This is a genomic window from Luteibacter sp. UNCMF331Sha3.1, from assembly GCF_900109915.1.
GTDB lineage: Bacteria > Pseudomonadota > Gammaproteobacteria > Xanthomonadales > Rhodanobacteraceae > Luteibacter.
The window spans coordinates 1-57078 of sequence record NZ_FOBU01000004.1 but is presented as its reverse complement, the minus strand read 5'-3'; the positions used below and the strand labels follow the sequence as shown (position 1 = coordinate 57078).

Sequence of the window (57078 nt, the reverse complement as noted above, 5' to 3'; positions counted from 1 at the left end):
GACGCGGGCAACTTCCAGCGCTTCAGGTAAGCATCGACGTTGCGATCCAGATCGAGCGTGCCCTTCGCCACGAGCCGCAGCGTCGTGCCGGCGGTCACCACCTTGCTGATGGAACCGACGGAGAACAGCGTGTCCGCATCGACCCGTTCGGCGCCACCCGCGGCGCGAACGCCGAAACCCGCCGCCTGCACGACCTTCCCATCCCGGAGCACCGCCACCGCGACGCCTGGAATCTTGTGGAAACGCATGCGCTCTTCGAGCGACCAGCCCGGCGGCGCCTGACCCGGCGCCAGCACGGTCGGCCGTAGTCCATGATCGAGCACGGCAAGCGGCGGCGCGTCGACCGCATTGGCTGTGGCTACGAGGCACATCGACGCGACCAGCGCTCCGATGCACGCCATCCGCCGCGAACGCGACGCGAAGGAAACGGAACTGCCCAGGAATGCCTGCACGTCCATACCGAATTCTTCGCCGGTTCGAGGCGGCAGTATCGGTGGCGCCGTATGCCGTCCAATGTGCTGGAAGTCATAGCGGGCACCCGCCAGGAACACCTTTGCCGAAAACGCGGCTCTCACGCCACGGCTGGCGTAATCTCGACCGACATTCGCCATCCACCTCTCGGGCACGCTCCCGACGACAGGGAGGTCTCATGCGCAATCTCGACTTCAGTTCCTGGCAGGGCCTGCTCACCACGTTCATCGGACTGGCCGTGGTCACGCTCATCGGTGTCGGTATCCGGTTGCTCGCCATGCAGACGGTGCAGCAGCGGCGGGAGCGCGAAAACCGGCAGATCAACGAGCGCTTGCGCACGCTGATTGCCGCCTACAAGACGCTCGGCGGGTCGTTCACCGGCGACCTCACCGTGGATCCGACGCATCTGCGCGATCTGCTCCAGCGCGCCGCCGCCGACGAAGCCGCGGGATCGCCCGACGCGGGGAGCCGCGGCGAGCGCGCGCGGCGTGTGCGCGATGCCGTGGAGGCCGCGCTTTCGGACATCATCCTGCTCGGGACTGAAGAACAGGTGGAGCTTGCCGCGCGTGCCGCGACCGAACTGACCGAGGGGCGGCCGACACATACCGCCGAGCTCGTGATCTCGTTGCGCGATTTCATCCGCAAGGTGCTGGACCTCGAGCCCGTGCCGTCGCGCGTCGTCATTCCTGAGCAAGGTCCCGCGCGCGTCGTCACCGGTGGTGGCCGCGGCAAAGGCGATGGTGGCGGCAAGGGCGAAGGGGGCGGCGGTGGCAAGGGAGGCGGCGGTGGCGGTGGCATGGGCGGTATCGCCGGTGCGGGTATCGGCCTGGGCGGCGGCATGGCGCTCGACGACGAGCACCATCGTCCCTGATGCCGGCTTGCTAGCGCCCGGGTCAGGGGCGATGCTTGGGTTTCCCCCATCCCTTTCGAGATCGCCATGGCTTCGCTCGGTGCCGTCACCTTCCTCGTCCACGACTACGACGAGGCGATCCGCTTCTTCGTCGACGCGCTCGCGTTCGAGCTCTTCGAGGATTCGCCGCAGGGCGACGGCAAGCGCTGGGTGACGGTGGGGCCGCGGGGCACGTCGACACGCCTGCTGCTCGCCCGCGCCGTCGACGACGAACAGCGCGCACACGTCGGCAATCAAGGCGGCGGTCGCGTATTCCTTTTCCTGCAGACCGACGATTTCGCCAGCGACCACGCGCGCATGCTCGCGCACGGCGTGCGCTTCCGCGAGGCACCGCGTCACGAGCCCTACGGCACCGTGGCTGTCTTCGACGATCTCTACGGCAATGGCTGGGACCTGATCCAGCCCCTCTGACAGGCGACCGCCCGATGAACGATGCAGCGATTCGTATCGCCGTGCTCGACGATTACCAGCACGTCGCGCTGAACAGCGCCGACTGGACGCCCGTGCAACGGCGCGCCGATGTCACCGTGTTCCACGACCATCTCGACGATCACGACGCGCTGGTGCGGCGCCTCGCGCCCTTCGACGCGATCTGCGTCATGCGCGAGCGCACGCCGGTCACGGCGGCGCTGATCGCCGCGCTGCCCCGTCTTCGTCTCGTCGCCTCGACGGGACGCGGCAACGCGTCGATCGACCTCGACGCCGCAGCGGCACACGGCGTCGACGTGGTGCATACGGGTTATACGTCGACGCCCACGATCGAGTTCACCTGGGCCGCCATGCTCGGACTCGCGCGCGGCGTGGCCGCGGAAGTGGCCTCCGTGCGTGCCGGCGGGTGGCAGGTCGGCCTTGGCGTGGAGCTACGCGGCAAGACGCTCGGCATCCTCGGCCTCGGTGCGATCGGCTCGCGCGTGGCGCGGATCGCCCAGGCGTTCGGCATGCACGTGATCGCGTGGAGCCAGAACCTCACGGACGAGACCGCGAACGGGCTGGGCGTCAGGCGCGTCTCGAAGCGGGAACTGCTCGAAGGCTCGGACTTCCTCACGATCCACGTGCGGCTGAGCGAGCGTACGCGAGGTCTCATCGGCGCGGACGATCTCGCGGCGATGCGCCCCTCGGCGCGACTGATCAACTGCTCGCGCGGGCCGATCGTCGACGAGGCCGCGTTGATCGCGGCGCTGCGCGAAGGCCGTCTCGCGGGCGCGGCCATCGATGTGTTCGACGTCGAGCCGCTGCCGCCCGACCACCCTTTCCGCACGCTGCCGAACGTCCTCGTCACGCCGCACATCGGCTATGTGACGGAGGAAATGTACCGCACGTTCTACGGCGACACGGTCACGAACCTGATGGCATGGCTCGACCGGATCGCCGCATGACGCGACGGCTCAGAACGACGCCACGTCGTGACGATCGTCGCCCGGACTTCCCTTCGGCTTGATCGTCATGAGCTCGAGCGGCTTGCCGTCGGGCAGGCGCACGCTCCACCCACGCTGAAGGTCCGCCAGTTCGTTCAGCTGCGGGCAGATCGTCTCCGCGCGGGCTTCGAGCGCTTTCGAGCGCTTGTTCATCTCGCGGTCGATCGACTTGTCGAGCGACTCCGCACGCGCCTGTAGCGCCGCGACCTTCGACGAATCGCCCGACATCGCGGCCGTGACGGCGCTCGACGTCACCGAGCCCACGAGTTCACCGACACCGTCGGATACCGAGCCCGCGAACGTCTCGGTCATGCGGTCGCCGGACCAGTGGCCCGCGCCGACCCCCTCGTCGACGGCGCGCAGCGAATCGGCCTGCTTCTTCTTGAGGTTCTCCAGCATCGCCGCGCGCTGGCTGCCCTCGGCAAACGTCAGCGTGACGGTCGTCATCGCCGAATAACCCATGGACACGGCCTCCCGCGCGATCGACGCCACCTCGGGCATCAGCTTGCGGACACCGGCCTCGTAGCGCCGCAGCGCGTCGGCGTCCGCCTTCGACACCGTCACGTTTTTCCCGTCGATGCTGAGCGCTCCGTCCCTCAGAAACACGCCCTTCGGTGTGCCGGTGGTGCGATGGAAGGAGAGCCCCGCCGGGGTCACGTCCACGTCGAACGGCGTCGAGTAATCGTTCCGGCAGGTATCGGTCGTGAAGCCGACGGTGCCGGCATGGGTCGGCGGCGCGGCGGCGAGGCCGATGGCGACGGTGAACGCGAGCAACGGATAGCGCATGGTCCTTCTCTCCCCAGGGACGGTTGGCGCGGGATGGGATGCCCCGGACGTGGGTAAGGTTTAAACCGGTGGGGGGCCCGGTGCGCGGGTGATTCGTCACGCCCTGACTTCCGGCAGGGTCAGGAGGCGAGACCGCGCTCGCGGGCGTATTCGGAGAGGCGGCTGTCGTGATCGATGCCCAGCTTGCGCATCGCGTCGCGCTTCTGCCGGCTGACCGTCTTGACGCTGCGGCTGAGGCGCTCGGCGATCTGGCCGATGGACATGCCGCTGACGTACAGGCGCACCACCTCGATCTCGCGCGCCGAGAGGCGCGCGACCTCCGTCGTGTTCTGCACGCCCGCCACGTCGAACTGGCGACGGATGGTATCGCTGAGGAACATGCGCCCCGCGGCGGCAAGGCGTACGGCAATCGCCACCTCTTTCAGGGGCGCCCGCTTGTCGCAGAGCCCGAGTGCGCCCCGCGACCGCATGGTCTGCAGCACGGCCGCGTTGTTCACCATCGTCAGCACCACGATCGGAAGCCGCGGGTATCGGCGCCGCACGAGGTCGATGAGGGCGAGCCCGTCGCCGTGACGACCGCCGGGCATCGAGAAATCCGTCACTACCACGTCGCAGGGGAACGAGGCGAGCAGATCGACGAGCTGGTCGCCGTTGGCCGCCTCGCCGACGACATCGATGTCGCCCGCGGCCTCGAGGGCGGCGCGGGTACCCATCAGGACGACAGGGTGGTCGTCGGCAATGATCGTGCGCAGAACCATTCGTTTCCTCGCCGGCGGAATGGTGCACCCGCCCTCCGTGAGATGTGTTACTCGTCTTACCCTCGCGGAGATTACAGGAATCGCCCTCGCGTGGTCGAAGGAACGCCATGACGTCATTGAGAAAGTTGCTCATTTTTTTGCTCGTGCCTGCGGCCGTCGTCGGGAATCCCGACGCGTGTGCCGAACCCGTGGCACGTGGCGTCGCCGCACGCGACGCCACGTCGCCCGCCGACGACGCTCGTGCGGGAGTCGCCGACGCCGGACAGGCGGCCCGCATGTTGGCCGACGACGTCCGCCCGGCGCGATCCATCGCGGCACGCGAGAACGGCCCACGTCGCGACACGGGCGACGACCAGCAGGCAACGGCCCACGGGCGCAACCTGCATCTGGAGGACGACGAACGCGCCTGGCTCGCGACGCTGCCGCCGCTGCGTGTCGGCATCGACCCCACTGCGGCACCGATCACCATGACGGACCGCGACGGTGACGCGACGGGACTCGCGATCGACTGCCTGGACGATGCGCTGAACGCGCTCGGTCTCCGCCGCATCGACGTTCGCACGGCGGACTGGCCGGATGCCGTGGCGCGTGCGACGGCGGGCGAGATCGACCTGCTCGCGTCGGCCTCGCCGCACAACGACGCGCTGGGCGCGACGGGCGCCCGCTTCGGATTCACCGCGCCGTACGCCGAGTTTCCGATCATGATCGTCACCGGCGCGAACGCCGCGGCCATCGCCGGACCTGCCGATCTCGCCGGAAGACGGATCGCGGCGAACCTGTCCCTCGGCGCCGTCGCGCGCGCCGTGCAGAGCCTTCCTTCCGCCGTCGCCATCAACGTGCGTTCGGTCGCCGAAGGGCTCGCCGCGGTGGATCGTGGGTTGGCCGATGCGTACGTGGGCGACATCGCGACGGCGGAATACGCGATTCGTCGCGACTACCCCGCGCGACTGAAACTCGCCGCGGCGACCGACGAGCGCGCGGAGCTGACGATCGCCGTCGGACGTCATCTCGCGCCGCTGCTACCGCTGCTCGACCGCGCGCTGGCCACGGTGCCCGAGCGCCGCGCGCAACGCACGCGCAACACCTGGCTGCGGACCGAGTACGTCTGGGGCGGGTCGTGGCGCGAAGTGGCGCGAAAGGCCGGTCCTCCCGGACTGCTGATGGTCGGGATGCTCGCGTTTCTCGCCCATGCGCATGTGCGCCTGCGCCGCGAAACGCGACGCCGTCGGCGCGACGCGGATCGGCTCGCGGAAGCGAAGCGTGCGGCGGAGTCGGCGACGGAGGCGAAGAGCCAATTCCTCGCCACGATGAGCCATGAAATCCGCACACCCATGCACGGCATGATCGGGATGCTCGAACTACTGGGCGAGACCGCGCTCGACGAACGCCAGCGCCATCTCCTCGACACCGCCGGGACGTCGGCCGAAGGCCTGCTCCGCATCGTCGACGACGTGCTCGACCTCTCGCGCATCGAAGCGGGCAAGCTCGTCGTCGAGGTCGCGCCCTTCGATCTTCGCGACGTGGTGGACGGTGTCGCGGCACTCTTCGCGCAACGCGCGAGGGCGAAGGGCCTCACGCTGTCGGTGGAGATCGACACCGCGCTGGCGACACACTTCGATGGCGATGCGGCGCGTCTCCGGCAGGTGCTGTTGAATGTCGTCGGCAACGCGCTGAAATTCACCGCGGCGGGTCGCATCGACATCCGTGTCGACGTCGTCTCCACCGCGGGCACGGCGCAGCGCATTCGCATGTCCGTCGAGGACACCGGCATCGGCGTGGCGCCGGACGATATCTCGCGCCTGTTCGCGCCCTTCAGCCAGGCCGAAACGTCGACGACGCGCCGCTTCGGCGGCAGTGGCCTCGGGCTCGCCATCAGCCGGCGCCTGATGCACCTGATGGGTGGCGACATCGTCATGACGAGCGCGCCTGGCGTCGGAACGCACGTTCGCGTCGAGCTTGCGTTGCCGTATGCCATCGCCGTCGCGGATACCTGCGTCCCGCCTGCGCACGTCGTCGCCACAGCGCCGCGGACGCCTCTGACCGTCCTCGTCGCCGAGGACAACCCGGTGAACCGCGAGCTCGTCGCCGTGCAGCTCGACCGCCTGGGGCATCGATACCATCTCGCGAGCGACGGCGAGGAGGCACTTGCGCTCGCGATGTCGCTATCCATCGACGTCCTGCTCACCGACCTGCACATGCCGGCGATGGACGGCCATGCGCTGGCACGCGCCTTGCGCCAGCGCGACGTACCGCTGCGCATCGTCGCGATGTCGGCCAACGCGATGCCGGGCGAGCGGGAACGTTGCTTCGCCTCGGGCATCGACGATTTTCTGACCAAGCCGGTCCGGCTGGCGCGACTCGCCGACGTGCTCGAGGGCACCGCCGGCGGGACGCCGATGGCGGAACCGCCCTGGGACGAGACGACCTGGCTGGAGACGTACGGCGACCTGTCGTCGCTTCCTGCGATGGTGGCGCGTTTCGCGGAGGACACGAGGCGTGAACTCGCTGCCGTGGCGGCGATCACCTGCCCGGACGACGCCGCGGCGTGGGTACATCGCATTCTCGGCGGCATGCGGATGTTCGGCCCGTCGCCCGAAAGCGCCTGGGCGGAACAGCTGGAAGCGATGCTGCGTGGCAGTGGCGCGGCTCGCGCGCTGACCGATCTACCCCGCCTTGCGGCCGCGCTGACGGCATACACCGCGCGGCTAGAGCGTGCCGCTCACACAGTGCGCGATGACGGACCCGCTGCCGTTGAGAAAGATCGGAGCGCATTTTCAGAATAATCCGATATCGCGGCCCGCCTTTGCTCCGACATGCTGTCGTCCGAATCCCCATACGACAGGACGATTCTCTTGGAAAGCGACACGATCGAGTACTACATCGCCGATGTCGGCGGCGCGTGGGGAATATTCCGGGAAGGCATGCAGATCGCCACGCGACGCGACGCCGCCGAAGCGATCTCCTTCGCCAACTTCTTCGCGGATCGCGAGACGCTGATGACCCTGCAGGATGTTCGGGTGATCGCCGACGCCTGCCTGAAACGGACGCTGACCGCGATGCGCTACGCCGCGTAACCGCTCAGCGGCCGGCGGCGCCGCCGAGCTGGGTCATGTCCAGATGCAGGAGGCGCAAGCGCGCGATGTGCCGACCCACCAGCGCGCGATCGCCCGAGCTGGCTTCCAGCTTCAGGAAGGCGTCTAGCAGACGTCGCTCCATCTGCTCCAGCGTGCGGATGTAGGTGACATCGGGGTCGTGCGACAGCTTGACCGACGCCTCCATCATCGTGCGCCTGACGCCGCTCAGCGGGCCGCCAGCGGTCGCCGGCCGGGCACCGGTCGACGTCACCTGCAGCTGCAGGTCGCCGGCGATGGCGGTCAGGGCGTCTGCCGATTCTTCGAGGATGGCCTTGAGGCCGGGTTCACGGACACCGCGCGCGGCTTGCCGATAAAGGTCGCGGTCCGCAATCACTCGCCTGATCAGGCCATTTACGACTCGGGTCGATGTGCGTTCCATGGGACGGACCTTAGACCCGTGGCACTTAGCCGCCCCTAAACGTAGGGGATTCCGGTCAGCGCACGGTCATCCGCCTGCTTCGAAGAGCTGTAACGGCCGGCCGGCGCCATCCTTCAGCCCCGACTGCAGATCCACGAGCTCCCGAATCGACGGGCACAGGGCTTCGATACGCGGCTTGAGCGCGGCCTGAAGCTTGGCGATCACGCGGGCCTGGCCACCCGTCGACACCGACGCGACCCGGTCGCGCAACGCCGCGGCCCCCTGCAGGTCGCCGCTCATCGCCAGTTGCATCGCCTCGCTACCCACGTCCTGGGTCAGGAGCGGCCCGACGTCGGCGACGATTTCCTGCGCATAGGCGCGCATCGCGTCTTCCTGCCAGTCACGAGTGCTCTGGCTCGCGGCGATACGGCGCTTGATGTCCGCCACCCGGGCGTTGAGCGTGCGATCGAGTTCGCCGCTGGCGAGGGCGTTCGGCGCCGCCGTGGCCGCTTCGTCGCGCACGGCGCGCGCGGCGAGGTCCACGCCATCGTTGGCGACTGCCTTGACCCTCGGCACCAGCGCGCGGACACGGCTTTCGAACAGCGCCACGCGGTCCTGGTCGTCCGGTCGGAGGTTCACCGCGCTCCCGTCGGCACGCAACGCACCGTCGTGCATGGACACGTTGCGCGGCGCGCCTTCCGCCCGGTCGAACAGCAGCGCATCCGGTTTGACGGTCAGATCGTAAGTGCTCGCCACGCGGCACGTGGTGGAGAGGTCCTGGGCGGCAACGCGGCCGGTGGCGCCCAGGATGATAGCGAGGACGAGCAGGCGTGCGGTCATGGACGGTTCCCCGGGAAAGCCCTTCGATACCGGCCGACGGGCAAATGCCGGCTGAACGTTCACAGCGTGCGCGCGAATTGCTGGCGCACCCTCACGCTGCCCACCGCCCAGGCGAGCCAGCCCAGGATCGGGATCGACACGAGCTTGAGCAGCGCGCCCACGAGCAGGATGCTCCGGCGACGCGCCCATTCGGCGAGTTCGTCCGGCGGGAGGCCGGCCTGCCCGAGGACGACGCCGACCTGCTGCCACTGGCGGAATTCGACCCAGGCCGTCCAGGCGAACCAGACGATCAGGACCAGCGCCACGGCGCGGATGGCCCGGCGGCCCCATTCGCGCCAGCGCAGCGTGCCGAGGGCCACGGCCATGACGACGAAGGTCGCCGTCGCGTAGACGAGCGCCCAGGCCAGCTGCACGCGCGGATCTGGCCCGCCGGCGGCGATCGCCTCGGCGCTCATCGAGCCGATGGCGCCCGCGCTGACGACCGCGGCGAACGCGTGGATGACGAAGCCCACCGCCGCGAGCAGCATCATCAGCCACACGACGATGCGCCACGGCGCGAAGGGACGGGAGGGCTGAGCGCCCCGGAAGCCACGGGACACGATCAGGCGCCCGCCTTCTTGAGCGCCGCGATGTCGGCGAGCACCTGACCCGAGTTCTTCTCGGGATCGACATCCTTGTAGACCTTGACGATCTTGCCCTGCGGGTCGATCAGGAACGTCTCGCGACGGGCGTACTTGTGTCCGGCCATCGAGCTGAGCACGTCGTACTTCTGGGCCACCGCACTATCGGCGTCGGAAAGCAGCGGGAACGGCACGTGGTACTTCTCCGCGAACTCCGCGTGCGACTTGACGTCGTCGAGGCTGACGCCCAGCACGACGGCACCGGCCTTGTGCAGCTTCACCGTGTCGTCGCGGTAGGTGCAGACTTCGGTGGTGCAGCCGGCCGTGAAATCCTTCGGATAGAAGTAGAGCACCAGCCACTTGCCCTTGTGCGTCTCGAGGGTGTGCCAGTCGCCCTTCTGGTCCTGGAGGCGGAAATCGGGGGCCTTGTCGCCGACCGCGGGGCCGGCGGCCCAGGCGGAAACGGTGACGAGGGAAAGCGCGATGAGACTGAGCAGGCGACGCATGGGGAAACCTCGCGGGAGTGGATCGGACGAGTGTACAAAAAGAAAGGCGCCCGAACGGGCGCCTTTCGCTTCGCGGCCTGAAGGTCGCGATTACTTGCCGAGCCGCTCGATCTCGAACTTGCTGAGGTCGACGCCGAGGTTGAAACCGCGGCCCGTGCCCGTGACGGCGAGCGACACCTCGCCCTTGGTCATCGCGGCGCTCTCCGCGCTCTTGACCACACCGGCGTTCGCACCGCCGCTGGCGTACTCGCCGTAGATCTCCGAAATGCCCTTGACGTTGGTGAACTCGCCCTTGCCGCCCTCGATGCTGAACTTGCCAGCCGTCAGGCCACCGCCGCGCACGTGGATGATCACGTCGGCGCTCTGACCGTTATCGCAGCGCACGTGACCGCGACCGTCGGCCTTCTTGTAGATCGCCGCCCAGCCCGTCGTGCTGAAGGTCATGTGGCACTTGGTCGAGGCTTCCGCGGCGGCTGCCGGCTGGGCGGCGAAGGCGCCAGCCGAGGCCAGGACGAGGGCGGCGATACCGGTGATGCGCTTGATCATGTCTGTAATCTCCCTGCTTGTAGGTGGGCAACGGATTGCGAAGCGGATTCTCCACTCACGAATGTGAAGAAAGCCGGACGAGGGCTCCGCCCGTTCAGCCACGGGGCGGCTTGGTGGGAGGGTCGTGAGCGTCTCGCGCTCCAGGGGCGCCCGGGCCTAAGATCGGCCCATCCCCACTCCCCATCGAAGGACGCGCCATGCCCAAGAGCATCCTGGTTGGCTACGACGGCTCCGATACCGCCCGGCGCGCGTACCGCTTCGCCGTGGATCTGGCGGCCTGCTCCGGTGCCGGGGTGCACGTGCTCCGCGTAGAGCAGCTGGACAACGGTGCCGACGTGTCCGCCCTGCTGATGATGGACAACCTCGCCGAGCGGCGGGCGGGTCTCGAGCGGGAGGTCGAGGCGCTGGGGGCGCCTGCCGGCGTCGTCGTGGACGTCGACCTGGTCCAGGGCAGTCCCGGCGACGCGCTGCTCTCGTATGTCGCCCGGCATGGCGTCGATCACATCGTCATCGGCCACTCCGAGCGCGGGGCACTGGCCCGCTGGCTGGTGGGATCGACGTCCATCGATCTCCTCGCCAGGGCCCATGTGCCGGTGACCGTGGTGCGCTGACGCCCCGCCTTTGTCACAATCCGGTCATTGCCCCCGGGGGCGACACGACAAAGCGATCGAGGAACACCCGCAGTGAGCTATGCCGCCACCTTGCCATGGACGCTCGAAAAACTGGACCTCTCGCGGATCGACGTCGAGAAGGTCAGGACCAACGAAGACCTCTTCCTCCTTCTGTGCAGCTCGTCGTTCGTCGAAAGCGGCTCGGATCTGTACACCCATAATCTCGTCGACCATTTCGCGGGCGACGACGAGTTGCAGGGCTGGCTCCGCGATCACTGGGAGCACGAAGAAATGCAGCACGGCCGCGCGCTGGCCGCTTACGTGCGCCACGTGTGGCCGGATTTCGACTGGGATACGGGCTTCCGCAATTTCTTCGCGCACTACGGCTCGGTCTGCACGCCCGACGAGCTGGAGCCGAACCGCGGCCTCGAACTGGCGGCGCGTTGCGTGGTGGAGACCGGTACCGCGAGCCTGTATCGCGCACTGAACGAGGTGACGGACGAGCCCGTGCTGCGCGAGCTGACCAACCTCATCAAGGGCGACGAGGTGCGTCATTACAAGCACTTCTACCAGCACTTCCGCATCTATCGGCAGCGCGACGGCATCAGCCGGTTCAGCACGCTGCGCACGCTGATCAAGCGTCTCGGCGAGATCAAGAACGAAGACAGCGACATCGCGCTGCGCCACGTGTTCAACGTCCGCTATCCGGAAAAGGCCCACGACGACGCGGAGTTCCGCCGCGTCACGTCGCGCGCCGAAGGCCTGCTGAAGCGGCACATCCCCGCCGAGATGACGGTGAAGATGTTGCTGCGTCCGCTGGACCTTCCGCCGAAGATGAACGCGATGCTCGAATGGCCGCTGACGCGGATCACCGAGAAGTTGTTTCTCCACTGACCGCCGGGGCGGTCACTTCTTCTTCGGCAACGCCGTCCATTTGTCCGGAGCGAAGCCGCCCGTCTCGAACGTGAGCGTCGTTTCGCCGCGACTGATCGTCACCACGTCGATGGTCAGCCGCTTCGTTTTCGCCAGGTCCTTCAGGAACTGGGCATCGTTGCGGAACAGCAGCGCGGGCTCGCCGGTCGGCGGGCGGAAGGCCTTCAGCGTCTTCGGCTTGCCGTCGAACGTCGCCTTCAGCGAGCAGTCGCCCTTGCATACGAACCCCTTGCCCGTGGTGGCGTAGAGGAACACGCTCTGCCCCCAGTCGGTATGGCGGCGCAGGATCAGCCGAACCGTCTGCTCTCCCGTCGGGCGGCTCGACTGAATGGTGGCGGTGCTCTGCGTGCCGCCCTGCATGGGCGAGGTCTGGTAGAGCCACAAGGCCGCGAGCCGGTTCGTCTCGGTGGTCGCCTTGTAATTCGTTTCGAGGCCATCGAGGGTCTTCTTCACCTCCGCGGCCGCCGGCGTGTCCGGATAGCGATCGACGATCTCGTGCCCCAGCTGCACCGCGGGGCCGTCGTTGTGCAGCTTGATCAGCTGCTGATACGTCTCGAGCTTTTTCGCCGCCTCGTCGGCCTGGTTGTTCTCGGCGGGAGCCTGCGCGGCCTGCGGGTTCTGGGGCGACGAACAGGCGGCGGCAAGGCCGGCGGTGGCGATGAGAATGGCGATACGACGCATGATCTTGCGAGCCCCCGGCAGGAAAGTGCCTAGCTTCGCCGATAGGGCGATCGCGATCAATTTGGGGACCACGGCCACTTCGGGCGTAAAATTGAGAATCGCCTCAAGGACCGTCCATGCCGTCATCCTCGCCCGAAGCGGACTCGCTGCTTCGCTACCGCGCCTTCGTGCAGTTCTGGTTCGCCAAGAACGCGTCCAGCTTCGGATTCCAGATGATGTCGGTGGCCGTGGGCTGGCAGGTCTACGAGATCACGCACCGCGCGTTCGACCTCGGCCTCATCGGTCTCGTGCAGTTCGTGCCTTCGGTGCTGCTTGCGCTGCCCGCCGGTCACGTGGCGGACCAGTTCGACCGGCGCCGCATCGTCACCGTCTGCCAGGCGGTCGAGTGGATCGCGATCGCACTGCTCGCCGTCTTCAGCATCACCGGCCACCTGAACGAGGCCGGTATCCTCGCGCTCGTCTTCATGGTCAGCGTCGCCAAGGCCTTCGAATTCCCGGCCCTGCAGTCGATGCTGCCGGCTCTCGTTCCCGCTAAGGTCCTGCCACGCGCCATGGCGGCCAACGCGGCGGCCGGACAGGCCGCCATGATCGCGGGCCCCGCGCTCGGTGGCCTGCTCTATGTCGCGGGGGCCGCCACGGTCTACGGCACCTCGGCGGTGCTCTACCTCGTGGCGCTGGTGCTGATGTCGCGCCTCGCCTACGACCACATCCCGCCGCGACGCGAACCCGCCACGCTGAAGACCCTCTTCGCCGGCGTGCATTTCATCCGGCATCGTCCCGCCGTGTTCGGTGTGATCTCGCTGGATCTCTTCGCCGTGCTCCTGGGCGGCGCCACCGCGCTGCTGCCGATCTTCGCCAGGGACATCCTGCACACCGGCCCGTGGGGCCTGGGCGTCCTGCGTGCCGCGCCGGCCGTCGGCGCCCTGCTGATGTCCCTGTGGCTGACCCGCCATTCGCTCGAACGGCGTGTCGGAGCGATCATGTTCGCCTCGGTGGCCGGTTTCGGCGTGGCCACGCTCGTGTTCGGCGCGTCCACCAACCTCTGGCTATCGGTCGGCGCGCTGTTCGCCCTCGGGGCTTTCGACATGGTCAGCATGGTGATCCGCGGCGCGCTGGTGCAGCTGGAGACGCCCGACGACATGCGCGGCCGCGTCAGCGCGGTCAACGCGATCTTCGTGAACACCTCCAACCAGCTCGGCGAATTCGAGTCCGGCCTGCTCGCCGCGGCCATGGGCGCGGTCAACGCCACCCTGCTGGGCGGTATCGGCACGCTGGTCGTGGTGGGCCTGTGGATGTGGTGGTTTCCTTCCCTGCGCCGCCGGCAGGGACTGGTCTCCGACCCGGAGCCCGTGGAGGGCGCCAGCGGCACGATCTGACACGGCGTCGGAAACGTGATATTGATTGGACGTCTATACCTCTGAAGGGGGAGGAACGTCCGCCATGAAGCGCCTGCTCGTCGCCGTCCTTTTCTTGCTCGTCGCGCCGGCCCACGCCGCGCACGGGTCGTCGCCCGCCAGCATCGATGCCGCGCTCGCCCAGGGCAAGCGCGAGAACAAACCGGTGCTGATCGACTTCCAGGCGGTGTGGTGTTACTCGTGCTATTTCATGGCGAGCCACGTGCTCAACGGCAAGGAGTGGGACGACCTCAACCGCAAGGTCGTGTTCTACGAAGCCGATGCCGACAAGCCGGCCGACAAGGCGTGGATGACGAAGCTCAACGTGCACTTCCTGCCGACGTACCTCGCGATCGGTCCCGACGGCGAGGAACTCGGGCGCATCCTCGCCGAGCGTCCGCGCGACGCGTTCTACCGGGAAATCGGCGGCGTCCTGTCGGGCGACGCTCGCCTCTCGAAACAGAAGGCCGATGCGGCGAAGGGTTCGCTCGCCGCGGTCGCCGATGTACTGGACACCTATCAGCTGCGCTATGCGGGCAAGGAAGGCATGGGCTGGTTCGACACGCTGCCACCGATGGTCCGGAACGTTTCCGACAAGGACAAACGCGTGGCGCTCGCGAAACAGCGCCTGCTGCTGTTGCAGGCGAAGGATGCGAAAGACGACAAGGGCATCGTCGATGCCGCGACGAAGGTGCTCGCGGGCAACATCGGCTGCGAGCGCCCTTACGTCCTCGACGACCTGATCGGCGCCACCGGATCGCAGGCCGCCGATGCGCGTCGCTCGCTGCTCGCGCCACAGAAAGCACCGTACGACACGTATCTCGCCACGCAGGTCTTCACGGCACAGCCCGCGTGCGCCGACCAGCGCAGCGCGGTGCTGACCGCCGCCGACCTCTATGCCGCACTCGGCGACACGGCTGGCGAGACGGCCGTGCTGCGCAAGGCGATCGACCTCAGCCGCGAGAAGCTGCACGGCGACCTGAAGAGCGACCGCAACCTCGCCGACAATCTCCGCGTGTACCTCGTCCGCGCCAGGGCGACCGACGAGCTCGACACCCTCGAGAAGGAGCTGATCGCCGCCTGGCCCGACGACTACGTCTACAACTACCGCCGCGGTCGTCGACTCGTCGAAGGCGGCAAGGCGGCCGAAGGCCTGCCCTACCTCGAAGCCGCGGCGAAGAAGGCGTACGGCGCGAACCGCCTCACGGTCGCGACCTATCAGGTGAAGGCGCTGCGGGCGCTGAGCCGCGATGCCGACGCGAAGAAGGTGGTCGCGGCGGTCACGGCCGCCGAAGGCAAGGCCTTTCCGGAGCAGGTGAAAAAACTCCAGGAGTCGCTGACGACGGCGACGTGATCGCCACCTGTCAGGGCCTCTTCACACGGTTTGCGACGCGGGCTATGCAAACGGTGTGAGCAGGCCCTACCCTGCCGGCTCAGTCGCGAAAGAGAGCCGGCCCATGATCGTCGTCCATCACCTCAACAACTCGCGTTCGCAGCGCGTGCTCTGGCTGCTGGAAGAACTCGGCCTTCCCTACGAGATCGTGCGCTACGAACGCGATCCGAAGACGATGCTGGCACCGAAGGCCCTGCGGGCCGTGCACCCGCTGGGCAAGTCGCCCGTGCTCGTCGACGGCGACGCGACGCTCGCGGAGTCGGGCGCGATCGTGGAGTACCTCATCGATCGTTACGGCGAGGGGCGCCTGAAGCCGGCGACGGGAACGGACGCCGCGTTGCGTTACCGCTATTTCATGCATTACGCGGAAGGCTCCGCGATGCCGCAACTGCTGTTGAAGCTCGTGTTCACGCGCATGGAGAGCGCCCCTGTACCGTTCTTCGCGAAGCCCATCGCGCGCATGCTGGCGCGGGGCGCGCAGGCATCCTTCGTGGATCCGCAGCTGAAGCTGCATCTCGATTACCTCGAGGGGCAGATCGGCGACTCCGGCTGGTTCGCCGGCGACGAACTCACCGGCGCCGATATCCAGATGAGTTTTCCGCTCGAGGCCGCCGCGAGCCGGGGAGGTCTCGACGGCTCACGCCCACGCCTCGTCGCGTTCCTGGAGCGCATCCATGCACGGCCGGCCTATCGGGCCGCGCTGGCGAAAGGCGGCGAGTACGCGTTCGCACGCTGAATGCCCGCTCAACCCACGGCCCCGCATTTACATCGCGATCACGGCACCGAACGCAAAGTCGGCCCTCGTCAGAGCCGCTTGAAGGGAGCCGTCCGATGAACAGAAATCGCGAATTCGCGCGCCAGGTCGAGAGCGCCGTCAACGGTGTATCCGGGCGCGTTCGTCATTACGCCGACGAAGCCACTGGCGTGGGCCAGGACCTGCTCGATCGCAGCAGGCGCGTCACCGGTAAGCTCGCACGCAAGGGCAATGGGCAGCGCGCCCGTTACCTCGCCGAAGACTTCGCCGACGAGGCCACGTATCAGTATCGCAAGCTGCGCAAGCAGGTCCGTCGCAATCCGGGCGTGACCATTGGCATCGCCGCGGCGGCGATCGGAACGTTCCTCCTGATTCGTCACGCACTGCGCGACGACGATTGAAGCCTGCTGCAGGGCAGGGTCGAGCCGGGAGCGATCCCGGCTTTTTTTTGCGTGACGTCGTTTGTACGTGCTGTTCGCACCGTCGGCCGACGTGCCGATTCCGCGTATGAGCACCTACAACCTAGGCGCTATGGGTTGTGGAGGGCGTCGCGCATACGCTGAGCATGACGATGTTGTCGTGCGATTTCGTGGAGGATGGACCCATGCGTGACGAGTGCCTACCGGCGGACGACGAATTGCCGGCACCGACGCTACCGGGGCATCCGGACCATCGGCTTCGTGTCGACGACGTGCCGGGTTCCGCCGATGCGACGCTCGTCTTCCGGGTGGGCCCTTACGCGTTCCACGAAGGCGACAGGGTGACGATCGTCGCCGGAAGCCCTCTCGGCGAAACGGATCTCGTCGCGGTCGCGCCGATGGCCGGACACCTGTCGACGGTCGGCAACATCGATGTCGAAGTCGCGATGAGCGAGCTGCGTCGACTGCACGGCGAGGTTCGCGTGCATGCGGAAGTCCGGTCGCGCGGCGCCGCGCAACCGCGCAGCCGCTCGTCCGAACCGCTCACCCTCACCGTGGACCTCTGAGCCTCACGGCACCGGGTGCTGCTCCACCACCTTGTCCACGTGCCACGTCACGCGCGACGCGTCGGCTGGTGCGTTACTGGCATGCACCTCGGTGATCTTCAGCAGGTACTCGTTGCCCGGCTTCCATTCGAAGCCTTCGATGGGCGCGTAGGTCAGCTGCCACGGGTCGGTCGGCTGCTCGCGGAACTGCAGGCATTCCGTTTTCAACACCCCGGTGGTGCATGGCGCCTTCGCCGCGGCGATGTAGAGAAGCCGCGCCCGCGATCCGTGCTCGCGGGGCGCGGTAGCGCAGGCGGACAGGGCGAGGGCAAGCGTTGCCAGCAGGAGGATGCGCATGGTTCGGGTGTCCGTGGGTGCGGATGCTGACGACAGGAATAGCAGCCAACGCATCGACGATGCGTGATGCGGAAACGACGAAGGCCGGATCGCTCCGGCCTTCGTCGTCACCGCGTGCCGATGGTTACACCGTCATCGGGTTCGGCTTGTCCATGTCGAGCTTGTATTCCTTGATCGCACGGCTCACGTCCTTCGCGTTGACCTTGCCTTCCTTCGCGAGGGCCGCGAGCGCGGCCTGGGCGATCCAGTAGCGATCGACCTCGAAGTGGCTGCGCAGGTTCGCACGCGTGTCGCTGCGGCCGTAGCCGTCGGTACCCAGCGCCGTGTAGCGCATGCCATCGGGCATGAACGCACGGATCTGGTCGGCGAACTCACGCACGTAGTCGGTGGCCGCGATCGCCGGACCCTGACGGTCGGCGAGCAGGCCCGTGACGTACGGCACGCGCTGCGTGCTTTCCGGATGCAGGCGGTTCCAGCGCTCGGCGTCGAAGCCTTCGCGACGGACTTCCGAGAAGCTCGGCACGGACCAGATGTCGGACGTGACGCCGAAGTCCTTCTCGAGCAGCTCGGCGGCCGCGATGACTTCGCGGAGAATCGTGCCCGAACCCATCAGCTGCACGCGCGGCTCGTTCTTCTTCGCCTTGCCGCCGTCCTTGAACAGGTACATGCCCTTGACGATGCCTTCCTCGCTGCCCTTCGGCAGGTCGGGATGGGCATAGTTCTCGTTCATCACCGTGATGTAGTAGTAGACGTCTTCCTGCTCCTGCATCATGCGGCGCGTGCCGTCCTGCAGGATCACCGCGAGCTCGTAAGAGAACGTCGGGTCGTACGATACGACGTTCGGGATCGCGCCGGAAAGCAGGTGCGAGTGGCCGTCTTCGTGCTGCAGGCCTTCGCCGTTGAGCGTGGTACGGCCCGACGTGCCACCGATCAGGAAGCCGCGCGCGCGCATGTCGCCCGCCGCCCAGCACAGGTCGCCGATGCGCTGGAAACCGAACATCGAGTAATAGATGAAGAACGGCAGCATCGCGACGTTGCTGACGCTGTAGCTGGTAGCCGCCGCGAGCCAGGCGCTCATGCCGCCGGCTTCGCTGATGCCTTCCTGCAGCACCTGACCCTTCTGGTCTTCGCGGTAGTACAGCAGCTGGTCGGCATCCTGCGGACGGTACTTCTGACCGAACGGCGCGTAGATGCCGATCTGGCGGAACATGCCTTCCATGCCGAACGTGCGTGCTTCGTCGGCGACGATCGGGACGAGGCGCGGGCCGAGTTCCTTGTCGCGAAGCATGAGGTTCATGCCGCGAACGAGCGCCATGGTGGTGGAGATCTCGCGATCACCAGTGCCCTTGGTGATCTGCTCGAAGGCCTCCAGCGTCGGCGCCTTGAACGCCTGGTCGGCCTTGCGGCGACGCTGCGGCAGCGAACCGCCGAGCGCACGACGGCGCTCGAGCATGTACTGGACTTCTTCGGAGTCCTTGCCCGGGTGATAGAACGGCACCTCGCCGAGCTTGTCGTCTGGCACCGGGATGTTGAAGCGGTCGCGGAACGCGCGGATCGCTTCGTCGTCCATCTTCTTGGTGTTGTGCGCCGGGTTCTGCGACTCGCCGGCCGTACCCATGCCGTAGCCCTTCACGGTCTTGGCGAGGATCACGGTCGGCATGCCGGTGGTGTTCACCGCCGCGTGGTAGGCCGCGTACACCTTGTGCGGGTCGTGGCCACCGCGGTTGAGACGCCACACGTCGTCGTCCGACATGTTGGCGACGAGCGCCGCCGTCTCCGGGTACTTGCCGAAGAAATGCTCGCGCGTATAGGCGCCACCGAAGGCCTTGCAGGCCTGGTATTCGCCGTCGACGGTTTCCATCATCAGCTGGCGCAGCTTGCCCGAGGTGTCACGGGCGAGGAGCGGATCCCAGTAACTGCCCCAGACGACCTTGATCGCGTTCCAGCCGGCACCGCGGAACACGCCTTCGAGTTCCTGGATGATCTTGCCGTTGCCGCGCACCGGGCCATCGAGGCGCTGGAGGTTGCAGTTGATGACGAAGATGAGGTTGTCGAGGCCTTCGCGACCCGCGAGCGCGATCGCGCCCAGCGATTCCGGCTCGTCCGACTCGCCGTCGCCCATGAAGCACCAGATCTTGCGATCGGTCTTCGGCATCAGGCCGCGGTGCTCCAGGTATTTCCAGAACTGCGCCTGGTAGATCGCCTGGATCGGGCCGAGGCCCATGGAGACGGTCGGCACCTGCCAGTAATCCGGCATCAGGTACGGGTGCGGATACGACGAGAGGCCCTGGCCCTTGCCTTCCACTTCCATGCGGAAGAGGTTGAGCTGGTCTTCCGAGATGCGGCCTTCGAGGAACGAGCGGGCGTACACGCCCGGCGCCGAATGGCCCTGGTGGAAGACGAGGTCGCCCGGATGGTCGGCGCTCGGCGCGCGCCAGAAATGGTTGAAGCCCACGTCGTAGAGCGTGGCCGACGACGCGAAGCTGGAGATGTGGCCGCCGAGGTCGCCCGGCTTGCGGTTCGCACGGACGACCGTCGCCATCGCGTTCCAGCGGATCAGCGAGCGGATGCGCCACTCGAGGGCGGCGTCGCCCGGGCTGCGCGCTTCCATGTGCGGCGGGATGGTGTTCACGTACTCCGTGGTCGGGTCGAACGGCAGGTAGCCGCCGGCACGCCGCGTGGAGTCGACCATGCGCTCCAGCAGGAAGTGCGCACGCTCGGTACCGTCATGGTTGATGACGGCGTTGAGCGACTCGACCCATTCACGGGTTTCGGTGGGGTCGAGGTCCTGATTCAGGGAATCGTCGATCTGGTCCATGGATGCTCCGCTCGCGCGTGACGCGCGCTCATGGGGACTAAAAGAGCCGCTGGGGTGGCGGGAAAACCTTTCCATGATAGCGCAAGGTTTCCCAGTACGCCTCGGTATGGGCGGGATTGGATCGATTTAAACGTGGTACCCGAGCCAGCGCGCCGGCCTCGCCGGATCGCCAGCGGCCTGGCTCCCACCAGGTCGCGCCTTGGTGGGAGCCAGGCCGCTGGCGGTGACCGTGCCGCGACTCAGTCGGTGACGACCGTGCGGGGCTTGCCGGCGCGGATCTGCGCCTCGACGCACGCGACCGAGGTCATATTGACCACACGGCGCACGGTGGCCTGCGGCGTCAGGATGTGGGCCGGCTTGGCCACGCCCATCAGGATCGGGCCGATGACCACGCCGTCGCAGAGCACGCGAACCATGTTGTAGGCCGTATTGGCCGCATCCAGGTTCGGGAACACGAACACGTTGGCCTTACCCTCGAGCCGCGAGTTCGGGAAGATCCGCTCGCGCAATTCGGGGGTCAGGGCCACGTCGGCCTGCATTTCGCCTTCGACCTCGAGCTTGGGCACGCGCTCGCGGATGAGCTTCAGCGCCTCGCGCATCTTCCGGGAATTGCGCGTCTCGCGGCTGCCGAAGTTGGAATTCGACAGCAGGGCGATCTTCGGCTGGATGCCGAACAGCTTCAGGCGGATGGACGCCTGGAGCGTCGCTTCGGCGATCTGCTCGGCCGTCGGGTCTTCCTGCACGTAGGTGTCGAGGAAGAAGAACGTGCCCTTTTCCGTGGCGACCGCCGCCATGGCGGAGGCCTCGGCGATGCCCTCGTCCAGTCCGATGATGTCGCAGATGTAGTCGAGCTTGCTCTGGTAGGTACCCACCAGGCCGCAGATCATCGCGTCGGCTTCGCCGCGTTCGACCATCAGCGCCGCGATCACCGTCGGGCGCGAGCGCACCACGGCCTTGGCCGACGCCGGGGTGACGCCGCGGCGTTCCATGATCGAGTGATAGAGGCGCCAGTAGTCTTCGAATCGCGGATCCGAGTGGATGTTGCACATCTCGAAGTCGATGCCGGGCTTCAGGCGCAGGCCGGCACGCACGATGCGCTTTTCGATGACGTCGGGACGACCGACGAGGATCGGGCGCGCGAGACCCTCGTCGACCACGGTCTGCACCGCGCGCAGCACGGTCTCTTCTTCGCCCTCGGCGTAGACGACGCGCTTGGGATCGGCCTTCGCACGATCGAACACCGGCTTCATCAGCAGGCCCGTGCGGAAGACGAAGCTGGTGAGTTTCTCGATGTAGGCCGGGAAATCCTCGATGGGGCGTTCGGCGACGCCCGAGTCCATGGCCGCCTTCGCGATGGCGGGCGGCAGCTGGATCAGCAGGCGCGGATCGAACGGCTGCGGAATGAGGTACTCGGCGCCGAAGCTCGGCGGCTTACCGCCGTAGGCGCGCGCGCTGACGTCCGACGACTCGCGACGTGCGAGCTCGGCGATCGCGTTCACGCAGGCGACCTTCATCGCCTCGTTGATCACCGACGCGCCGACGTCGAGCGCGCCGCGGAACAGGTAGGGGAAGCAGAGGGCGTTGTTGACCTGGTTCGGGTAGTCCGAGCGGCCCGTCGCCATGATGCAGTCGGGACGCACGGCCTTGGCGTCCTCCGGCAGGATCTCCGGATTCGGATTCGCCAGCGCGAAGATGATCGGACGCTCGGCCATCGTGGCGACCATCTCGGGCTTCAGGATGCCGCCGGCGGACAACCCCAGGAAGATGTCGGCGCCCTCGACGATCTCGGCGAGCGTCCGCTTGTCCGTCTCGCGCGCGTAGCGCTGCTTGTCCGGATCGAGATCGGTACGGCCGGTGTGCAGCACGCCGTCGCGATCGAATGCGAGGATGTTCTCCTTGCGCATGCCCAGCGTCACCAGCATGTCGACGCATGAGATGCCCGCGGCGCCCATGCCGGTGGTGGCGAGTTTCACGTCCTCGATCTTCTTGCCGGTGACGAGCAGCGCGTTGAGCACCGCCGCGCCGACGATGATCGCCGTGCCGTGCTGGTCGTCGTGGAACACCGGGATCTTCATGCGCTCGCGCAGCTTGCGCTCCACGATGAAGCACTCGGGTGCCTTGATGTCTTCCAGGTTGATGCCGCCGAAGGTCGGCTCGAGGCTGGCGATGATGTCGACCAGCTTGTCCGGATCGTTCTCGTTGATCTCGATGTCGAAGACGTCGATGCCCGCGAACTTCTGGAACAGCACACCCTTGCCTTCCATCACCGGCTTGCTCGCCAGCGCACCGATGTTGCCGAGGCCCAGGACGGCGGTGCCGTTCGAGATGACGGCGACGAGGTTCGAGCGCGCCGTCAGCTCGGCCGCTTCGCGCGGATCCGCGACGATCGCGTCGCACGCCGCCGCGACGCCGGGCGAGTAGGCCAGCGACAGGTCGCGCTGTGTCAGCAGCGAGGTCGTCGGCGTGACCTTGATCTTTCCCGGACGGGGAAGACGGTGGTATTCGAGAGCGGCTTGCCTCAGTTCCTCGGAAATGGCCATGGGATCCTGTGGGACGTGATAACGGGAGGGAGGGCTGGCGGGCCTTGTCGGGCCATGCGCAAGCGGCCATGTTAGCACCGCGCCATGCGGGCTCCGCCTTCATCGGTGTGATGCATTGCGACATGCAGTGATATCCCCGACCACCCTGTCGATGACGTGCGCACCTGCATTTCGGCGCCGTTCGGATGCGTACGCTCGTCCGTCCGCTCGCCACGAAGGATTCGACATGCACCGATCACCACTTCTGGGGGCATGGCTCCTCGTCGTCGCCGGCGCCGCACCCGCGCACCCGGCCGGCACCCTGGCCGCGCTCACGCAGGCGCTGCGACGCCTGCCGCTGGACGATATGTCCGCCGCCGCCACCGTGGACCTTCCGACCGGCCACGGCATCGGTCGATTCACGATGCGCGATTCGGGCACCCTGCCCGCGCCTCTCGCCGCGCGCCACCCCGGCTTGCGCAGTTTTCGCGGCGAAGACGCCGATGGCCGGACCGTCCGGCTGGACCTTTCGCCCGGCGGGCTGCGCATGAGCCTGCGCGACGGTGCGCGCAACCTCGCGCTGCGGGCCGTCACCGAAACGGAATGGGCTGCGCTCCGGGCCGCCGCCACGCTTCCGGAGACGAACACGGACGCGGTCTCCGCGCGCCCATCGCCGTACCGCACGCCCGACCGGGACCGCGTGCCCACGGCCGGCACGCCGCGCGCGACGTCACGCGGCGGCGGCACGATCCGCTACGACTTCCGCCTCGCGGTCGCGACGGGAAGCCGTTACACCGCGAAAGCCGGCGGCACCGTCGACAGCGCGCTCGCCGAAGTGGCGCACCTCGTCAATCGGGCGAACGAGGTATTCGAAACCGACGTCGGCGTGCATTTCACTCTCGTGGACGACAACGATCGGCTCATCCTTACCCGATCGGCTCGCGACCCGTTCCTGCGGGGCGATCCCGTGCCGACCGCCAGCCACCTGATCGAACGCGTCATCGGCCGCGCGAACTACGACATCGGTCACGCGCTGCTCGACGACGCCGGTGGCGAGAGCGAGGTAGGCACCTCGTGCGTCGACGCGACGACGCGCCAGCCGGAGCCGGACCACAAGGCGGCCGCATGGAGTGGCGACGACGCGCCCGCCGGTTCGCCACGCGCGCTCGACTTCATGCTGCACGTGCTCGGTCGCCAGCTGGGTGCGTGGCCCACGGCAGCGGGTTGCCAGGACGATACGCTCGACGACCGCGCGGTGGAGCCCGGCAGCGGAAGCACCGCGATGGGCTACGCATCCGCCACCTGCCGCGCGGAAGCGACGTTGCAGAACCACGCGGACCGTTATTTCCACGCGGCCAGCATCGCGCAGATGCACGACTGGCTGGCGTCGCGTGGCGGCGCCTGCGCCACGCGACGACTGAGCGCGTCGCCGGCACCGTGGATCGATCCACGCCAGCTCGGCGAGGTCCCGGTCATTCCCGCACGCACGCCCTTCGCGCTGGAGGCGACGGCCACGGGGGCGCCTGGCAGACGACTGACGTACACGTGGGAGCAGATGGATGCCGCCGATCGCCGCTGGGGCGACCCCGCCAGCGGCAGCGGCATCCTGTTCCGCTCCTTTCCTCCGTCGCCGTCGGGACGTCGCGTCTTTCCGCGCATGGCGACGTTGCTCGGGCACGAACGGCCCACGGCCGGCGAACGGCTTCCCGAGACATCGCGCACGCTCGATTTTCGCCTCACCGTGCGGGATAACGGCGGCGACGACGCGATGGTCAGCCATGCCGACGCCCGCGTTCGCGTCGTCGACACGGGCCGAGCCTTCGCCCTGCTGGATTTCCCCGCCATGGCCGTCGCCGGCGAGCGCATGGCCTTGCGCTGGGACGTGGCGGACACCGATCGACCGCCGATCTCGTGTCACTTCGTGCACGTCGATCTTTCGGTCGACGGTGGGCTCGCCTGGCGACGACTGGCGGACGACGAGCCAAACGACGGCGAAGCCACCGTCGCGTTGCCCGACGACGTAGCGACCGATCAGGCCCGCCTGCGGCTTAGCTGCGACTGGCGTCCCTTTTTCGCCGTGTCCAGGTCCGACTTCACCGTATCGACTCGCGTTACGAACTGACGCGCCAAGAGGGGAATACCTACAGAAGACATCGGGTTCGTTCTGGCCTCATGACGGCACCCCGGCAACCGCCGTCAGCACGACCAGAAAGGCCGATCATGCGTACTTCCTCTCCCCTTGCCCTCGCTATCGCCGCGTGCCTCGGCACGGCCACCATGGACGCCGCCGCCGCCGACCTCTGGCGCGACGCCTCGCCCTCCGCCGCGTCGGCGACGGCGCGAGGGGCCGACACCGATCTTCCGTCGCGGCATCGCGCCGTCCTGCTCGATCGCACGCGGCTCGACGTCACGATGCGCGGCGCGTCGACGGCACCGCCCGAGAAACTGGAGCTTCCTCTGCCGGACGGCGGCAGCACGACGTTCCGCCTCGAAGATGCCGGCGTATTGCCCGACGCGCTGGCGGCGCGGTATCCCCGGCTCCAGAGCCTGAAGGGCGTGGACGCGACGGGCCGCAAGGTGCGGCTCGATATCGGGCCCGATGGCGTGCACGCCGCCGTCCGCGATGCCGGCGGCGATTGGATCGTGCGTCCCGAAAGCGCGATGCGCGCTACGGGGCGAGCTGTCCGCCACGCCGTGTTCCGGAAAGCCGACGCCACACGGCAGGCGTGGTCCGAACCCGAGCCCACCACGCTCGGGCCGATGGCCGCGCCTCCCATGTCGGCACGCGGCACGACGGCGGGCCCGGCCGTCCTCCGCACGTTCCGCATCGCCATGGGGGCGTCGTCGTCGTACACGGCTCATATGGGCGGTACCGTCGAAGACGGTCTCGCGGGCGTCGTGCGCACGGTGAATCGCATCAACGAGATCTTCGAGAACGACGTCGGTGTCCATTTCGTGCTCGCGGAGCAATCGGACCGTCTCGTCTTCACCACCGCCGGCGACGATCCCTACGAAGCCGCCGGGACGGAGTCGTCCCAGATTCTTGCGCGACATGTGGAGGTCGCGCGCGAGAAGGTCGGCGATGCGAACTTCGATGTCGGCCACGTGCTGGACGGTCGGCGCAACGCCGGCGAGGCGGGTGCGCTTGGCAATACCTGCGTTCCGTGGTCGGGCGATCCCGCCCGGCGGCATCTGTCGAAAGCCGCGGGCATGACCGGCAGCGCGCGCCCCTTCGGCGACCCTTTCCATGTCGACTTCGTGGCACACGAACTGGGCCACCAGTTCGGTGCCCACCACACGTTCAACGGCTGCTTCCGGGGCGATCCCACGTCGGCGTTCGAACCGGGCAGCGGTTCGACCATCATGGGCTATGCGGGCATCTGCGGCGCCCACAACCTGCAGAAACACTCCGACCCGTATTTCCATGCCGCGAGCATCGAGCAGATGCAGCGCTGGCTGGCGACCGTGGGCGGCGAATGCGCCGCCACGCGCGCCAACACGTCGCTCACGCCGGTGATCGACACGAACGGCTGGCGGAACCCGCTCTTCGTGCCGGCACGAACGCCGTTCACGCTTCGTGGCAGCGCATCGTTCGCCGATCCGGGCGCCCGTCTCACCTATACCTTCGAACAGATGGATCACGGCAACGAGCAACGGATCGATCAGCCTCTGGCGGACGTCGGCGTCGGCCCGCTCTTCCGCGCCCGCGCGCCCGACCCGTCCGGCGAGCAGACGTTTCCCGCGATGGCCGTGCTGCTTGGCGACGAGCCGAAGGAACTGGGCGACGTGCTGCCGAAGAGCGACCGCGACATGCGGTTTCGCCTGACCGTCCGCGACAACATGGACCATCGCTCCCACGTGGTCGGCGCCGAGCGCCACGTGCGCGTCGTCGACACGGGCGAGGCGTTCGAAATGCTGGCGCCGGTCGCCGGGGCGACGCTGAAGCGCGGGGCGCCGCGGCAGGTCCGCTGGAACGTCGCCGGCACGACGGATGCGCCTATCCGCTGCGCCAGGGTCGACATCCATCTGTCGGTGGATGGTGGCGCCTCGTTCCTCGATGCACCGCTCGCCCGGTCGGTCGCGAACAAGGGTCGGGCGACGGTGACGATTCCCGGCGACATCGAGCCAACCCGCCGCGCGCGCCTTCGCGTCCGTTGCGCCAACGGAAGCTTTTTCGCCCTCTCGGCCGACGACGTGACGATCCGCTGACGCGACGGATCAGAGGCCGAGGGAAATCTCCTCGGCCTCCACACCCGCCATGTGGATGTGATTCACGAAAAGGGAGAACGCGAGCTTGCCGGCCAGCCCGTGCACGTGTTGCATCCACGGCGGCAGATAGCGCGGCACGACGATGTCGCCGCTTTCGAAGTGCGCCTCGAGGCTGAGCACGTCGTGCAGCGCGAGCTTGCCCGCGAAGAGATTGCGCAGCAGGTCGAGCCGGCGCTGGCGGAGCGCCCAGCGGAAGAACGTATGCACGGCCAGCAGGCCACTGAGGTACACGTTGTCCTTGGCGAACGCGGAGCCGCCCGTCAGCGGCACGCCACGGAACACGCGCTGCGCCGAATGGAAACTGTCGCCCACGTTCTGGCCGCAATCGCGGAAGTAGCGGAACACCTCGACGAAGTCGGCGCCATTCAGCGCCATGTCGATCGCGAGGATGCGCAGACTGATGCGCTTGAGGCGCGAGATGTCGATGGCACCCGACATCAGTTCGGCGAACACGGCGAGACCTTCCTGCGTGGCCGTGACACGTGGCGACGTGCGCGCCAGCGAGGCCAGCACCGGCTGCTCGCGGCCGTTCAGTGCCGTCAGCGAATGCACGAACGCTTCGTGCGCCAGCAACTGATGGCGATCGTATTCCGTGAAACGCACGCCGCCGCGAAGGCGGATGCGCGTCGCGCCGGCGGCGGCCTTCGCCGTCAGTTCGGGATCGACCTCCACCACGATGGTGCCCGGATCGAAGAACGCGTCGAGGCGCTCTGCCATGTCCTGGCGAAGCACCTCCGCCGGGATGCTCCCGGTGGCGTCCTCCGTTTCCAGGTCCGCGCCGAGTTCGTCGGCGAGATCCACGAAATAACGCGCGGCGTCGAGGTTGCTGCGGTTGCTGCCGGGGATCGCGTCGCCCGGCTTGCCGTACAGGGCGATGGACGCGTGCGTGACGCCGTCGGTGCCGGCGGCGTCCAGCATGTCCGTGGCGATACGCCACGATTCGGCGGTGCGTCGCAGGTACTCCGCGATCGGGTGATCCTCGTCGGCTTCGGCCTCGATGGCCTCGAGCTCGGCGCGCGTGCCACCCAGATCGGGCGGGCGGTAGCGGATATCGGGCAGCGACAGCCTGCCGGCACCGAATTCCTCGATCAGCCGCTCTTCGACCGACGCCGGCCACGACACGGTCGGCAGGATGCGGATGGCGCGAACGGCGGCGAGCAGTCGCTGATCGAGCGCCGCGTAGCGGCGCATCTCGGCGGAAAGGGGGGACGGAGCGGCCTGGGCGTGCATGGAGGCGGATTATAGGCCCTCCGCGCCGGCCTCACCGTGAGGAAATGTACTTCTCGCGACGGATGTGCTGCACGGACAGACCGTGCTCTTTCAATGCCGAAAACGCGGCATCGACCATGTTCGGATTGCCGCACAGGTAGGCGATGTCGCCTTCGCCGCTCGGTTCCAGCTCGGCAAGCATGTCCTGCACGTAGCCAAGGCGGTCGTGGGGACGGGGATTGGGGCGTGCGCCGCGCGAAAGACACGGGTGGAAGTCGAACCCCTCGTGCTTCCGGGCGAAAACCTCGAACTCCTCGCCATAGAGCAATTCGCCTTCGTTGCGCGCGCCATAGAGCAGAACGAAGCGGCAGCCGCGACTGGCCATCAGTGCCTCGATCTGCGGCAGCATCGCCCGATACGGCGTCACGCCCGTGCCGGTGGCGATCAGGATGTAGCGACGGTTGGTATCGGCATCCATGAGGCAGAAACGGCCGTACGGGCCGCTGGCGTCCACCGTGCCACCCTGCTCGAGGTCGCCCAGGAGCCGGGTCGCGGCGCCGCCCTCGACGTAACTCACGGCGATCTCGATCCGGTCGACCGGGCCGCTGCCGTCCCCAACCGTGCCCACGGAATAGCTCCGTTTGGTGGGCTTTCCGTCGTCGTACTGGAAGTGGATCTGCAGGAACTGGCCCGGCACGAACGACAGGGGCTGGCCATCCACCCGCTCGAAGGACAGGTGCCGCACCGAGGGGGCGAGCATGAAGCTGTCGGCGAGGCGGAGCTGGAATTGTTCTGCCATGGAAAGTCTCTGTTGACGCCGGGGAACGGGGCGACCCGGCAAAGCCCGGTATAATAGGCGGCTTGTCATCCCGGCGCAGCCCATGACCACTCCCGCTTTACACGTCAACGATTTACGCAAGACCTACGGCAACGGCGTGGAGGCCCTCAAGGGCATCTCCCTGACCGTCCAGCCCGGGGATTTCTTCGCCCTGCTCGGCCCCAACGGCGCCGGCAAGTCGACCCTGATCGGCATTCTCTCGTCCCTCGTGAACGCCACGTCCGGCGACGCCGAGGTATTCGGGGTGTCGATCCACCGGAACCGCAGCGAAGCGATGCGCCTGATCGGCCTGGTGCCGCAGGAAATCAACTTCAACCAGTTCGAAAAACCTTTCGACATCTGCGTGAACCAGGCGGGCTTCTACGGCATCGGCCGCGCCGAAGCTGCCGTGCGCGCCGAGAAGTACCTGAAGGAGCTGCGCCTGTGGGACAAGGCGCACCACCAGGCCCGGATGCTCTCGGGCGGCATGAAGCGCCGCCTGATGATCGCGCGCGCCATGATGAACGAGCCGAAGCTGCTGATCCTCGACGAGCCGACCGCGGGCGTCGACATCGAGATCCGCCGCTCGATGTGGCAGTTCGTCAGCGGCATCAATGCCGCCGGCACCACGGTGATCCTCACCACGCACTACCTCGAGGAAGCCGAACAGCTCTGCCGCAACATCGCGATCATCGACCAGGGCCGCATCGTGCAGAACACGTCGATGAAGAGCCTGCTGGCCACGCTCGACGTCGAGACCTTCGTCCTCGACGTCGCCGCGCTGCCGCCGGCCATGCCCAACCTGCCCGGCGTGACGCTGCGCACGCTGGACGACCACACGATCGAAGCCGAGATGTCCCGCTCGCACGACCTCAACTCCCTGTTCGCGGCGCTGTCGGCGCATGGCGTCACCGTCACCTCCATGCGCAACAAGGCCAACCGCCTCGAGGAACTGTTCGTGCGTCTCGTCGAGCACGGCCGGGAGAACGCGGCATGAGCGCCTCGACCAACCTCGTCGCGCTGGGCACCATCGTCCGCCGCGAGATCGCGCGCATCATGCGCATCTGGACGCAGACCCTGATCCCGCCCGCGATCACGATGACGCTGTACTTCGTGATCTTCGGCAAGCTGATCGGCAGCCGCATCGGCGAGATGCACGGTTTCACCTACATGCAGTACATCGTGCCGGGTCTCGTGATGATGAGCATCATCACGAACAGCTACGGCAACATCTCCAGCTCCTTCTTCGGCGCCAAGTTCGGCCGGTTCGTGGAGGAAATGCTGGTGTCGCCGATGCCCAACTGGGTGATCCTGCTCGGATACGTCACGGGCGCGGTCACGCGCGGCGTGATCGTCGGTGCGCTCGTGCTCGTGATCGCGCTCTTTTTCACCGACCTCCATGTCGCCCATCCCGTCACGACGTTCCTGTCCGTGGTGCTGGGCGCCACCGTGTTCTCGCTGGCGGGCTTCGTGAATGCCGTGTTCGCGAAGAAGTTCGACGACATCGCCCTGGTGCCGACCTTCGTGCTCACGCCCCTGACCTACCTCGGCGGCGTGTTCTATTCGGTCGACCTGCTCGGCGAGCCGTGGCGCAGCATTTCGCTCGTGAATCCGATCCTGTACATGGTCAACGCCTTCCGTTTCGGCGTGCTCGGTGTCAGCGACGTGCCCATCGTCACGGCGTTCGTCGTGATGATCGTGTTCGTCGTCGGTCTCTCGGCCGTGGCCCTGCGCCTGCTCAGTCGCGGCGTGGGCCTGCGCTCGTAAGTCCATGCGCGTCAACAAGTACATCAGCGAAGCGGGTCTCTGCTCCCGTCGCGAGGCCGACGAACTCCTCGTCGCCGGCCGCGTCACGATCAACGACGAGGTCGTCGGCATGGGCGCCAAGGCGCTCGACGGCGATGTGGTCAGGGTCGACGGCGAGGTCGTCGTCGCGCGCACGCTGGTCGCCAGCCCGGTCAAGAGCCGCGGCGTCTACATCGCGCTGAACAAGCCGGTCGGCATCACCTGCACGACCGACACGACCGTCGACGGCAACATCGTCGATTTCGTCGATCATCCGCAGCGCATCTTCCCCATCGGACGCCTCGACAAGGATTCGGAAGGCCTGATCCTGCTGACCAGCAACGGCGACATCGTCAACGAAATCCTCCGCGCGGAGAACCACCACGAGAAGGAATACCTCGTGGCGGTGAACAAGGCCGTGACCGACGAATTCGTCAGGGGCATGTCGCGCGGCGTGCGTATCCACGGACAGATGACGCAGCCCTGCAAGGTGCGCCGTATCGCGAAGTTCGGTTTCGCCATCACGCTCACGCAGGGCCTCAACCGGCAGATCCGGTTGATGGCGGCCGAGTTCGGCTACCGCGTCACGCAGCTGCGCCGCGTGCGCATCATCAACGTCAAGCTCGGCCATCTCAAGGTGGGCCAGTGGCGCAACCTGACCGAAGCCGAACTGAAGGGCCTTCTGCCCGACAGGACGCGCTGGTAGGCCGACAGAGGCGTCTCACCCAAGGTATGGGTGAGGCAGACGGGATCGCTGCGCTTCGGCTGACATAAGCTGCCGGGCGCGTGCCCGAAAATGATCGCCGCCGATCCCCACGGCGTACCCGATCATCAAGGACACCCCCGACATGAAGTCGTATCTCCGGCTGGCGCTCATCGCCAGTCTCCTGCCGTCGTGCGTCTACGCGCACCGCGCCTCGCCTGATGGCGTGTCGCCGCCTTCGCCGGGCGCCGACGCCGCCCATGGCGCGCAACCGCCCTACGCCGATGCCCACCGCGAGCTCATGGCGTTCCTTTTCCGCTACGAGAAGGAGGCGACGCGGCCTTCTCCCCTGGTGCATGGCACGACGCGCACGTTCCTGGCCGAATTCCTCGAGAATCCCGCCTCGCATTACAGCGAACTGAAGGCGTATCCCGCCATCACCAATGCGCGCTGGTGGCCGGGTTACGCCGAACGGGTCGCCAGCGGTTACCACCATCGCAACCAGGCGGCACTCGCCATGCTGCAGAGGCAGCTGGGGCTGACCAAGGCGCACCCCGGCCGCGACGTCCGTGAACCGGGCGCCGAAGACACCCTCAATTACCGGACACGCGGCGCGGCGGCGAACGCCATAAAGGCCGGCGTGGATCCCGATATCTTTCTGAAAGCGTGGGACATGAACGGGGTCTACCCGTCGGTCGCCGCCGGTTATGCCGTCGCGTTGCAGATCGTGCGCGATCGCTCCGCCAGCGCTCCCGTCTCGCAGCATGGCAGGCAGGCACTGAAGCCCGAGGTCGTCACCCGCTATCTGTCGACCCGCAGTCCGGAACGACTCGAGGAACAGGATCTCCGGTACCTGACGCAAGTGTTGCGAGCCGCGCTGCATTCGCCGCCGGATCCCGACAGGCGACATCGTCGCCGGCACCTCCCGGCGGCCTTCCGCGTGGCCCGCGTCGCCGCCGCCTACCAGGATGCCGCAGGCTACGTGTCGAACGCGATCTGCGTGCGCGATCGAAAGGCGCCGGGCATGCCGGACGGCGTCGACGCCACCATCGATCATCGGCCGCTTTGCTTCACCGATGCGACCGACCGCGCGGTGCACGCATGGTATCGCCGACAACTGCGTCGCGAGCTGAGCGCGGCGTACCTTCACAGGGACCACCATAACGGCTTCGCCGAGCTGGTGCATTGGGCCGGCGCCGTCATGGTCGCGCTCGACGTGGGCGCCTTCGTCGAAGTGGTCGAAGCCGCCGTCGCCGACGAGGCGATCGCTTCGGCCGACCTGCTCGACGAGAGCGCCGCGTCGCTCGCGTTTCCGGATATGGCGCTGGACGCCAACGACGAAGCACTCGTCGCGGATTCACTCGCCAACGCCTCGCGCAACCGCCGCGCCCTCCACTGCAGGATTTCCCCATGAAGCGTCCCGGAAAGGGTTTCTTTCTCTCGGCGCTGATGTCGCTGGCGCTCGCTCTCCCCTGCCAGGCGTTCGCCGGCATCGACGTGGAGGACGGCTACGGCGACATCATGCAGTCGCTGCTCCAGAGCGATGCCGACATGTTCGCGGACGCCATCCAGGCGCGCCTCAAGGCAGGCAGCTATCCCTACGTCAGGGGTGCCAGGCTGAGAAGCCTGCGCGCCGCGACGCGCGGCGCCACCATCGCGCGCTTCGAGTATCGCTACGCGAAGAACGGGGTCGAGGCGGTGCGCGTCTACCACGCGCGCAGCGGCCATTCGATCGACCGGATGCTCGGCAAGTTCAATCGCGAAGGTACCTCGTCGTCGGAAAGCGCGGAGACGACGCCGGTCGCGGAAGACGCCGATATCCGGACGGATTTCAGCGAGCGGATCTATTACCCCGCGGATACGGCCAGCAACATCCGCGTCGCCAAACTGCCACCGAAGCCGGACTCGAAGATCGACGCGGTACATACGGGCGAGGTCACGTCGTCCGGCGAGCCGAGGATCATTCACGGCGTCGACGCGGAACTCAAGATTCTGCGTCGGATCGAGTACGACATCGAGGACGGCATCGTGCCGCGCGGCGGAGAGATCACCGGCCATGTCAGCCAGGCGGTCTGTCCCTCCTGTTCGCAGGCGCTCGACGCCTTCACCCAGAAGTTCGACGTCCACGGAAAGGTCTATCAGCTCAACACCGCGAAGGCGATCGGTGGTCCGGCACCCAGCGCGGAACGACTCGCGAGCAACCGGTCGTCGCAGGCTCTGGCCGAGAGCCGGAAGGCTGCGGTCGGCCGCCAGATCGACCCGGACGGGGCCTCGCCGTCCATCCGCTCGTGGAGCGAGGACGCGTCCTACATGGCGCGACTCGAGGCCGAGGAAGCGGTCGAGGGCACGGCGAGCGCCGCGGGGTGCGACCCCTGATGGACACGCGTTTCCCGAACCGGACGACGTCGGTCGGGCGACGGGCGATCGTGGTGGCGCTGGTGGCGATCTCCGCCGCCGACGCCACCACGATCACGCGTCCCGACGTGTTACCCGCATTGCACGCGAGCCGAGTCGCCAGGCTCGGTGTGGCGGACGTGCTCGAGGTGGACGGTGCATCGCTCGCACGCGAGATGCTGATGGACCCCGCGTCGCCCTACAGCGCGTTGCGCGACCGCCCATCCTTCATGAACGACGTGGACTGGCCATCGGTGCGTGCCGATGTGCCCGGCGCGCCACTGAGCGACGACGACATGCTCGCCGTGCTGCGCTGGGACCTCGGCATGACGCGAGCCCGTCCCGGCGTCGATGTGGCGACGGGGCCCGGCTACCGCGACCCCTTCGTCGCCGCCGGCGCGCAGAAGGCCGACGTGTCACCGACGATCTTCTGGCACATGCTCGATCTGATGGGCCACCGGCGTTCGACGCAGGCCGCGTTCTACGCGGTCGCCTTGCAGATCCTGCGCACGCAGCTCGACACGCTTCCGTCCGGCCGGCAGGCGGCGCTCGGCGTCGACGCGACGGTCTACGATCGCGTCATGGCCGCGCGCCACGCGGACGACGTCGATGCGTACGACTTACGTTATCTCGCGACGCTCGTGCAGTATCGCCTCGTGCACTGGCAGGGCGGCGGGCGGACGGCGGGCGGTCTGCGCCAGCTGCCGGTCGCCTACCGCATCGCGCGCGTCGCCGCGGCCTATCGCGACACTCAAGGCTATGCCGCCGCCCCGCCCTGCCTGCGGGACGCGTCGCCATCGCCCGCCGCGGGCACCGGCACCGAGGGAGACGCGCGACCGCTCTGCTTCGCCGCGGCCACCGACCGCGCGGTGCATCGGTGGTATCTCGACGAATCGCGGCGGGAAGCGGCGTGGCTGCCGCCTCGCCCGCCATCGAACGGACTGCTCAGGCTCGCGGCGGTCGTCGGCATGGTGTTTCCCTTGCTCGAGATGGTGAGCCTGATCGAAATCGTCGACGCGGTGATCGCCGACGACCTCGTCGGTGCCGACGCCATCGCGTCGGCGGACGCGGAGGCGTTCGCCGAGCGGGCCGACCTGCTCACCTGCCACCTGCCGGAGTGATCATGCGCCATCTGATGTTTTCCCTGGTCGTCTGCAGCGCGCTCACGGCAGGCGCCACGGCTCGCGCGGGTACCGTCACCGTCGAGACGGTCATCGAGGACGACGGCAACGTCTCGGCGTTGATCGAAGCGACGAGCCAGCGCTTCGTCGACGCCATGCGTGTGCTCATCGACGAGCGCTACAAGGACGAATACCGCGCCATTCGCTGGGAGGACCTCGACACCGCGATGCGTCGGTCGAGGATCGCCCGTGTGGCGTACCGCTACACCGTGGGCACCGAGGTACGGACGCGGGTGTACCACGCCATGAGTGGCGAACCCCTCGGTGCCATGGCGTCGGCCGCCTTCGAAGGACCCACCCGGCCGAACACGCCGACCACGCCCGATAGTGGCGACGACCACTCCCCGCCGCAGAGCCCGGCCCCGCCCCCGGAGGAAGCGATCGCCCGGCGGGTGTCGATCGACGCGGGCGACGAGCGCCTCTTTTCGGGTCTCGACGAGGTGGACGTCCGCGCCCGCGCGCTGCCCTTCGACGACTCGCGACTCACGCCTTACATGCTCGACGGACGCGACGCGTCCCTGGATGCGGAGTACAAGGCCCTTCGCCAGCTCGAGACGGATATCCGCGCCGGGGTGGTGCCGGCCGGCGGGCAGGTCAGCGGCATCGTCGATGGCCCGGTCTGCGGATCCTGCCGCGGCGCGTTCCAGCAGTTTTCGGAAGCCTATGGCGCGGACGTGCGCATGACGCAGATGTTCGCCTCGGTCACGCGTGGCGACGAGGCCCGTCTGTTGCAGTCCGGACGCGCCCGCATGAAGGGCCGGCTGCTGGTCGATGTCGACACTGGCCGACCACTGCTCGCTTACGACGCCATCAACGCAAGCCGCGAGGCGCAGGTTCGGCGGGCGTTGAGCCCGCGCTCGATGAACCGATCCTTCAAGGGCGCGTCGTGGCGACAGCGATCGTTCCGCCTTTCCGCGCCGCTCCCGCGGATCTCCGAGCGGTCGCCCGACGGACGGCCGCTTCCGTCCAACCCGGATGTCGCACAGCCCACTCCCCCGGGCTGCTGACCGACGGTGCGCCGGGCGCCATGGCGTCCGGCGTGCGATCATGGGCGCATGAACGACTTCAGCCAGCTCGGCCTCGCGCCCTCTCTCCTCTCCGCCGTCGAATCGCTGGGTTACGCGACGCAGACGCCGATCCAGCGCGAAAGCCTGCCGGCGATTCTCGATGGGCGCGACGTGATCGCGCAGGCGAAGACCGGCAGCGGCAAGACGGCCGCGTTCGGCCTCGGCCTCCTGCACCGCATCGACGTCGCGCAGATCCGCCTGCAGGCGCTCGTGCTCTGCCCGACGCGCGAACTCGCCGACCAGGTCAGCAAGGCGATCCGCCGCCTCGCGGTCAACATCCCCAACGTGAAGCTGCTCACTCTCTGCGGCGGCATGCCGCTCGGGCCGCAGCTGGCGTCGCTGGAACACGATCCACACATCGTCGTCGGCACGCCGGGACGCGTGCAGGAGCACCTCAAGCGCGGCAGCCTGCACGGCGGCGGCATCAAGGTACTGGTGCTCGACGAAGCCGACCGCATGCTCGACATGGGGTTCGAGGAAGCGATCGACGACATCGTCAAGCGCATCTCGAAACACCACCAGACGCTGCTCTTCTCGGCGACGTATCCCGATGCCATCCGTGCCGTGAGCGGACGCGTGCAGACCGATCCGGTGACCGTGACCGTCGAGACGTCCCACGACGATTCCACGATCGAACAGCGCGTCGTCGAGGTCGAACCTCCGGTCAAGATGGACGTTCTCGCGCGTCTTCTCACGCAGGAGAAACCGGAAGCGACGCTGGTCTTCTGCAACATGCGCAAGGACACCGAAGCCGTCGCCGCGGAACTCGACCGCCGCGGCTTCTCGGCGCTCGCACTGCACGGCGATCTCGAACAACGCGACCGCGACGAGGTGCTGGTGCGCTTCGCGAATCGCAGCTGCTCCGTGCTCGTGGCGACCGACGTCGCCGCGCGCGGCCTCGACATCGCCGGCCTGCCGCTCGTGGTCAGCTACGACGTCGCGCACGATCCGGACACGCACACGCATCGCGTCGGCCGCACCGGGCGTGCCGGTGCGAGTGGTCTGGCGATCGTTCTCGTGAGCGCGCGCGAGCTCAACAAGCTCCGCGCCATCGAGGAACGCCTCGGCGCTCCCCTGCCTCGTCATCCGGCGAAGCCCGCCAACGAGGCGCGCAAGGTGCTGAACCTCGCACCGATGAAGACACTCGTGATCGATGGCGGACGCAAGGACAAGATGCGTCCCGGCGACATTCTCGGCGCCCTCACGGGCGATGCCGGTCTCGACGGCAAGGACATCGGCAAGATCGATGTCTACGCGACCCGCGCGTATGTCGCGATCCGTCGCGACCTCGCGAACAAGGCACTCGAACGCCTGCGCGCCGGCAAGATCAAGGGCCGCAGCTTTCGCGTGCGGCCCCTGGGCTGAGCGTCTTCCTCGTCTAAAGTCTCGGGCACATCGACGTGGATGCCTCGTCGGTGCCTTCGACTTCGGCACTCGCCCTGACGACGTGGGTCGGTGGCGCAAAGGTCGTGGTCAACTCGTCGACCAGAACGTGGCGCATGCTGCGGATGACCGCGAGCGCGGGGGTCATGGTCCGCGACGAGTTGGGGCTTCCTTCCACGTAGTTGATGTGCACGTCGGCATCGGCTTCCGTGGCGAACTGCCGGAACGCCGCCGAGCAGGACGCGCACGGCACCTGGCTGACGAAACCGAGAAGCCGCCCACCGGCACGCACCTGCCCGCTGGCGATGTCGCGCATGATGGCCTGGAGTACCTTGATCTCCGCGTCGTTCGTGCGGTGCGGGGTGTTCGCCGTCGGCGGCTCGGGCGTGACGTGGGAGCCGTCGACGGGTCCCACGGACCCGAAGCTCACGATGTCGTCCGTGTTGAAGTAGTTCTGGACGTTCGCCGGCACGACGAGATTCCGCGGGCCACGGTAGCTGGCGTTGACCAGATCGGGGAAGGGTCGTCCCGACACGCCGAGGTAGATGCGCGTGTACTCCGTACCGTCGAGGGTATAGCTGTACTGGAAGTGGGAGAACGTCGCGCGCCGCAGTTGCTGCTGGAAGCGCAACAGTTCCGCCGCGTCGGCGGCACGACCGCCGTGCGCGGCGAGGCCGTCCTCCAGCCAGCGACGCATGCCGAACGCGTAGCGTCGCATCGGCACGCCGAGCCACGTCTGCATGATGTGGTCGTCGTCTTCGACGATCGGCAGGAGAGTGACCCGACCGGCGGGATCGCTTCCGGCGAGAGCCGGCGTCGCAACGAGCCACCCGGTGGCGAGCAACGCGATCCCCACCATTCTCGCGCGCCTGCGCATGCCCTTCGATGCGTGCGTCATGGCGTCCTCCCGCAGCGTTGCGAGAACAGATTGCGAACCAGCACGTCGCCTTGTCGCGCCGGCAGTTGATTCGCCGACAGCAACTGCAGGGCAGCCTTGGCATGCACCGTCTCCAGCGTGATCGCCTGGCCCATCCGATCGATGAGGGGAATGCCCAGATGCCCCTGGCTGCTCGACACCAGCGGTCCGGCAAGTTGCTGCAGCGTCGTGATGTTCGCCCCCGCCGGAATCGGGCCGATGGCCATGAGCTCGTCGATGATCGACCGGGCGTACCACCGGTAGATCGCGCGATCGGTCGCATCGGTGAAGCACAGGGGGCGACCATCGCCGTCGCCGGCCCCCGCAACCGCCGGGTCGTGCTCGCCATTCGCACGACAGGCATTCGTCCCCCGCGGCATGGCCTCCTGGTAGGCCGCGGCGATGCGACCGAGCCGCAGTGTGGCGGGCAACTGGCGGAAGCCGTAGAGGTTGGTGCCGGCAGGTCGCCAGCCCGACAACTCACCGTCCAGGAGCTCGATCAGGTAATGGAAATCGAACTTGCCTGGCTGGCCGTGGCGTGCCGGGTCGAGGAAGCGACCCATGACGTCGACGCGCAGTCCGCGGATGTACCAGAACGTCCGGGGTGTCGCGATGAGGCGTTCGCGAAGCAACTGCAGAGCGAGCGCATAATTGGCCTGAATCGCCGGGTGACCGATGTCGAGCACGCCGTGCATGCATGCCTTGTAGATATCGGGATCGATGCCGGCCTTCATGATGTGCGGAACACCCCAGGCGGCGCTGCGCAGCTCGTCCGGCACCGGCGCCCCGCGCATCGGGCCCACTTTCGTGAATCCAAGATCCCAGACTTTCCATTCGTGTAGCTGCCGCTGGGTGACGGGCCCATGGCTGCCGGACAGTACCTGCAACGCCCGCCTCTCCGACGCGTCGGGGAGCGACAGCTCGACCGACACCAGATCGGCATACGGCGTCTCCTCGCCTCCCAGCACCCATCGTGCGTACGACGCATCCGTCGATTCATTGAGGTAGGCGAGCAGGCGTCCGTCGCGAGCGTGCTCGCGGAGCAGCGTCATCAGCGCGTCCTGGCCGACCGCATGCGTCGCTTCTTGCCCCGCATCGATCGCGTACATCGTCGACTCGTCGAACGACGCGCCGGCAACGGTCGTGGCGCCGAACAGCGTTGCGAGCGCGAGGGTCCGCGAGCGTCGACGCGCCCGCCGGTATCCCGCGGAAGAGGACGCACGTTGCGCGTCCCGGGGTAACGAAGTCATGATTTTCCCTATCGAACACCGCGACGATCGCGGCGTCGCCATTCTTCGATGCTCACGGGGCGACGCGTAGCGTCGGCCGCGGGCGCGCAGAGTCAGTGCGGCCCGAACGTCCGGTGGGTTTCGAACCACGAGCCCATCAGGGCAACGTCCTGTCAGGTACCGCGCGGCTTCGCACGATGGGTCGCCGTCGCGGTCCACGGATCGTCGGGCCAGGGATGCTTCGGGTAGCGTCCCTTGAGCTCCTTCTTGACTTCCGGGTACGTACGGTCCCAGAACCCCGCGAGGTCCTGCGTGACCTGAATGGGCCGCCCCGCCGGCGACAGCAGGTGCAGCATGACCGGCACACGACCGTCGCCGACGCGCGGCGTGTCGGCGAGGCCGAAGAGTTCCTGCAGCTTCACGGCGAGCACGGGCGGCGCCGCCGGATCGTCGTCGCGCGTGCCGTAGCTGAGACGCCGCGTCATGCCGCTGGGCACGGTGAGCGCTTCCGGCGCATGCGCGTCGAGCGCGCGACGCTGGTCGTAGTCGAGCATCGCCGACAACGCCTCCGAAAGCTCGGCCGCCTGCAAGGCTTCCAGACGCCGCTTGCCAGCGAGATACGGCGATATCCAGGCCTCGAGCGTACCGAGCAGCGCGTCGTCCCCGACGTCGGGCAGGCCCAGTTCGGGACGCCACGCGCGCAACGCGCCGATCCGCGCGCGGAGCAGCTGCGCATGGTCGCTCCACGGCAGCGCCGTCATCCCACGACCGCGGATCGCGGCGAGCAGAAGCGGCTGCGCATCGCTCGCGTCGACGGCCACTGGCTTGCGCGAGACCACCAGCGCATCGAAACGGCGCTCTTCGAATGCCTCGGCGATCTGACGCTGTTCGTCCCAACGCAGCACGCGTTCGGTCACGAAGCGGTCGGCATGCTCGCGTTCGAGCACGCCGGCATCGAAGGGCGCGCCGGCGAAAACGAGGCTGTCGCGCGCTTCGAGGCGGAGATCGAGCACGACGAGCCACGGCTCGCCATGCAGTGCGCTCGCGTCGTGCAGGCGGGCGCCCCTGCCGTTCGCCAGCGCGTAACGCGTGGGCTGCGCATCATCGCGCCTGGCGACGCGATCCGGGAACGCATGAACGAGAAGATCGCCCACGGTGTGCGCATCCGGCACGCCACTCGCCGCCGTGCGCACGCCGAGCCGGCGTCGCCATCCGGCCGAGGCCTTTTCGATGGCCGCGAGCGCACCGACGTCCGCGCTGCCTGAACGCGCGGCGCGGGCGCCTCCGTCGCGCCAGAGGTGCAGCGCCGCGAGTCGCTGGCGAAAATCGTCCGTGCGCCCTTGCTCACCGCGCAGCGGCGAGCGCGCTTCGACGAGCGCGAGCAGGTCGGCGGCGAGCGCCCGTCGCTCCGGTGGGGCGCGCAAGGCCGCGGCGGCAAGGCGAGGCGCCGCGCCGAGCGCCAGCATCTCGCGGCCGAGCGCGGTGATCGCCGACGCGTCGTCCATCGCGCCCAGCCGGCGCAACAGGTCGCGAGCCTGGGCCATCGCGCCCGCGGGCGGCGCGTCGAGCCACGGGAGGTCGTCGGTGCCCCAGCCGGCCAGTTCGAGCGCCAGCCCCGAAAGTTCGGTGTGCTCGATTTCCGCGCGACGCGAGGCGTCGAGCCGGCGGCTCTGCGGCCAGAGGCGATAGGCCACGCCTTCCGCGACGCGACCGGCACGGCCAGCGCGCTGGTCCGCCGACGCCTGCGATATCGTCACGGTTTCCAGCCGCGCGAAGCCGGACTGCGGATCGAAGCGCGGTTCGCGCGCCAGCCCCGCGTCGACGACGGCCCGTATGCCGGGAAGCGTGACACTGGATTCGGCCACGTTCGTCGCGAGCACGACGCGGCGCGTGCCGGGATCGGCGGGGGTCAGCGCCAGCTGCTGCTCGGCCAGCGACAGTTCGCCGTGCAACATCACGACATCGATGATCTCCGACTGTCGTTCGAGCATGCTGCGGGCACGCTCGATCTCCCGGCGCCCCGGAAGAAACGCGAGCACGTCGCCATCCGTTTCGCGCAGCGCCTGACCGACCGTGCGCACCAGATGCTGCTCGACCGTTTCCTGCGTCCTCGCAGGCGGATGCTCGATCCGCACCGGAAAGCTTCGTCCCGGACTGCTGATCCGCGGCGCGCGCAGCCACTGCGCGACGCGCTCGCCGTCGAGCGTCGCGGACATGACCACGATGCGCAGATCGGGACGCAGGCTGGCCTGCACGTCGAGCGCCAGCGCGGCGCCGAGGTCGCCCGGCAGGTGGCGCTCGTGGAATTCGTCGAACAGGATCGCGGCGACGCCATCGAGCGTGGGATCGTCCTGGATCATGCGCCCAAGGATGCCCTCCGTCACCACTTCGATACGTGTGCGCGGACCGACGCGCGACTCGAAGCGGATACGGTAGCCCACCGTCTCGCCGGGCTCCTCGCCCAGCTGACGCGCCATGAACGACGCGGCGGCGCGCGCCGCGATGCGGCGCGGCTCGAGCATCAGAATCCGGCCGCCGCCGAGCCATGATGCATGGAGCAGCGCCAACGGCACCTGTGTGGTCTTGCCCGCACCGGGAGGCGCTTCGAGCACGAGTCGCGGACACGCGGCCAGCGAGTCGACGATGTCCGGCAGGAGCGGGGAAATGGGAAAGGCGGTGTGCATGCGCCCGCTATGGTACGCAAGCACGCGCTCCACCGCCTTCGTTCAGGTCTCGCCCGCCGCTTTCTCGTCCGGTGCCTCGCTGCCCACGGCGGTCACCTCGAACGGGCGGAGCGTGCGGAAGGCACGGCGATACTCGTCCGAGACCCGCTTCGCGTCGTGTCCGTTGGCGATGACGGTCGGCGTGATGAGCACGATGAGCTCACTGCGGACGTTCTGCTCGTCGCGCTCGGAGAACAGGTTGCCGAGCAAGGGAATGCGCGACAGGAAGGGCACGCCGTTCCGCAAGCGGCGCTCGTCTTCGCCGATCAGGCCGCCAAGCAGTACTGTCTGTCCGCTCTGGACAGCGACCTGGGTCGTCAGTTTCTTCTTCGAGATGGGGAGGTTCTGTCCCACGCCGTCGGGATCCACGCTGCTCACTTCCTGCGCGACATCGAGATAGACGAGGCCACCCGGATTCACGCGCGGCCGGACATCGAGAATCACGCCGGTGTCCTTGTATTCGACCTGCGTCACCGGCGTGCCGCCGCCGGCCGTGGGGCTGAAATAGGTGGAGTTGACGGGGATCTGGTTGCCGACCTGGATGCGTGCCTTGCGGTTGTTCGCGACGACGAGCGAGGGCGCCGACAGCGTCTTGGTATTGCCGTTCATTTCCATCGCGCGCAGCACGACCTGGAAATCCTTGTTCACGAACGAATACTGGAAGGTCTGCGGCCGGGCGTTGATGCTGCCGGCACCGCCAAGGGCCCAGCGTTGCTTGTTGCCGGGCTGTGTCACGGCGCCATTGCCGCCCGCCAGGCCTTCGAGGTACCACTGCACGCCGAACCGGAACGCGTCGCGCAGGCGGACCTCGAGAATGCGCGTTTCGATCTGCACCTGAAGAGGCACCGCGTCGAGGCGCTCGATGGCCTGGCGGATCTCGTTCCACTGCGACGGCCGGGCGCGGACCATCAGCTGGTTGTTGGCATCGATCGCCGTGATGCGAAGGTCCTGTCCGGCGGATCCGCCACCGCCCGACGGAGCCGGAGGCTGGAAGAACGTCGTGTCGTCGTCGCCAGCCACAGCGGAACCCGCGCCGGCAGCGATCTTTCCGCCGTCGGTCTCGCCGTCGAAGCCGCTGGCGGTTCCGATCTCGCCCGCAGTCAGGCCGGGGCCGACCTTGCCGCCCTGCCCGCCCTGATCGCCACCGATCGATCCACCGAACACGTTGGCGACATAGCGCGCCACGTCGGAAGCGAGCAGGTTGCGCACGTCGTAGACGAACAGTCGCGGCTCGTTGCCGCCACCGCGATCGATGCGGTCGATCCAGTCGCCAACCTGATCCAGATGCCGGGCCTGCGTCGAAATCACCACGACGGCGTTCGTCCGCTCGATGGGAATGAAGCGGAGCATGCCCGCTACGGGCGTGCCGCTACCGTCGCCGAAGACCGCCTCGAGCGCGGGGAGCACCTCGCCGACCGTCGCGTTGCGCAGGCTGAACACACCGACCGACATGCCCGATACCCAGTCGACGTCGAACGTATCGATCGTTTCGCCGTAGTTGGCGAGTTCGTCGCGTGTGCCTGCGATGACGAGCAGGTTGCGCGACGGGTCCGTAAGCAGGATGGCGTCGGCCGCGGCGAAAGGCGCCAGCAGCTTCGCCATGGCCGGCGCCGCCACGTGGCGAAGCGGGAACAGGCGGGCGCCCATGCCCACGGCGGGCTTCGCCGCTTTCATGGACGGCACGAGACGTCCGGCCACCGCCTGCGTCGACGGCACGATGCTGTAGCGCCCGTGCTCCTTCACCAGCGCGTTACCGGTCCAGGAGAGCAGCGTTTCGAGAATGGGCAGCGCTTCGTCCCTCGCCACGGGCTTCGCGGTCGAGAACGACACCGAACCTTGTACGCCGGGCGCGATGGAGTAATTCGCATCGAGAAGGTCGCCCAACACCGCTTTCACGACGGCTTCGACGGGCTGATCTTCGAAGTTGAGCGTGACCGCGTCGCTGCCGCGCGCTTCGGGGCGCGGTGCCTTCACGGCATGGGGGCGTATGAAGGTTCCCGTGCCGCGGCTCACTTCGCGCGCGATGCCCGTGGACTGCCGGTCTTCCATGGCCTCGGACGCCTCTACCGCCCCGGTCGACCGCACCAGGGGGAGGGTCTCCGGAACGGCACGGTCCACACCGACGAGTGCCTCGCGCTGAAGCCGCCCGTCATCCCTGCGCACATTTTGCGGGGCGCAAGCCACCGTCAGCAGGGCCGTGACGACGGCCGTGCCGATCATGCTGGTTTTCATGGTGTTGCTCCTCCTTCCCTGAGGGCGCGTCGTGCGCCCGCTACTGCGAATCCATGGCCTGCTGCCGCTGCTGCTGTTGCTCCATGCGGCGTCGCTGCACGGCTTGTTTCAAAGCTTCGACACGTGCCCGCTGAAGGGCGTCGTCGTCCTGGCGAGGTGGTGCGGTACGTGCGGCGTCGGTCGGCGGACGTGGCAACGCCGGGCCCGTCATGCCTTGTCCCCCCGCCTGCTGCACTTGCATGCCGTTACCTCCCGACGCCGCGGGTCGCGTCGGAACCTGACCGGGCGCACCCGGCACACCCGGCCGCGGCGGTGTCTTCGCCGTCGCCTCGGGCGCGGCGACTTTCAGCGTGAGCTCGCGATGCTCGCCACCGTTGTCGAACACGGCACTGCGTGCGGTGAGCGAGGTCAGCGTCCAATGACCATCCGTGAGCGCGGTGCCTTCCTTCACGCGCACGGTCGTGTCCTTGCCGCGGTCCCTGAGCAGCGCCATGCGCAGGCCGGGCGTCATGATGATGCCGGTGAGTTCGAGATCGCCGATGTTGCTCGACGCATCCTCGCCGTCGGTCGCGGCGACCGGCTTGCGATCGGCCATGAAGAGCGGACGCTGCCAGACTTCCGAAAAACGAGCGAGCGGCGACGGTGGCGGCATGGTGAGCGCGCGCACCGGCGGCAGCGGCTCGGGCGTTCCTGCGTCGTCCCAATGCACGCCTCTGCCGACACCCAGTACGAACGATGCGCAGACGACACCGAGTGCTGCCGCCACGATAACGAGCAAGGGCGTGAGACGGCGCTGACCGGCGGCGTTCATGAGGCCTCCTTGGCCGGGCGCGCGGCGTGGATGTAGCCGGAGACCGTGAATTGCACTTCCATCGGCGCGTTGCCGCCGGCGCGTGCTGCGACCGGATTGCGATAGATGCTGAAGTCTTCGATGAACAGGTAGGGCGTTTCTTCTTCGATGTCGTGCAGCACGGCGGTCATTGGCTGCATCTGGCAACGCAGGCTGATGTTGACCGTGACCTTGCGATACGGTTCGCCCGCTTTTTCCTGGCTGGGCACCGGCATCTTCTGCACGACGTCGCAGGCACCGTCTTCACGATGCGCCGCGGCGACATCGACGATCCGCTGCATCAGTCCCGCGGCCGCGGCGTTGGCGTCGTCGCCCGGAAGGAACGCGTCGCTGTGCGTCTGGCCCTGCTCGAGCGCCGCGATGCGCTTTTCGAGCTGAGGACGTTCGGCAATGGCCGAGGCGAAACGACGCTGCGTGTCGCGAAGGTCGTCCATCTCGTCGCCCATGGCCAGCTGCGGCGCCACGAACCACCAGTGCACGAGACCGACGTAGGCGATCGCTAGGGCCACCACGAGCAGCAGGATCGCCGCGACACGCGATTCAGCGGGCTTCATTCGCACGGGACGCCTCCTTCTGTCCGAGGGCGGCGGCCGGGGCCGTGGAGGCGGTCGCGGCGCCCGCGGGCGTGGCAGCCGGCTTCGCGGCGGCCGGCTCCGGCTTCGGCATCAACGCCTTTGCCTGCATGTAGAAACGTTCCTTGCCCGACGTGGGATCGCTCTGGATCGTGCCCTGGAAACTGGGCTCGCCGATGGTGGCCGCGCCTTTCAGGGCGTCGATGAGTCGAGCCGCCTGCGGGCTCTGCCCCTGGAAGCCGATCTGACCCGTGCCGTTGAGCGTGAAGCGCTCGAGCCAGGTGTCGTCGGGGAGACGTCGCGTGAGGTCTTCGAGGACGGGCAGGACGGACGGTGCGTCAGTTTTCTTGCGTGCGAGGAAGCCGGACGCGCCGGCACTGTCGGTAAGGCGCTGGCGAAGATCCTTGACACGCGCGGCATCGCCACGCATTGCCTCGACTTCATCGCGCATGGCCTGCAGCGCGACGGCGCGGTTGTGCAGCCATGCGGACATGCAGGCGACGACGAGCAGGACGATGACCGCGAGCAACAGCGCGTTGAGCCGGCGGCGCCGGTCGGCACGACGCGGGATTCGCGCGGGCGGAAGCAGATTGACACCGGCGAGCGCCGGACCCTCGGCCACGTCGACGCGGTCGGGATGGATGCCGAGCCCGGCGAGTTCGTCGAGCAGTGGGTCGAGGCCCGCACGCGGGGTGGCGGCAAGCTCGGCGACGAAGCGCCCTTCCGGGCCGCCTTCGCCGAGCTCGCGCACGCCAAAATGAATGTCGTCGGCGCGGAACGGCGTCTGCCGGTCGAGATCGTAGCCGACGACCTGCCGCAGGTTGTCGCGCGCGGCCAGCGGGAGCACGAGCCGGCGGCGAAGCACGGCCGCCGGCGGCAGAACCAGGGCGATCCGGCGGTCGGCCGGGTCGGCCTCGTCGAGCGCCCGGGCGAGCACCGCGGATCGGTGCTCCGCGGTATCGGCATCGCCCGCTTCGCCGACGGCGAAGGTTTCACCGGCGCGACGGAGACGCCATCCATCGGCGTGTCGCTCGATGGCGTACCAGCGCTCGCCGCCCGCGAAGGCCGCGCGCCACCGCACCGGCACGAACGCCGAAAGCTCGCCACCCCACCAGCGCAGGAAGCCAGGCAGCGCGCTACCGCGCCAGGCACGGCGCAGGCGATCGAGCTGTAGCTGCGATGCGTCCTGCCAAGTGGTCATTCAGTATCTCCTTCGCGCCAACGCAACACTGCGTAGGGCTGATTTCCGGATCTTATCCCACGGAGTCGGATCGTCGATGTAAGGGAACTCCTGGTCCCGTCGTCAAGGATCGCCTCCGCCAGTATCGTGTGCGTGACACCGTTACCACCGGCCATCGCGCCGACGTTGCCTTGCGAGCGGGTCGCGAGGATGGCCGCCGCGCCCGCGCCGCCGAGGCCGGGAATGGCCGCGAGCGCCAACGGCTGCGCGTGCTCGGTGTTGGGACGCTCGCGTCCCGACCAGATGGTCAGCGCGGGAGCGACCGCGGCCCAGGTCGTCGCATCCATGCCCAGCACCATGCGCGCCTCTTCCACCGTCGCGAAGGGACCGTTGCGCGGCCCGTATGCCAGGCCGGCGGCCTCGTACTGCGGCTTCTTCGCGCCGTTGGGCGACGCCGCGTCGCCCGGCCGGCGCCAGTCCTGCACGGCCGCGGCGAGATCGCGCGCCTTGTCGTCGTTCGCGCCCGCCGCCTTGAAGAGACCGCTCAGGACATCGCCCGACGCGGCGTTGAGGTCGACCTTGCCGTCTTCGTCGACGATCGTGATGTTCACGGTCGCGTCGTCGAAGGCGAAGACGTACGGCCGGCCGTCCGCTATCCAGCGCGATGCCGCGTCGGGTGTCTGCAGCCCTTCGATCGCGCGCATCACGCCTGCCTCCGCCGCGTAGTGCGCGCGGGTCTGCGCGAACTGGTAGCGCGCCTGCAGACCTTCCGTGCGCGCGAGCGCGGCGAAGCCGCCCAGCATGATCGCCAGCAGCGTGCAGCCCCACAGTACGATCAGCAGGGCGACGCCCCGTTGGTGGCGGCCACTCATCGTTGCACCGCCTTTCGCGTGCTGCGGTAGAGGGTGAAGCCGTTGCGCGACGCCGACGCGTCGATACGCAGAGGCGCCACGAGTGCGGGAAAGGCGACGTTGCCCTCCGTTTCCAGTTGCACGCGCACCAGCGAGGGCGTGCGGCGATTGTCCGTCCATTGCTCCTGCCAGTCGCCCGGCTTGCCCTGATCGTCGAGGCCCCGGTAAGCGAACGCGCCCTTGCGGATGCCGCGCAGGAGGACTTCCGGCTCGCCGACCGGCTGGGGCTCGCCGCCGTCCGGTGGCAACATCGCCAGCACGACCTCCAGCCGCAGACCCGCCTGCCCGTCGTCGACGAGCGACACGGTATGCAGCTGCGGCCCGAGCCTCGACAGGTAGCCCGGCATCGGCGCGACGAAACGGAACGACCGGTCGTCCCCGGCGAACACCAGCGGGTCGCCGTCGTCGTTCTGTCCGAACGGTATGACGAGCGCCTGCGCCAGCTCGCCGCGCAGATAGGTCTGCGCCGAGCGTATCTCGTCCATGCGCTCGATCGCGGTGCTGCCGCTGCGCACGATGCGCGTCGCGGTCGAGATGCCGGAATACACGCCGAGCAGCACGATCGTCAGCAGCGCGAGCGCCGCCAGGACCTCCATGAGGCTGAAGCCGCGTACGTGTCTCATGGCGGGTTCGCCCCGCCCGCGCCCGCGATCCGCAGCGTGGAGAAGCTTGCGTGACGCTCGCTGCCGCCCGGCCCCCAGATCACGTCGAGGTCCAGGCGATACATGCCGCCGCGCCCGTCACCCGCATCGTCGGGCGTCGTGTCGTCCGGCGCGCGGTAGCGCGCCACGTTCATGCGCCAGCGATAGGTGTCGTCGAAGCGACCCTCGCTCACGCCCTCCTGGATCGGCTCCATCACGAACGCGCCGTCGAGCAGCGTGCGCGCACGCAAGGCGGCCTGCGTGCGTTCGTTCGCACGCGCGGTGAGGCTCATCGAGCTGCCGGCGACCTGCATCAGCGCGGCGAACGCGATCGCCAGGATCGCGATGGCGGCGATCACTTCCAGCAGACTGAAACCGCGCTGCGCCCGCCCTGCCCGCAAGGTGCGGTTGAACGCGGCCCTCATCGCGTATCCACCACGCTGACCGCGCCCGTGAGCCAGCCGACGTTGACGTGCCACTCCCGCGCGCCGCGTTTGAGCGTGATGCGCCCGCCGGTCGAGCTGCCATCGGGAAAGAAACGGATGCGCCCCGTCGTCGCGTTGACCTGGTCTTCGCGCGCGCTGGTGATCGAGACGCGCATGTCCTTTGGCAGGCGAACGTTCGCCTTGCCGGGCGGCGTGTACGTGGCGGCGGCGGTGTCGACTTCGAGGGCGAGGTTCTCGCCTTTGACGATCGCCTGCGCGCGCGTCCAGCGAAGGGCCGCCGCGAGCTCACCGCTCGCGGCATTGACCCGCGCGCTCGCGAGCCCCTGCGTCACCGGGATCGAGACCGCCGCGGCCGCGATCCCGATCAACAGGATGACGGCCAGCATCTCGAACAGCGTGAATCCGCGCGCGCGCATGGCCGGTCATTCCGTCCCGAAGGTCCGTTACTGCCAGTTGCCGACGTCGGCGGAGTAGCCTTCGCCGCCCGCCTTGCCGTCCTGCCCGTAGAACACGACGTCGAAGCTGCCGTGCTCGCCCGGATAGCGGTAGCCGAACGCGTGACCCCACGGGTCCTTGAGGTCCGATTCCTTCGCGTACGGACCCTGCCAGTTGCTGGCGTCGGCCGGCCTGGTGGTCAGGTCGTCGAGCGAGTGCGGCGGCGTGCCGTTGTCCAGCGCGTAGTTCTCGATCTTCTGGCCGAGCGTCGTCAGCTGCGCCTTGCCTGCGCCGTACTTGCCCTTGTCGACGTTCTTGCCGACCTGGGTCACGACGATCGCGCCGATGATGCCGATCAGCACGATCACGGCCAGCATCTCGAGCAGGGTGAAGCCGCGTGCGTGACGGGAGCGGAGGTTGGGATTCGCGCGCATGGGGAAAACTCCTTGAAACGGTATCGTCAGTTGATGTTGCTGGTGAGGCTGAGCAGGGGAAGGAGGATCGCCGCCATGATGAAGGCCACCATGACGGTCATGACGATGGTGAGGGCCGGCACCAGCGCCGCGAGCAGACGGTCGATCGCACGCTTGGCTTCGACGTCGAAGGTGTCGGCGACCTTCAGCAGCATCGTGTCGAGCGCACCGGCTTCCTCGCCCACCTGGATCATCTGCAGGGCGAGACGCGGGAATCGTTCGGTATGGGCGAGCGACGATCCGAGACCCGCACCGCCCTTCACCCGCTCGGCCGCCTGTTCCAGCGCGAGGTCGAGCGCGCGGTTACCGGTGACCTGCCGGGCGATCGCCAGCGACGAGAGCAGCGGCACGCCGTTCTTCAGCAAGGTACCGAGCGTGCGCGCGATACGCGCGGTTTCGACCTTGAGCAGCAGGGGACCCGCGACCCGCATCGTCAACAGGCGGCCATGGAAGGCGAGCCGCGTGTCCGGGTCGCGCAGCCGCAACCGCACGAGTACCACCGCTACCGCGAGCAAGGCGAGCATCGCCCACCACCAGTCACCGATGGCCGTGCCCATCGCCAGCACGACCTGCGTGATCACGGGAATCGGCACCTGCATGTCGGCGAAGATCGGCACGAACTGCGGCACCACGTACGCCAGCAGCAACACGAGCGAACCGAGCACGCCGACCATGAGGAAGGCCGGATAGATCAGCGCGTTGACGATGCTGCCCCGCAACGCCTGCGCGCGTTCGAGGTAATCGGCGAGACGGCGCAGCGTTTCGTCCAGCGAACCGCCGGCTTCGCCCGCGCGCACCAGGCTGATGTAGAGCCGCGGGAAGACGCCGTTCTCTTCGTCGAGCGCTGTCGACAGCGTCGTGCCGCCCCGCACGCGATCGCGGATGCGTTCGACCATGTTCTTCGCACGCTCGCCCTCGGGAAGGTCGAGCAGGATGCCCAGCGCGCGATCCAGGGGCTGCCCCGCGCCGAGCAGCGTGGCGAGCTGGTGCGTGAACTGCGCGAGCTGGTCGCCGGTGAAGGGCCCCTTGCGGAACAGCGCGGCGAAGCTGCCGCCGGTGCCCTCGCCATCCGCGGGCACCGCCTCGATCGGCGTGTGCCCCTGGTCCTGCAGGCGGGCGACCACATCCTCCACGGACGCGGCTTCCATGCGGCCCGTGAGGGCTTCGCCGGCGGCACTGATGGCGCGGTATCGGAACTGGCTCATGAGCGGCGTTCCTTACGATTCCTGCGTGACGCGCAGGACCTCTTCGATCGTGGTGATGCCCGAGACGGCCTTGGCGAGGCCGTCCTCGTACATCGTGCGCATGCCTTCGGCGCGCGCCTGACGCTCGATCTCGCCGGCGTCGGCGCGCTGCATTACGAGGCGACGCAGCGGGTCGCTCATCACGAGGAACTCCATGATCGCGCGACGACCGCGATAGCCGGTGGGGTTGGCGGCGCTGCTGCCGGGCTTCCACAGGCGGATCGGGCGCTCGTCGGTGTACTTGTGCAGCTCGAACTGCTCGATCACCTCGGGCAGCGCTTCGTAGGGCACCGCGGTTTCCGGATCGAGGCGGCGCACGAGGCGCTGCGCGAGGATGCCGTTGACGGTGGAGCCCAGCAGATAATCTTCCACGCCCATGTCGAGCAGGCGTGTGATGCCGCCCGACGCGCTGTTCGTATGCAGCGTCGACAGCACCAGGTGGCCGGTGAGCGCGGACTGGATCGCGATGCGGCAGGTCTCGAGATCGCGCATTTCGCCGATCATGATGACGTCGGGATCCTGGCGGACGATGGAGCGCAGGGCACCGGCGAAGTCCAGTCCGATCTGCGGCTTCACCTGGATCTGGTTGATGCCTTCGATCTGGTATTCGACCGGATCCTCGACGGTGATGATCTTCACGTCCGGCGTGTTGATCTGCGACAGCGCGGTGTAGAGCGTCGTCGTCTTGCCCGAACCCGTGGGGCCGGTGACGAGCAGGATGCCGTGCGGCCGGTCGAGGACGTCGACGAAGCGGTCGCGGAAGTGATCGGTGAAACCCAGCGACGCGAAATCGAACACGATCGACTCGCGATCGAGGATACGCATCACCACCGACTCGCCGAAGCTGGTCGGCACCGTCGACACGCGCAGGTCGAGCTCCTTGCCCTGCACGCGCAACTGGATGCGGCCGTCCTGCGGCAGGCGGCGCTCCGCGATGTTGAGCCGAGCCATGATCTTCACGCGCGAGATGACCGCGGCGGTGGAGCTCGACGGCGGGGCCTCCACCTCGTGCAGCACGCCGTCGATGCGATAACGCACCTTGAGGCGATTCTCGAACGGCTCGATATGCACGTCGGACGCGCGCTGTTCCACCGCGCGCTGGAGAATCAGGTTGACGAGCCGGATGACGGGCGCCTCGGACGCGAGGTCGCGCAGGTGCTCGACATCGTCTTCTTCGGCGGCGCTGCCGTCGAGACTCTCGACGATGCTGCCCATGGCCGAACGGCCCTGCCCGTAATAACGCTCGATGAGGTCGTCGATTTCGGAGCGAAGACCCACGCGCAGGTGGACATCGCGACCCGTCGCGAGGCGCACGGCCTGCAGCGGGTAGGGATCGGCCGGGTCGGCGACCAGCAGCGCGAGCCCGTCGTCGCCCTCGCGCACGGGTACCACATGGTATTGCTTGAGGAATCGCACGGACAGTTCGGTGTCCGCGGGCGGCAGCTCGGGGGCGTCCTTGGCCGCGAGCAGCGTCAGTCCGAGCAGGTCGGCCCACGCGTCGGCAAGGTCGCGCTCGGACACCAGGCCCAGCCGGGCCATCAGCGCCGTGAGGGTGCCTTCCGGTGTTTCGTCGTGCAGGCGGCGCGCCCGCGCGAGGTCGGTGTCCTTCAGCCGTCCGTGCGCCACGAGGTGCGCACAGACCTGGGCTTCTCCCGGTTCTCCGGTAAGCATGTCCCTTTGCTCGGTCATCGCAGACATGCCATCTCCACACGGTCCGTTGATTGCGTCGTTTCGTCCGGTCGTTCCTGACCGGGCGGGGGCGCTATTGGTAGCACATACGGTGCGTCGACGGCGACCGTGGCAGCGACATTCCGCGACCTGGCGCAACAAGAAAAGCCGGCGTCGCCGCCGGCTTTCCAAGGGCTTGGCGGCAACCCGTAGGCCGCCGCCGGGTGCACTTACCAGCCCACGCCTACACCCACACCGCCGGAAGACTCACCGCCGCTGACCGCGGCACCGAAGGTCAGGCTGGCGTTGGACGAGATGCTGCGCGAGTAGCCGACCGACAGCGCTCCCTGCCCCTTGTACCCGCCGACACCCACGCCGAGCCGGTTGTCGCCATTGACGCCCTGCGTGCTGAACGCCATCTGCGACATCGCCGCGCCCATCGCACCGACCTTGTTCAGGCGGTCGTTGAGGTTGCTGAACCGGCGATCGACCGTCCGCTTGTACTCGTCGAACGCTCCGCCGCTCACCACGTCCCCGAACTTCTGGTCCGTGTAGGCCTTGGCGCTGTTCAGCGTCGTGGCGTCGCCCTGGTCGGCGTACGACTTGGCGGTCGTCAGCGCCTGGTCCACCTGGCTCACGTTGGCCGCGTCCGTCGGTGCCACACCGGCGGCGACGTTGGTGATCGGGGCGTTGCCGCCATCGATCGCCGCCGCCGTGATCGGCAACGCCGCCGCGGCCGTGGGCGCACCGCCGGCCACCGGTGCCGCGACGGCGGCGGCCACTTCGGGCGTCGCCGCGGCCGTCGTGACCGCGGCGGCGGCGATCGTGCCGCCCCCACGCGGCGGCGTGCCGCCAGGAATGCCCGTGCCACCGCTGCCCGACTTCGATTCCAGCGATCCCACGCGGCTGTTGAGGGAGCCGATGGCGCCGTCCAGCGCACCGACCGCGTCGCCCACCGAGCTGTACGCCGCGCCCTGCACCCGATAGCTCGGGCCCACGAGGCCGTTGGCACCCATGGTCGCACCGCCGCCGAGCGCCATCGCGACGGCATTGCCGGCGGCGTTGGACGATCCGGCGAACGCGCCGCTCAGCGCGCTGTTCAGCTGACCGAGGTTCACGGCGTCGTTGGTCTGCGTGCCGGCCGCGACGTTGGTGATCTGGCGGTTGTTGCCCGCCGAGCCCACCGACACCGTGTTCGCACGCGTCGCCAGCGACCCGCTGCCGAGCGCGACCGAGTTCGCCGCGAGCGCGCGGGCGCTGTCGCCGATGGCGGTCGCTCCGGCCGCGCCGGCGTTGGCCGATGCACCGATAGCCGTCGCCGATTCGCGGCTCGCCGTGGCGAACGCGCCCTGTGCGGTCGACATGTCGCCGGTGGCGCTGCTGGCCGCACCCGTGGCCGTGGCGAACGCACCGGTGGCACTCGCGTCATCGGAACCGTCGCCGGCGCCGGTCGCCGCGACGTAGTGCTGCGCGGCGCTCGTGCTGTCGGAGAGCGCGTTCAGCTGGTTCACGTTGACCGCGTCGGTGCCCTGCGTGCCGGCGGCGACGTTGGCGATCTGTCGTGCGCTGCCGGCCGTACCGACGGAGACCGTGTTGGCGCGGTTCGCCACCGAGTTCGTGCCGAGTGCCACACTGTTCGCCGCCGACGACGTCGCGTCCGCACCGATCGCCACGCTGCGGCTCCCCGTCGCCGTGGAGAAATCGCCGACCGCGACGCTGCTCGCTCCCGACGCCCAGCTGTTGGTACCGAGCGCCGTGGCGTTGACGCCCGGTGCGTACGCGAAGTAACCGACCGCCGTGCTACCCACGCCTTCCGCACCGGCGATGGCGCCGAGCGCGGTGGCATTGTCCGCCGTCGCCTGCGCACCGCCACCGAAGGCGGCGGCGTTTTCACCCGTCGCGCCGGTGAAGATCTGGCCGACGCCTTCGAGGTTGCCCGGTCCGCCCACCGCGACCGAACCCGCACCCGACGCGGTGGTGGAGGTACCCACCGCGGTCGAGTAAGCGCCCGTCGCATTGGCGACCGCGCCGAGCGCCGTCGACTGGTTGCCGCTGGCGTAGGCGCCGACACCGACCGAGGTCGCCGCGAAACCACCCGCCTGCGAACTCGCACCGACCGCGGTACCGCCGACGGCGGCCGTGGTCGCGCCCGTGTCGATGGGATTACCGTTGCCATCCGAAATCAGCGCGTCGCCGTTCGCATCGACCGCGTTGCCGCCGACCGCCACGCTGCCCGGACCGGCCGCCTGCGCGCCGGCACCGTAGGCGGCACTGTTCTGTCCCGACGCCACCGCACCGTAACCGGTCGCCGTCGACTGCTGTCCCGTCGCCGTCGCGCCGCTACCGTAGGCGCTGGCACCCGCCGCACCCGCGAACGCACCCGACCCGGACGCCGTCGCGTTATCGCCGAGCGCCTGCGCGTCGTCGCTGCCGTCCTTCAGGCCGTTGGCCTTGAAGTAATGCGACGCGTCGCCGACGCTGTCCGATACCGCGTCGAGCTGACTCTTGTTCACCGCGTCGGTCGATGCCGTACCGGCCGCGACGTTCGTGATCTGCCGCTCGGCACCCACGTCGCCCACCGACACCGTGTTGTCGCGATCGGCGTAGGAACCGGCACCCAACGCCACCGAGTTGGCCGCGCCGGCGATCGCCGACTCGCCCACCGCGGTGCTGCTGATGCCGTCCGCGTAGCTGTTCCAGCCCAGCGCGGTCGCGTAGTCCGCCGTGGCCCATGCGCCTGTGCCGAACGCCGACGCACCGGTGCCCGTGGCCTGCGCCGGGATGAGTCCGAAGAACGTGCTGCCACCGACGGCGACGCTCTCTTCGCCGGTTGCCTGCGCGCTCTCGCCGATCGCGACGCTGCTCGTGCCCGTCGCCGCGCTCTGCGTGCCCACCGCTGTCGAAAGATCGCCGATGGCGTTGGCCACCGCACCCACCGCCGTGGCCTGCGAACCGCTGGCATAGGCACCGACGCCGAAGGACGAGGCCGCGAAGCCGCCGGCCTGCGCGCTCGCGCCGACCGCGGTGCCACCGATCGCCGCCGTCGTCGCGCCGGTATCGACCGGCACACCGCCATTGGTGATGAGCGGATTGCCGTCTTCGTCGACCGCGACACCGCCGACCGCGACGCTGCCCGGACCGGCCGCCTGCGCGCCGGCACCGTAGGCGGCACTGTTCTGTCCCGACGCCACCGCACCGTAACCGGTCGCCGTCGACTGCTGGCCCGTCGCCGTCGCGCCGCTGCCGTACGCGCTCGCGCCCTGCGCACCGGCGAACGCGCCCGAGCCCGAGGCCGTCGCGTTGTCGCCCAGCGCCTGCGCATCGTCGCTGCCGTCCTTCAGGCCGTTGGCCTTGAAGTAGTGCGATGCATCGCTGACGCTGTCCGATACCGCGTCGAGCTGGCCCTTGTTCACCGCATCCGTCGCTTCCGTGCCCGCCGCGACGTTGGTGATCTGCCGCTCCGTGCCGACGTCACCCACCGACACCGTGTTGTCGCGATCGGCCGTGGAGCCGGCGCCCAGCGCCACCGAGTTCGTGCCCAGCGCCCAGGCGTTCGCACCCAGCGCCGTGCCGTTGTCCGCGAGTACCCAGCTGCCCGAGCCGATCGCCGTGGCGTTCACCGCCTCGATACCGAACAGGCCGAAACCCGTCTCCGCGTAGTTGCCGATCGCGACGCTGCCTTCGCCCGCCGCGCTCGCGCCGCCACCGATCGCCGTCGAACCGGCGCTGTAGGCCGCCGTGCCGTAGCCGACCGCCGTCGACAGTTCGCCATCGGCGAACGCCTGCGCACCGTTCGCGACCGCACCCGCACCCGACGCCTGCGAGAGGAAACCGCTCGCCGTCGACTGCTCGCCCTGCGCGAACGCCGCCGTGCCCAGCGCCGTGGCGAACTGGCCTTCGGCCTGCGCGCTCGAACCCACCGCGGTCGAGGCCAGGCCGGACGCCTTCGCCGGACCCACCGCCTCGCCCGTCGCCGAATACG

51 protein-coding genes (1 of these 51 only partly in view) are annotated in these 57078 nt (G+C 68.3%); 22 read left to right on the top strand and 29 right to left on the bottom strand.

Annotated elements, in window-relative coordinates:
- On the bottom strand, positions 1–458 hold the start of the coding sequence (locus tag BMX32_RS16930; RefSeq protein ID WP_211664250.1) for a serine hydrolase domain-containing protein. The gene continues 1096 nt to the left of window position 1, outside the view; 458 of the gene's 1554 nt are visible here — the first part of the coding sequence; its start codon is at positions 456–458; the stop codon falls past the left edge of the window.
- A 191-nt stretch (positions 459–649) separates the two neighbouring features.
- Here BMX32_RS16930 and BMX32_RS16925 point away from each other — a divergent pair, with 191 nt between their 5' ends.
- From BMX32_RS16925 to BMX32_RS16915, 3 genes are all read left to right on the top strand, one after another.
- Positions 650–1342, top strand: a complete 693-nt coding sequence (locus BMX32_RS16925) for a hypothetical protein (RefSeq protein WP_089980994.1) — start codon at positions 650–652, stop codon at positions 1340–1342.
- A gap of 66 nt (positions 1343–1408) precedes the next feature.
- Positions 1409–1792, top strand: a complete 384-nt coding sequence (locus BMX32_RS16920; protein WP_089980991.1) for a VOC family protein — start codon at positions 1409–1411, stop codon at positions 1790–1792.
- A gap of 14 nt (positions 1793–1806) precedes the next feature.
- Positions 1807–2757 (top strand): D-2-hydroxyacid dehydrogenase family protein, encoded by a 951-nt coding sequence (locus BMX32_RS16915; RefSeq protein WP_089980988.1) that lies wholly within the window; start codon positions 1807–1809, stop codon positions 2755–2757.
- Positions 2758–2766: 9 nt separating this feature from the next.
- Here BMX32_RS16915 and BMX32_RS16910 read toward each other — a convergent pair whose 3' ends face one another.
- Positions 2767–3582: a DUF2884 family protein gene (locus tag BMX32_RS16910; protein ID WP_089980985.1), complete on the bottom strand. Its 816-nt coding sequence runs from the start codon at positions 3580–3582 to the stop codon at positions 2767–2769.
- Positions 3583–3701: 119 nt separating this feature from the next.
- The gene (locus BMX32_RS16905) at positions 3702–4340 is read right to left on the bottom strand and encodes a response regulator (RefSeq protein ID WP_244511589.1); all 639 of its coding nucleotides are present in this window, start codon (positions 4338–4340) and stop codon (positions 3702–3704) included.
- Positions 4341–4447: 107 nt separating this feature from the next.
- On the opposite strand from BMX32_RS16905, the gene BMX32_RS16900 reads away from it, so the two are divergent.
- Entirely contained in the window at positions 4448–7123 is a 2676-nt protein-coding gene (locus BMX32_RS16900; RefSeq protein ID WP_089980982.1) for an ATP-binding protein, read from the top strand.
- A 69-nt stretch (positions 7124–7192) separates the two neighbouring features.
- Positions 7193–7414 carry a hypothetical protein gene (locus BMX32_RS16895; protein ID WP_089980980.1) on the top strand — a complete coding sequence of 74 codons (222 nt, stop codon included), beginning with the start codon at positions 7193–7195 and terminating at the stop codon, positions 7412–7414.
- A 4-nt stretch (positions 7415–7418) separates the two neighbouring features.
- Here BMX32_RS16895 and BMX32_RS16890 read toward each other — a convergent pair whose 3' ends face one another.
- The 5 genes from BMX32_RS16890 to BMX32_RS16870 all read right to left on the bottom strand — a co-directional run bounded on the left by BMX32_RS16890 (position 7419) and on the right by BMX32_RS16870 (position 10344).
- Positions 7419–7853 (bottom strand): PA2169 family four-helix-bundle protein, encoded by a 435-nt coding sequence (locus BMX32_RS16890; protein WP_089980977.1) that lies wholly within the window; start codon positions 7851–7853, stop codon positions 7419–7421.
- 66 nt (positions 7854–7919) lie between these two features.
- Positions 7920–8672 carry a DUF2884 family protein gene (locus BMX32_RS16885; RefSeq protein ID WP_089980975.1) on the bottom strand — a complete coding sequence of 251 codons (753 nt, stop codon included), beginning with the start codon at positions 8670–8672 and terminating at the stop codon, positions 7920–7922.
- Positions 8673–8731: 59 nt separating this feature from the next.
- The gene (locus BMX32_RS16880) at positions 8732–9271 is read right to left on the bottom strand and encodes a hypothetical protein (RefSeq protein ID WP_089980973.1); all 540 of its coding nucleotides are present in this window, start codon (positions 9269–9271) and stop codon (positions 8732–8734) included.
- 2 nt (positions 9272–9273) lie between these two features.
- On the bottom strand, positions 9274–9798 hold the full coding sequence (locus BMX32_RS16875; RefSeq protein WP_089980972.1) for a peroxiredoxin: 525 nt from the start codon (positions 9796–9798) through the stop codon (positions 9274–9276).
- A gap of 90 nt (positions 9799–9888) precedes the next feature.
- Complete coding sequence (locus BMX32_RS16870) at positions 9889–10344, bottom strand: hypothetical protein (protein ID WP_089980971.1); 456 nt, start codon at positions 10342–10344, stop codon at positions 9889–9891.
- 197 nt (positions 10345–10541) lie between these two features.
- On the opposite strand from BMX32_RS16870, the gene BMX32_RS16865 reads away from it, so the two are divergent.
- Together BMX32_RS16865 and BMX32_RS16860 are read left to right on the top strand one after the other, a co-directional pair.
- The gene (locus BMX32_RS16865; RefSeq protein WP_089980970.1) at positions 10542–10955 is read left to right on the top strand and encodes a universal stress protein; all 414 of its coding nucleotides are present in this window, start codon (positions 10542–10544) and stop codon (positions 10953–10955) included.
- Between the two features lie 72 nt (positions 10956–11027).
- Entirely contained in the window at positions 11028–11849 is an 822-nt protein-coding gene (locus tag BMX32_RS16860) for a ferritin-like domain-containing protein (protein ID WP_089980969.1), read from the top strand.
- A gap of 12 nt (positions 11850–11861) precedes the next feature.
- On the opposite strand, the gene BMX32_RS16855 is transcribed toward BMX32_RS16860, so the two are convergent.
- Complete coding sequence (locus tag BMX32_RS16855; RefSeq protein WP_089981242.1) at positions 11862–12569, bottom strand: hypothetical protein; 708 nt, start codon at positions 12567–12569, stop codon at positions 11862–11864.
- Between the two features lie 116 nt (positions 12570–12685).
- Between BMX32_RS16855 and BMX32_RS16850 the strand changes: the two genes are divergently transcribed.
- The 5 genes from BMX32_RS16850 (at position 12686) to BMX32_RS16830 (ending at position 17095) form a co-directional block, all read left to right on the top strand.
- Positions 12686–13945 (top strand): MFS transporter, encoded by a 1260-nt coding sequence (locus BMX32_RS16850; RefSeq protein ID WP_089980968.1) that lies wholly within the window; start codon positions 12686–12688, stop codon positions 13943–13945.
- A 64-nt stretch (positions 13946–14009) separates the two neighbouring features.
- On the top strand, positions 14010–15317 hold the full coding sequence (locus BMX32_RS16845; protein WP_089980967.1) for a thioredoxin family protein: 1308 nt from the start codon (positions 14010–14012) through the stop codon (positions 15315–15317).
- A 103-nt stretch (positions 15318–15420) separates the two neighbouring features.
- Entirely contained in the window at positions 15421–16092 is a 672-nt protein-coding gene (locus BMX32_RS16840) for a glutathione S-transferase (protein ID WP_089980966.1), read from the top strand.
- Between the two features lie 95 nt (positions 16093–16187).
- Positions 16188–16511: a hypothetical protein gene (locus BMX32_RS16835; RefSeq protein ID WP_089980965.1), complete on the top strand. Its 324-nt coding sequence runs from the start codon at positions 16188–16190 to the stop codon at positions 16509–16511.
- Between the two features lie 203 nt (positions 16512–16714).
- Positions 16715–17095: a hypothetical protein gene (locus BMX32_RS16830; protein ID WP_139206775.1), complete on the top strand. Its 381-nt coding sequence runs from the start codon at positions 16715–16717 to the stop codon at positions 17093–17095.
- Positions 17096–17098: 3 nt separating this feature from the next.
- On the opposite strand, the gene BMX32_RS16825 is transcribed toward BMX32_RS16830, so the two are convergent.
- From BMX32_RS16825 to BMX32_RS16815, 3 genes are all read right to left on the bottom strand, one after another.
- Positions 17099–17431 (bottom strand): DUF4377 domain-containing protein, encoded by a 333-nt coding sequence (locus tag BMX32_RS16825; protein WP_170843721.1) that lies wholly within the window; start codon positions 17429–17431, stop codon positions 17099–17101.
- A gap of 124 nt (positions 17432–17555) precedes the next feature.
- Positions 17556–20249, bottom strand: coding sequence for a pyruvate dehydrogenase (acetyl-transferring), homodimeric type (gene aceE, locus BMX32_RS16820; protein WP_089980962.1), 2694 nt, complete (start codon positions 20247–20249; stop codon positions 17556–17558).
- Positions 20250–20488: 239 nt separating this feature from the next.
- Entirely contained in the window at positions 20489–22789 is a 2301-nt protein-coding gene (locus BMX32_RS16815; RefSeq protein ID WP_089980961.1) for an NADP-dependent malic enzyme, read from the bottom strand.
- A gap of 226 nt (positions 22790–23015) precedes the next feature.
- Between BMX32_RS16815 and BMX32_RS16810 the strand changes: the two genes are divergently transcribed.
- Both BMX32_RS16810 and BMX32_RS16805 read left to right on the top strand, forming a co-directional pair.
- Positions 23016–24890 (top strand): reprolysin-like metallopeptidase, encoded by a 1875-nt coding sequence (locus tag BMX32_RS16810; protein ID WP_170843720.1) that lies wholly within the window; start codon positions 23016–23018, stop codon positions 24888–24890.
- A 98-nt stretch (positions 24891–24988) separates the two neighbouring features.
- Positions 24989–26977: a reprolysin-like metallopeptidase gene (locus tag BMX32_RS16805; protein ID WP_170843719.1), complete on the top strand. Its 1989-nt coding sequence runs from the start codon at positions 24989–24991 to the stop codon at positions 26975–26977.
- A 9-nt stretch (positions 26978–26986) separates the two neighbouring features.
- On the opposite strand, the gene BMX32_RS16800 is transcribed toward BMX32_RS16805, so the two are convergent.
- A complete protein-coding gene (locus BMX32_RS16800; protein ID WP_089980958.1) occupies positions 26987–28267 on the bottom strand; it encodes a flavohemoglobin expression-modulating QEGLA motif protein in 1281 nt (426 codons plus the stop codon).
- Positions 28268–28298: 31 nt separating this feature from the next.
- Complete coding sequence (locus tag BMX32_RS16795) at positions 28299–29045, bottom strand: FAD-binding oxidoreductase (RefSeq protein WP_089980957.1); 747 nt, start codon at positions 29043–29045, stop codon at positions 28299–28301.
- Positions 29046–29127: 82 nt separating this feature from the next.
- Here BMX32_RS16795 and BMX32_RS16790 point away from each other — a divergent pair, with 82 nt between their 5' ends.
- The 8 genes from BMX32_RS16790 (at position 29128) to dbpA (ending at position 37558) form a co-directional block, all read left to right on the top strand.
- Entirely contained in the window at positions 29128–30060 is a 933-nt protein-coding gene (locus BMX32_RS16790; RefSeq protein ID WP_089980956.1) for an ABC transporter ATP-binding protein, read from the top strand.
- Positions 30057–30830, top strand: a complete 774-nt coding sequence (locus tag BMX32_RS16785; RefSeq protein ID WP_089980955.1) for an ABC transporter permease — start codon at positions 30057–30059, stop codon at positions 30828–30830. The genes BMX32_RS16790 and BMX32_RS16785 overlap by 4 nt, the downstream gene beginning before the upstream one ends.
- 4 nt (positions 30831–30834) lie before the next feature.
- A complete protein-coding gene (locus BMX32_RS16780; RefSeq protein ID WP_089980954.1) occupies positions 30835–31554 on the top strand; it encodes a pseudouridine synthase in 720 nt (239 codons plus the stop codon).
- 142 nt (positions 31555–31696) lie between these two features.
- Positions 31697–32965 carry a hypothetical protein gene (locus BMX32_RS16775; protein ID WP_089980953.1) on the top strand — a complete coding sequence of 423 codons (1269 nt, stop codon included), beginning with the start codon at positions 31697–31699 and terminating at the stop codon, positions 32963–32965.
- On the top strand, positions 32962–33927 hold the full coding sequence (locus BMX32_RS16770; protein ID WP_089980952.1) for a hypothetical protein: 966 nt from the start codon (positions 32962–32964) through the stop codon (positions 33925–33927). The genes BMX32_RS16775 and BMX32_RS16770 overlap by 4 nt, the downstream gene beginning before the upstream one ends.
- The gene (locus tag BMX32_RS16765) at positions 33927–35066 is read left to right on the top strand and encodes a hypothetical protein (RefSeq protein WP_089980951.1); all 1140 of its coding nucleotides are present in this window, start codon (positions 33927–33929) and stop codon (positions 35064–35066) included. Before BMX32_RS16770 ends, BMX32_RS16765 begins: the two co-directional genes overlap by 1 nt.
- Positions 35067–35068: 2 nt before the next feature.
- Positions 35069–36133, top strand: a complete 1065-nt coding sequence (locus BMX32_RS16760; protein WP_089980950.1) for a hypothetical protein — start codon at positions 35069–35071, stop codon at positions 36131–36133.
- Positions 36134–36181: 48 nt separating this feature from the next.
- Positions 36182–37558 (top strand): ATP-dependent RNA helicase DbpA, encoded by a 1377-nt coding sequence (gene dbpA, locus BMX32_RS16755; RefSeq protein ID WP_089980949.1) that lies wholly within the window; start codon positions 36182–36184, stop codon positions 37556–37558.
- A gap of 13 nt (positions 37559–37571) precedes the next feature.
- Here dbpA and BMX32_RS16750 read toward each other — a convergent pair whose 3' ends face one another.
- From BMX32_RS16750 to BMX32_RS18760, 15 genes are all read right to left on the bottom strand, one after another.
- The gene (locus BMX32_RS16750) at positions 37572–38474 is read right to left on the bottom strand and encodes a hypothetical protein (protein ID WP_089980948.1); all 903 of its coding nucleotides are present in this window, start codon (positions 38472–38474) and stop codon (positions 37572–37574) included.
- Positions 38471–39940: a hypothetical protein gene (locus BMX32_RS16745; protein ID WP_139206773.1), complete on the bottom strand. Its 1470-nt coding sequence runs from the start codon at positions 39938–39940 to the stop codon at positions 38471–38473. The genes BMX32_RS16750 and BMX32_RS16745 overlap by 4 nt, the downstream gene beginning before the upstream one ends.
- Positions 39895–42405 (bottom strand): ATP-dependent helicase HrpB, encoded by a 2511-nt coding sequence (hrpB, locus tag BMX32_RS16740; protein ID WP_089981240.1) that lies wholly within the window; start codon positions 42403–42405, stop codon positions 39895–39897. Before hrpB ends, BMX32_RS16745 begins: the two co-directional genes overlap by 46 nt.
- A gap of 42 nt (positions 42406–42447) precedes the next feature.
- Complete coding sequence (gene gspD / locus BMX32_RS16735; protein ID WP_089980946.1) at positions 42448–44676, bottom strand: type II secretion system secretin GspD; 2229 nt, start codon at positions 44674–44676, stop codon at positions 42448–42450.
- Between the two features lie 40 nt (positions 44677–44716).
- Positions 44717–45487: a hypothetical protein gene (locus BMX32_RS16730; RefSeq protein WP_089980945.1), complete on the bottom strand. Its 771-nt coding sequence runs from the start codon at positions 45485–45487 to the stop codon at positions 44717–44719.
- Positions 45484–46080, bottom strand: coding sequence for a type II secretion system protein GspM (gspM, locus tag BMX32_RS16725; RefSeq protein ID WP_089980944.1), 597 nt, complete (start codon positions 46078–46080; stop codon positions 45484–45486). Before gspM ends, BMX32_RS16730 begins: the two co-directional genes overlap by 4 nt.
- The gene (locus BMX32_RS16720) at positions 46067–47299 is read right to left on the bottom strand and encodes a PilN domain-containing protein (RefSeq protein ID WP_089980943.1); all 1233 of its coding nucleotides are present in this window, start codon (positions 47297–47299) and stop codon (positions 46067–46069) included. The genes gspM and BMX32_RS16720 overlap by 14 nt, the downstream gene beginning before the upstream one ends.
- Positions 47296–48150: a type II secretion system minor pseudopilin gene (locus tag BMX32_RS16715; RefSeq protein WP_089980942.1), complete on the bottom strand. Its 855-nt coding sequence runs from the start codon at positions 48148–48150 to the stop codon at positions 47296–47298. The genes BMX32_RS16720 and BMX32_RS16715 overlap by 4 nt, the downstream gene beginning before the upstream one ends.
- Positions 48147–48812 carry a prepilin-type N-terminal cleavage/methylation domain-containing protein gene (locus BMX32_RS16710; RefSeq protein WP_089980941.1) on the bottom strand — a complete coding sequence of 222 codons (666 nt, stop codon included), beginning with the start codon at positions 48810–48812 and terminating at the stop codon, positions 48147–48149. Before BMX32_RS16710 ends, BMX32_RS16715 begins: the two co-directional genes overlap by 4 nt.
- Positions 48809–49255 (bottom strand): prepilin-type N-terminal cleavage/methylation domain-containing protein, encoded by a 447-nt coding sequence (locus BMX32_RS16705; protein WP_089980939.1) that lies wholly within the window; start codon positions 49253–49255, stop codon positions 48809–48811. The genes BMX32_RS16710 and BMX32_RS16705 overlap by 4 nt, the downstream gene beginning before the upstream one ends.
- Positions 49252–49692 (bottom strand): GspH/FimT family pseudopilin, encoded by a 441-nt coding sequence (locus BMX32_RS16700; protein WP_089980938.1) that lies wholly within the window; start codon positions 49690–49692, stop codon positions 49252–49254. Before BMX32_RS16700 ends, BMX32_RS16705 begins: the two co-directional genes overlap by 4 nt.
- A 27-nt stretch (positions 49693–49719) precedes the next feature.
- Positions 49720–50145: a type II secretion system major pseudopilin GspG gene (gene gspG / locus BMX32_RS16695; protein WP_089980937.1), complete on the bottom strand. Its 426-nt coding sequence runs from the start codon at positions 50143–50145 to the stop codon at positions 49720–49722.
- Positions 50146–50171: 26 nt separating this feature from the next.
- Positions 50172–51389, bottom strand: a complete 1218-nt coding sequence (gene gspF, locus BMX32_RS16690) for a type II secretion system inner membrane protein GspF (protein ID WP_089980936.1) — start codon at positions 51387–51389, stop codon at positions 50172–50174.
- Between the two features lie 12 nt (positions 51390–51401).
- The gene (gene gspE, locus BMX32_RS16685; protein ID WP_244511598.1) at positions 51402–53117 is read right to left on the bottom strand and encodes a type II secretion system ATPase GspE; all 1716 of its coding nucleotides are present in this window, start codon (positions 53115–53117) and stop codon (positions 51402–51404) included.
- 209 nt (positions 53118–53326) lie between these two features.
- The coding region (locus BMX32_RS18760; protein ID WP_170843718.1) for a YadA-like family protein at positions 53327–57078 on the bottom strand (3752 nt) is incomplete at its 5' end.

What these genes read in the sequence shown, in the direction of transcription:
- BMX32_RS16925 (WP_089980994.1), top strand. Translation starts at nt 650, where the DNA reads ATGCGCAATCTCGACTTCAGTTCCTGGCAGGGCCTGCTCACCACGTTC.
- BMX32_RS16920 (WP_089980991.1), top strand. Translation starts at nt 1,409, where the DNA reads ATGGCTTCGCTCGGTGCCGTCACCTTCCTCGTCCACGACTACGACGAG.
- BMX32_RS16915 (WP_089980988.1), top strand. Translation starts at nt 1,807, where the DNA reads ATGAACGATGCAGCGATTCGTATCGCCGTGCTCGACGATTACCAGCAC.
- BMX32_RS16910 (WP_089980985.1), bottom strand. Translation starts at nt 3,582, where the DNA reads ATGCGCTATCCGTTGCTCGCGTTCACCGTCGCCATCGGCCTCGCCGCC.
- BMX32_RS16905 (WP_244511589.1), bottom strand. Translation starts at nt 4,340, where the DNA reads ATGGTTCTGCGCACGATCATTGCCGACGACCACCCTGTCGTCCTGATG.
- BMX32_RS16900 (WP_089980982.1), top strand. Translation starts at nt 4,448, where the DNA reads ATGACGTCATTGAGAAAGTTGCTCATTTTTTTGCTCGTGCCTGCGGCC.
- BMX32_RS16890 (WP_089980977.1), bottom strand. Translation starts at nt 7,853, where the DNA reads ATGGAACGCACATCGACCCGAGTCGTAAATGGCCTGATCAGGCGAGTG.
- BMX32_RS16885 (WP_089980975.1), bottom strand. Translation starts at nt 8,672, where the DNA reads ATGACCGCACGCCTGCTCGTCCTCGCTATCATCCTGGGCGCCACCGGC.
- BMX32_RS16875 (WP_089980972.1), bottom strand. Translation starts at nt 9,798, where the DNA reads ATGCGTCGCCTGCTCAGTCTCATCGCGCTTTCCCTCGTCACCGTTTCC.
- BMX32_RS16870 (WP_089980971.1), bottom strand. Translation starts at nt 10,344, where the DNA reads ATGATCAAGCGCATCACCGGTATCGCCGCCCTCGTCCTGGCCTCGGCT.
- BMX32_RS16865 (WP_089980970.1), top strand. Translation starts at nt 10,542, where the DNA reads ATGCCCAAGAGCATCCTGGTTGGCTACGACGGCTCCGATACCGCCCGG.
- BMX32_RS16855 (WP_089981242.1), bottom strand. Translation starts at nt 12,569, where the DNA reads ATGCGTCGTATCGCCATTCTCATCGCCACCGCCGGCCTTGCCGCCGCC.
- BMX32_RS16850 (WP_089980968.1), top strand. Translation starts at nt 12,686, where the DNA reads ATGCCGTCATCCTCGCCCGAAGCGGACTCGCTGCTTCGCTACCGCGCC.
- BMX32_RS16845 (WP_089980967.1), top strand. Translation starts at nt 14,010, where the DNA reads ATGAAGCGCCTGCTCGTCGCCGTCCTTTTCTTGCTCGTCGCGCCGGCC.
- BMX32_RS16840 (WP_089980966.1), top strand. Translation starts at nt 15,421, where the DNA reads ATGATCGTCGTCCATCACCTCAACAACTCGCGTTCGCAGCGCGTGCTC.
- BMX32_RS16835 (WP_089980965.1), top strand. Translation starts at nt 16,188, where the DNA reads ATGAACAGAAATCGCGAATTCGCGCGCCAGGTCGAGAGCGCCGTCAAC.
- BMX32_RS16830 (WP_139206775.1), top strand. Translation starts at nt 16,715, where the DNA reads ATGCGTGACGAGTGCCTACCGGCGGACGACGAATTGCCGGCACCGACG.
- BMX32_RS16825 (WP_170843721.1), bottom strand. Translation starts at nt 17,431, where the DNA reads ATGCGCATCCTCCTGCTGGCAACGCTTGCCCTCGCCCTGTCCGCCTGC.
- aceE (WP_089980962.1), bottom strand. Translation starts at nt 20,249, where the DNA reads ATGGACCAGATCGACGATTCCCTGAATCAGGACCTCGACCCCACCGAA.
- BMX32_RS16815 (WP_089980961.1), bottom strand. Translation starts at nt 22,789, where the DNA reads ATGGCCATTTCCGAGGAACTGAGGCAAGCCGCTCTCGAATACCACCGT.
- BMX32_RS16810 (WP_170843720.1), top strand. Translation starts at nt 23,016, where the DNA reads ATGCACCGATCACCACTTCTGGGGGCATGGCTCCTCGTCGTCGCCGGC.
- BMX32_RS16805 (WP_170843719.1), top strand. Translation starts at nt 24,989, where the DNA reads ATGCGTACTTCCTCTCCCCTTGCCCTCGCTATCGCCGCGTGCCTCGGC.
- BMX32_RS16800 (WP_089980958.1), bottom strand. Translation starts at nt 28,267, where the DNA reads ATGCACGCCCAGGCCGCTCCGTCCCCCCTTTCCGCCGAGATGCGCCGC.
- BMX32_RS16795 (WP_089980957.1), bottom strand. Translation starts at nt 29,045, where the DNA reads ATGGCAGAACAATTCCAGCTCCGCCTCGCCGACAGCTTCATGCTCGCC.
- BMX32_RS16790 (WP_089980956.1), top strand. Translation starts at nt 29,128, where the DNA reads ATGACCACTCCCGCTTTACACGTCAACGATTTACGCAAGACCTACGGC.
- BMX32_RS16785 (WP_089980955.1), top strand. Translation starts at nt 30,057, where the DNA reads ATGAGCGCCTCGACCAACCTCGTCGCGCTGGGCACCATCGTCCGCCGC.
- BMX32_RS16780 (WP_089980954.1), top strand. Translation starts at nt 30,835, where the DNA reads ATGCGCGTCAACAAGTACATCAGCGAAGCGGGTCTCTGCTCCCGTCGC.
- BMX32_RS16775 (WP_089980953.1), top strand. Translation starts at nt 31,697, where the DNA reads ATGAAGTCGTATCTCCGGCTGGCGCTCATCGCCAGTCTCCTGCCGTCG.
- BMX32_RS16770 (WP_089980952.1), top strand. Translation starts at nt 32,962, where the DNA reads ATGAAGCGTCCCGGAAAGGGTTTCTTTCTCTCGGCGCTGATGTCGCTG.
- BMX32_RS16765 (WP_089980951.1), top strand. Translation starts at nt 33,927, where the DNA reads ATGGACACGCGTTTCCCGAACCGGACGACGTCGGTCGGGCGACGGGCG.
- BMX32_RS16760 (WP_089980950.1), top strand. Translation starts at nt 35,069, where the DNA reads ATGCGCCATCTGATGTTTTCCCTGGTCGTCTGCAGCGCGCTCACGGCA.
- dbpA (WP_089980949.1), top strand. Translation starts at nt 36,182, where the DNA reads ATGAACGACTTCAGCCAGCTCGGCCTCGCGCCCTCTCTCCTCTCCGCC.
- BMX32_RS16750 (WP_089980948.1), bottom strand. Translation starts at nt 38,474, where the DNA reads ATGACGCACGCATCGAAGGGCATGCGCAGGCGCGCGAGAATGGTGGGG.
- hrpB (WP_089981240.1), bottom strand. Translation starts at nt 42,405, where the DNA reads ATGCACACCGCCTTTCCCATTTCCCCGCTCCTGCCGGACATCGTCGAC.
- gspD (WP_089980946.1), bottom strand. Translation starts at nt 44,676, where the DNA reads ATGAAAACCAGCATGATCGGCACGGCCGTCGTCACGGCCCTGCTGACG.
- BMX32_RS16730 (WP_089980945.1), bottom strand. Translation starts at nt 45,487, where the DNA reads ATGAACGCCGCCGGTCAGCGCCGTCTCACGCCCTTGCTCGTTATCGTG.
- gspM (WP_089980944.1), bottom strand. Translation starts at nt 46,080, where the DNA reads ATGAAGCCCGCTGAATCGCGTGTCGCGGCGATCCTGCTGCTCGTGGTG.
- BMX32_RS16720 (WP_089980943.1), bottom strand. Translation starts at nt 47,299, where the DNA reads ATGACCACTTGGCAGGACGCATCGCAGCTACAGCTCGATCGCCTGCGC.
- BMX32_RS16715 (WP_089980942.1), bottom strand. Translation starts at nt 48,150, where the DNA reads ATGAGTGGCCGCCACCAACGGGGCGTCGCCCTGCTGATCGTACTGTGG.
- BMX32_RS16710 (WP_089980941.1), bottom strand. Translation starts at nt 48,812, where the DNA reads ATGAGACACGTACGCGGCTTCAGCCTCATGGAGGTCCTGGCGGCGCTC.
- BMX32_RS16705 (WP_089980939.1), bottom strand. Translation starts at nt 49,255, where the DNA reads ATGAGGGCCGCGTTCAACCGCACCTTGCGGGCAGGGCGGGCGCAGCGC.
- BMX32_RS16700 (WP_089980938.1), bottom strand. Translation starts at nt 49,692, where the DNA reads ATGCGCGCGCGCGGATTCACGCTGTTCGAGATGCTGGCCGTCATCCTG.
- gspG (WP_089980937.1), bottom strand. Translation starts at nt 50,145, where the DNA reads ATGCGCGCGAATCCCAACCTCCGCTCCCGTCACGCACGCGGCTTCACC.
- gspF (WP_089980936.1), bottom strand. Translation starts at nt 51,389, where the DNA reads ATGAGCCAGTTCCGATACCGCGCCATCAGTGCCGCCGGCGAAGCCCTC.
- gspE (WP_244511598.1), bottom strand. Translation starts at nt 53,117, where the DNA reads ATGACCGAGCAAAGGGACATGCTTACCGGAGAACCGGGAGAAGCCCAG.